56 protein-coding genes and 4 tRNA genes (1 of these 60 running past the window's edge) are annotated in these 55,403 nt (G+C 66.5%); 26 read left to right on the top strand and 34 right to left on the bottom strand.

Going from position 1 to position 55,403, the window contains the following annotated elements:
• Nucleotides 1-386, bottom strand: partial view of a LysM peptidoglycan-binding domain-containing protein gene (locus NHN26_RS08995; protein WP_253089150.1) — the 5' portion only. Its footprint begins 772 nt before the window's first position; 386 of the gene's 1,158 nt are visible here — the first part of the coding sequence; its start codon is at nt 384-386; its stop codon lies off the left edge, out of view.
• Nucleotides 387-477: 91 nt separating this feature from the next.
• Between NHN26_RS08995 and NHN26_RS08990 the strand changes: the two genes are divergently transcribed.
• Nucleotides 478-1,056, top strand: coding sequence for an LOG family protein (locus tag NHN26_RS08990; protein ID WP_253089149.1), 579 nt, complete (start codon nt 478-480; stop codon nt 1,054-1,056).
• On the opposite strand, the gene rarD is transcribed toward NHN26_RS08990, so the two are convergent.
• Together rarD and NHN26_RS08980 are read right to left on the bottom strand one after the other, a co-directional pair.
• Entirely contained in the window at nt 975-1,916 is a 942-nt protein-coding gene (gene rarD, locus NHN26_RS08985; RefSeq protein WP_253089148.1) for an EamA family transporter RarD, read from the bottom strand. The genes NHN26_RS08990 and rarD overlap by 82 nt on opposite strands.
• A gap of 1 nt (nt 1,917) precedes the next feature.
• On the bottom strand, nt 1,918-3,057 hold the full coding sequence (locus NHN26_RS08980; protein ID WP_253089147.1) for a pyridoxal phosphate-dependent aminotransferase: 1,140 nt from the start codon (nt 3,055-3,057) through the stop codon (nt 1,918-1,920).
• A gap of 60 nt (nt 3,058-3,117) precedes the next feature.
• Here NHN26_RS08980 and NHN26_RS08975 point away from each other — a divergent pair, with 60 nt between their 5' ends.
• The 3 genes from NHN26_RS08975 (at nt 3,118) to NHN26_RS08965 (ending at nt 6,004) form a co-directional block, all read left to right on the top strand.
• Complete coding sequence (locus tag NHN26_RS08975; protein WP_253089146.1) at nt 3,118-4,455, top strand: M48 family metalloprotease; 1,338 nt, start codon at nt 3,118-3,120, stop codon at nt 4,453-4,455.
• A complete protein-coding gene (locus NHN26_RS08970) occupies nt 4,452-5,177 on the top strand; it encodes a DsbA family protein (RefSeq protein WP_253089145.1) in 726 nt (241 codons plus the stop codon). Before NHN26_RS08975 ends, NHN26_RS08970 begins: the two co-directional genes overlap by 4 nt.
• An 80-nt stretch (nt 5,178-5,257) precedes the next feature.
• Nucleotides 5,258-6,004: a DsbA family protein gene (locus NHN26_RS08965; protein ID WP_253089144.1), complete on the top strand. Its 747-nt coding sequence runs from the start codon at nt 5,258-5,260 to the stop codon at nt 6,002-6,004.
• A gap of 82 nt (nt 6,005-6,086) precedes the next feature.
• On the opposite strand, the gene ispG is transcribed toward NHN26_RS08965, so the two are convergent.
• From ispG to NHN26_RS08945, 4 genes are all read right to left on the bottom strand, one after another.
• Nucleotides 6,087-7,223, bottom strand: coding sequence for a flavodoxin-dependent (E)-4-hydroxy-3-methylbut-2-enyl-diphosphate synthase (gene ispG / locus NHN26_RS08960; RefSeq protein ID WP_253089143.1), 1,137 nt, complete (start codon nt 7,221-7,223; stop codon nt 6,087-6,089).
• A gap of 87 nt (nt 7,224-7,310) precedes the next feature.
• Nucleotides 7,311-8,504, bottom strand: a complete 1,194-nt coding sequence (locus NHN26_RS08955; protein WP_253089142.1) for a helix-turn-helix domain-containing protein — start codon at nt 8,502-8,504, stop codon at nt 7,311-7,313.
• Nucleotides 8,505-8,621: 117 nt separating this feature from the next.
• The gene (gene hemA / locus NHN26_RS08950) at nt 8,622-9,845 is read right to left on the bottom strand and encodes a 5-aminolevulinate synthase (protein ID WP_253089141.1); all 1,224 of its coding nucleotides are present in this window, start codon (nt 9,843-9,845) and stop codon (nt 8,622-8,624) included.
• A 456-nt stretch (nt 9,846-10,301) separates the two neighbouring features.
• Nucleotides 10,302-10,901 carry a DUF4189 domain-containing protein gene (locus tag NHN26_RS08945; RefSeq protein WP_253089140.1) on the bottom strand — a complete coding sequence of 200 codons (600 nt, stop codon included), beginning with the start codon at nt 10,899-10,901 and terminating at the stop codon, nt 10,302-10,304.
• Between the two features lie 109 nt (nt 10,902-11,010).
• Here NHN26_RS08945 and NHN26_RS08940 point away from each other — a divergent pair, with 109 nt between their 5' ends.
• Nucleotides 11,011-12,384 carry a M20/M25/M40 family metallo-hydrolase gene (locus NHN26_RS08940; RefSeq protein ID WP_253089139.1) on the top strand — a complete coding sequence of 458 codons (1,374 nt, stop codon included), beginning with the start codon at nt 11,011-11,013 and terminating at the stop codon, nt 12,382-12,384.
• A 114-nt stretch (nt 12,385-12,498) separates the two neighbouring features.
• Here the strand turns inward: NHN26_RS08940 and NHN26_RS08935 are convergent, their stop codons facing one another.
• The 5 genes from NHN26_RS08935 to NHN26_RS08915 form a co-directional block, all read right to left on the bottom strand.
• Nucleotides 12,499-12,723, bottom strand: a complete 225-nt coding sequence (locus NHN26_RS08935) for an RND transporter (protein ID WP_253089138.1) — start codon at nt 12,721-12,723, stop codon at nt 12,499-12,501.
• 26 nt (nt 12,724-12,749) lie between these two features.
• Nucleotides 12,750-12,826: transfer RNA gene (locus NHN26_RS08930), tRNA-Asp, on the bottom strand.
• A gap of 30 nt (nt 12,827-12,856) precedes the next feature.
• A tRNA-Asp gene (locus tag NHN26_RS08925) sits at nt 12,857-12,933 on the bottom strand.
• Between the two features lie 110 nt (nt 12,934-13,043).
• On the bottom strand, nt 13,044-14,741 hold the full coding sequence (gene ade / locus NHN26_RS08920) for an adenine deaminase (protein ID WP_253089137.1): 1,698 nt from the start codon (nt 14,739-14,741) through the stop codon (nt 13,044-13,046).
• A gap of 70 nt (nt 14,742-14,811) precedes the next feature.
• Nucleotides 14,812-14,887, bottom strand: a tRNA-Val gene (locus tag NHN26_RS08915).
• A 171-nt stretch (nt 14,888-15,058) separates the two neighbouring features.
• Between NHN26_RS08915 and NHN26_RS08910 the strand changes: the two genes are divergently transcribed.
• From NHN26_RS08910 to NHN26_RS08880, 7 genes are all read left to right on the top strand, one after another.
• Nucleotides 15,059-15,268 carry a hypothetical protein gene (locus NHN26_RS08910; protein WP_253089136.1) on the top strand — a complete coding sequence of 70 codons (210 nt, stop codon included), beginning with the start codon at nt 15,059-15,061 and terminating at the stop codon, nt 15,266-15,268.
• 730 nt (nt 15,269-15,998) lie between these two features.
• The gene (locus tag NHN26_RS08905; protein WP_132696140.1) at nt 15,999-16,634 is read left to right on the top strand and encodes a recombinase family protein; all 636 of its coding nucleotides are present in this window, start codon (nt 15,999-16,001) and stop codon (nt 16,632-16,634) included.
• A gap of 85 nt (nt 16,635-16,719) precedes the next feature.
• Nucleotides 16,720-18,168 carry a class I SAM-dependent DNA methyltransferase gene (locus NHN26_RS08900; protein WP_253089135.1) on the top strand — a complete coding sequence of 483 codons (1,449 nt, stop codon included), beginning with the start codon at nt 16,720-16,722 and terminating at the stop codon, nt 18,166-18,168.
• Nucleotides 18,165-19,520, top strand: a complete 1,356-nt coding sequence (locus NHN26_RS17575; RefSeq protein WP_253089134.1) for a restriction endonuclease subunit S — start codon at nt 18,165-18,167, stop codon at nt 19,518-19,520. Before NHN26_RS08900 ends, NHN26_RS17575 begins: the two co-directional genes overlap by 4 nt.
• Nucleotides 19,521-19,534: 14 nt before the next feature.
• Nucleotides 19,535-21,862 (top strand): EcoAI/FtnUII family type I restriction enzme subunit R, encoded by a 2,328-nt coding sequence (gene hsdR, locus NHN26_RS08890; protein WP_253089133.1) that lies wholly within the window; start codon nt 19,535-19,537, stop codon nt 21,860-21,862.
• Nucleotides 21,863-22,171: 309 nt separating this feature from the next.
• On the top strand, nt 22,172-22,666 hold the full coding sequence (locus tag NHN26_RS08885) for an RNase H family protein (RefSeq protein ID WP_165899251.1): 495 nt from the start codon (nt 22,172-22,174) through the stop codon (nt 22,664-22,666).
• Nucleotides 22,666-23,223 (top strand): hypothetical protein, encoded by a 558-nt coding sequence (locus NHN26_RS08880; RefSeq protein ID WP_132696145.1) that lies wholly within the window; start codon nt 22,666-22,668, stop codon nt 23,221-23,223. Before NHN26_RS08885 ends, NHN26_RS08880 begins: the two co-directional genes overlap by 1 nt.
• A 154-nt stretch (nt 23,224-23,377) precedes the next feature.
• On the opposite strand, the gene NHN26_RS08875 is transcribed toward NHN26_RS08880, so the two are convergent.
• From NHN26_RS08875 to lon, 4 genes are all read right to left on the bottom strand, one after another.
• Nucleotides 23,378-23,587: a hypothetical protein gene (locus NHN26_RS08875; protein ID WP_132696146.1), complete on the bottom strand. Its 210-nt coding sequence runs from the start codon at nt 23,585-23,587 to the stop codon at nt 23,378-23,380.
• Complete coding sequence (locus tag NHN26_RS08870; RefSeq protein WP_253089132.1) at nt 23,584-25,236, bottom strand: DUF6538 domain-containing protein; 1,653 nt, start codon at nt 25,234-25,236, stop codon at nt 23,584-23,586. Before NHN26_RS08870 ends, NHN26_RS08875 begins: the two co-directional genes overlap by 4 nt.
• A 91-nt stretch (nt 25,237-25,327) precedes the next feature.
• Nucleotides 25,328-25,402, bottom strand: a tRNA-Val gene (locus NHN26_RS08865).
• 149 nt (nt 25,403-25,551) lie between these two features.
• Nucleotides 25,552-27,963, bottom strand: a complete 2,412-nt coding sequence (lon, locus tag NHN26_RS08860; RefSeq protein ID WP_253089131.1) for an endopeptidase La — start codon at nt 27,961-27,963, stop codon at nt 25,552-25,554.
• Between the two features lie 333 nt (nt 27,964-28,296).
• Here lon and NHN26_RS08855 point away from each other — a divergent pair, with 333 nt between their 5' ends.
• Nucleotides 28,297-29,355 carry a glycerophosphodiester phosphodiesterase family protein gene (locus NHN26_RS08855; protein WP_253089130.1) on the top strand — a complete coding sequence of 353 codons (1,059 nt, stop codon included), beginning with the start codon at nt 28,297-28,299 and terminating at the stop codon, nt 29,353-29,355.
• 55 nt (nt 29,356-29,410) lie between these two features.
• Here the strand turns inward: NHN26_RS08855 and tgt are convergent, their stop codons facing one another.
• Nucleotides 29,411-30,541 (bottom strand): tRNA guanosine(34) transglycosylase Tgt, encoded by a 1,131-nt coding sequence (tgt, locus tag NHN26_RS08850; RefSeq protein WP_253089129.1) that lies wholly within the window; start codon nt 30,539-30,541, stop codon nt 29,411-29,413.
• Nucleotides 30,542-30,613: 72 nt separating this feature from the next.
• Here tgt and rimK point away from each other — a divergent pair, with 72 nt between their 5' ends.
• Nucleotides 30,614-32,026: a 30S ribosomal protein S6--L-glutamate ligase gene (gene rimK / locus NHN26_RS08845; protein WP_253089128.1), complete on the top strand. Its 1,413-nt coding sequence runs from the start codon at nt 30,614-30,616 to the stop codon at nt 32,024-32,026.
• 16 nt (nt 32,027-32,042) lie between these two features.
• Here rimK and NHN26_RS08840 read toward each other — a convergent pair whose 3' ends face one another.
• Together NHN26_RS08840 and NHN26_RS08835 are read right to left on the bottom strand one after the other, a co-directional pair.
• Nucleotides 32,043-32,981 (bottom strand): DMT family transporter, encoded by a 939-nt coding sequence (locus tag NHN26_RS08840; protein WP_253089127.1) that lies wholly within the window; start codon nt 32,979-32,981, stop codon nt 32,043-32,045.
• 73 nt (nt 32,982-33,054) lie between these two features.
• A complete protein-coding gene (locus NHN26_RS08835) occupies nt 33,055-33,414 on the bottom strand; it encodes a phasin family protein (protein ID WP_253089126.1) in 360 nt (119 codons plus the stop codon).
• Nucleotides 33,415-33,848: 434 nt separating this feature from the next.
• Between NHN26_RS08835 and NHN26_RS08830 the strand changes: the two genes are divergently transcribed.
• From NHN26_RS08830 to NHN26_RS08810, 5 genes are all read left to right on the top strand, one after another.
• Nucleotides 33,849-34,538 carry a DUF1045 domain-containing protein gene (locus tag NHN26_RS08830; protein ID WP_253089125.1) on the top strand — a complete coding sequence of 230 codons (690 nt, stop codon included), beginning with the start codon at nt 33,849-33,851 and terminating at the stop codon, nt 34,536-34,538.
• Between the two features lie 272 nt (nt 34,539-34,810).
• Nucleotides 34,811-35,898 (top strand): IS3 family transposase gene (locus tag NHN26_RS08825; protein ID WP_253089227.1). Its coding sequence is split into 2 segments (ribosomal slippage): nt 34,811-35,060 and nt 35,060-35,898, totalling 1,089 coding nucleotides; the frame shifts between segments, so codons are not numbered across the junction.
• 286 nt (nt 35,899-36,184) lie between these two features.
• Complete coding sequence (locus tag NHN26_RS08820; RefSeq protein ID WP_253089124.1) at nt 36,185-36,343, top strand: hypothetical protein; 159 nt, start codon at nt 36,185-36,187, stop codon at nt 36,341-36,343.
• Nucleotides 36,344-36,463: 120 nt separating this feature from the next.
• Complete coding sequence (locus NHN26_RS08815) at nt 36,464-37,648, top strand: alpha-D-ribose 1-methylphosphonate 5-triphosphate diphosphatase (protein ID WP_253089123.1); 1,185 nt, start codon at nt 36,464-36,466, stop codon at nt 37,646-37,648.
• 487 nt (nt 37,649-38,135) lie between these two features.
• Nucleotides 38,136-38,633 (top strand): flavin reductase family protein, encoded by a 498-nt coding sequence (locus NHN26_RS08810; protein ID WP_253089122.1) that lies wholly within the window; start codon nt 38,136-38,138, stop codon nt 38,631-38,633.
• A 35-nt stretch (nt 38,634-38,668) separates the two neighbouring features.
• On the opposite strand, the gene NHN26_RS08805 is transcribed toward NHN26_RS08810, so the two are convergent.
• The 15 genes from NHN26_RS08805 to NHN26_RS08735 all read right to left on the bottom strand — a co-directional run bounded on the left by NHN26_RS08805 (nt 38,669) and on the right by NHN26_RS08735 (nt 50,277).
• On the bottom strand, nt 38,669-39,001 hold the full coding sequence (locus NHN26_RS08805) for a hypothetical protein (RefSeq protein WP_132696168.1): 333 nt from the start codon (nt 38,999-39,001) through the stop codon (nt 38,669-38,671).
• A gap of 21 nt (nt 39,002-39,022) precedes the next feature.
• Nucleotides 39,023-39,277, bottom strand: a complete 255-nt coding sequence (locus NHN26_RS08800) for a hypothetical protein (RefSeq protein ID WP_132696169.1) — start codon at nt 39,275-39,277, stop codon at nt 39,023-39,025.
• A gap of 227 nt (nt 39,278-39,504) precedes the next feature.
• A complete protein-coding gene (locus tag NHN26_RS08795; protein WP_253089121.1) occupies nt 39,505-39,729 on the bottom strand; it encodes a hypothetical protein in 225 nt (74 codons plus the stop codon).
• 222 nt (nt 39,730-39,951) lie between these two features.
• Nucleotides 39,952-41,217: an NAD(P)/FAD-dependent oxidoreductase gene (locus NHN26_RS08790; protein ID WP_253089120.1), complete on the bottom strand. Its 1,266-nt coding sequence runs from the start codon at nt 41,215-41,217 to the stop codon at nt 39,952-39,954.
• A gap of 59 nt (nt 41,218-41,276) precedes the next feature.
• Nucleotides 41,277-41,993, bottom strand: a complete 717-nt coding sequence (locus NHN26_RS08785) for a c-type cytochrome (RefSeq protein WP_253089119.1) — start codon at nt 41,991-41,993, stop codon at nt 41,277-41,279.
• Nucleotides 41,994-42,139: 146 nt separating this feature from the next.
• Nucleotides 42,140-42,730, bottom strand: coding sequence for a thioredoxin family protein (locus NHN26_RS08780; protein WP_253089118.1), 591 nt, complete (start codon nt 42,728-42,730; stop codon nt 42,140-42,142).
• A 148-nt stretch (nt 42,731-42,878) separates the two neighbouring features.
• Nucleotides 42,879-43,514: a c-type cytochrome gene (locus tag NHN26_RS08775; protein WP_435594189.1), complete on the bottom strand. Its 636-nt coding sequence runs from the start codon at nt 43,512-43,514 to the stop codon at nt 42,879-42,881.
• Nucleotides 43,498-44,763 (bottom strand): sulfite dehydrogenase, encoded by a 1,266-nt coding sequence (gene soxC / locus NHN26_RS08770; RefSeq protein ID WP_253089117.1) that lies wholly within the window; start codon nt 44,761-44,763, stop codon nt 43,498-43,500. Before soxC ends, NHN26_RS08775 begins: the two co-directional genes overlap by 17 nt.
• Nucleotides 44,764-44,821: 58 nt before the next feature.
• Entirely contained in the window at nt 44,822-46,513 is a 1,692-nt protein-coding gene (gene soxB, locus NHN26_RS08765) for a thiosulfohydrolase SoxB (RefSeq protein ID WP_253089116.1), read from the bottom strand.
• Nucleotides 46,514-46,620: 107 nt separating this feature from the next.
• Entirely contained in the window at nt 46,621-47,481 is an 861-nt protein-coding gene (gene soxA / locus NHN26_RS08760; protein ID WP_253089115.1) for a sulfur oxidation c-type cytochrome SoxA, read from the bottom strand.
• A 31-nt stretch (nt 47,482-47,512) separates the two neighbouring features.
• Nucleotides 47,513-47,842, bottom strand: coding sequence for a thiosulfate oxidation carrier complex protein SoxZ (gene soxZ, locus NHN26_RS08755; RefSeq protein WP_253089114.1), 330 nt, complete (start codon nt 47,840-47,842; stop codon nt 47,513-47,515).
• A 22-nt stretch (nt 47,843-47,864) separates the two neighbouring features.
• Nucleotides 47,865-48,284 (bottom strand): thiosulfate oxidation carrier protein SoxY, encoded by a 420-nt coding sequence (soxY, locus tag NHN26_RS08750; RefSeq protein WP_253089113.1) that lies wholly within the window; start codon nt 48,282-48,284, stop codon nt 47,865-47,867.
• Nucleotides 48,285-48,326: 42 nt separating this feature from the next.
• Nucleotides 48,327-48,803: a sulfur oxidation c-type cytochrome SoxX gene (soxX, locus tag NHN26_RS08745; protein ID WP_253089112.1), complete on the bottom strand. Its 477-nt coding sequence runs from the start codon at nt 48,801-48,803 to the stop codon at nt 48,327-48,329.
• Between the two features lie 146 nt (nt 48,804-48,949).
• On the bottom strand, nt 48,950-49,516 hold the full coding sequence (locus tag NHN26_RS08740) for a thioredoxin family protein (protein WP_253089111.1): 567 nt from the start codon (nt 49,514-49,516) through the stop codon (nt 48,950-48,952).
• A 23-nt stretch (nt 49,517-49,539) separates the two neighbouring features.
• The gene (locus NHN26_RS08735) at nt 49,540-50,277 is read right to left on the bottom strand and encodes a cytochrome c biogenesis CcdA family protein (RefSeq protein WP_253089110.1); all 738 of its coding nucleotides are present in this window, start codon (nt 50,275-50,277) and stop codon (nt 49,540-49,542) included.
• A gap of 67 nt (nt 50,278-50,344) precedes the next feature.
• Between NHN26_RS08735 and NHN26_RS08730 the strand changes: the two genes are divergently transcribed.
• From NHN26_RS08730 to NHN26_RS08700, 7 genes are all read left to right on the top strand, one after another.
• Nucleotides 50,345-50,743: a thioredoxin family protein gene (locus NHN26_RS08730; RefSeq protein ID WP_253089109.1), complete on the top strand. Its 399-nt coding sequence runs from the start codon at nt 50,345-50,347 to the stop codon at nt 50,741-50,743.
• A complete protein-coding gene (locus NHN26_RS08725) occupies nt 50,743-51,237 on the top strand; it encodes a GlcG/HbpS family heme-binding protein (RefSeq protein ID WP_253089108.1) in 495 nt (164 codons plus the stop codon). The genes NHN26_RS08730 and NHN26_RS08725 overlap by 1 nt, the downstream gene beginning before the upstream one ends.
• Before the next feature lie 18 nt (nt 51,238-51,255).
• Nucleotides 51,256-51,645 carry an ArsR/SmtB family transcription factor gene (locus NHN26_RS08720; RefSeq protein WP_435594188.1) on the top strand — a complete coding sequence of 130 codons (390 nt, stop codon included), beginning with the start codon at nt 51,256-51,258 and terminating at the stop codon, nt 51,643-51,645.
• Nucleotides 51,646-51,688: 43 nt separating this feature from the next.
• Nucleotides 51,689-52,735: a YeeE/YedE family protein gene (locus tag NHN26_RS08715; RefSeq protein ID WP_253089107.1), complete on the top strand. Its 1,047-nt coding sequence runs from the start codon at nt 51,689-51,691 to the stop codon at nt 52,733-52,735.
• Nucleotides 52,732-53,478, top strand: coding sequence for a heparan-alpha-glucosaminide N-acetyltransferase (locus NHN26_RS08710; RefSeq protein WP_253089106.1), 747 nt, complete (start codon nt 52,732-52,734; stop codon nt 53,476-53,478). The genes NHN26_RS08715 and NHN26_RS08710 overlap by 4 nt, the downstream gene beginning before the upstream one ends.
• A 353-nt stretch (nt 53,479-53,831) precedes the next feature.
• Complete coding sequence (locus NHN26_RS08705) at nt 53,832-54,410, top strand: hypothetical protein (protein WP_253089105.1); 579 nt, start codon at nt 53,832-53,834, stop codon at nt 54,408-54,410.
• Nucleotides 54,411-54,458: 48 nt separating this feature from the next.
• The coding region (locus NHN26_RS08700) for a methyl-accepting chemotaxis protein (RefSeq protein ID WP_253089104.1) at nt 54,459-55,403 on the top strand (945 nt) is incomplete at its 3' end.

The following is a 55,403-nucleotide window of genomic DNA, read 5'->3' as shown; positions in this document are numbered from 1 at the left end:
GCGCGCGGCACGTCGGCGGGCGGCAGTTCCGCGAACAGGCTGAACGAACCATCGCCGCCCGCCTCGGCCCGCGCCACCTCGTCGCCCTCGACCAGCAGCACCACCGCGCTGCCCGGTTCGGCCCGCCCCGCGATCAGCGTTTTTCCGGCGGGATCGACCCGCACCACGTCGAAAGCGGGCGGCGCGGGTATCTCGGCCTCGGCCTGCGCCTCGGCGGGTGCGGGGGCATCCACGGCCGATTGCCCGGTGACCGCGGGTTCGGGTTCGGGTGCCGGGGCGTCCTTGTCCTGGCTGAGAAACCAGTTCAGCACCATGAGCACGATCACGATCTCGCCCACGATCAGGGTCCAGGCCAGGGACCCCAGTTTCCGCTTGCCATCCGACATCGCCCGGCCTCCATGGCGCTGCGCCCGCGCTTGCCGGACCATAGCAACCCCGTTATCACGGGTCCAGAAATCCCATGACAAGGGCCTGCCCATGACCCAGAAGCCCCCTTCGATCTGCGTCTTCTGCGGCTCGCGCGACGGGCGCGACCCGGCCCATGCCGCGGCCGCCGAAACCTTCGGGCGGGCCCTGGCCGAGGCGGGCTGGCGGCTGGTCTATGGCGCGGGCGATGTCGGTCTGATGGGGCGCGTCGCGCGCAGCGCGCAGATCGCGGGCGGGCAGACCTTTGGCGTGATCCCGGTGCATCTGTTCGACCGCGAGGTGGGCAAGCGCGACCTGACCACCTTCATCGTCACCGAGAACATGCATGAGCGCAAGAAGGTCATGTTCATGAACTCGGACGCGATCGTGGTGCTGCCCGGCGGCGCGGGCTCGCTGGACGAGTTCTTCGAGGTGCTGACCTGGCGGCAGCTGGGCCTGCATGCGAAACCGATCTTTCTGCTCTCGACCGACGGCTTCTGGAGGCCGCTGACCGCGCTGATCGACCATTTCATCGCCGAGGGCTTTGCCGAGCCCAGCCTGCGCGACTATTACGGCGTCGTGTCCGACGTGCCCGACCTGATGGAGGCCCTGCGCGCCGCCCTTTCGCCGCGCAGGCTTTCGGCCGAGTAAAGCGCCAGCGCCGCCCAGATCAGCCCGAAGGCCATGGCGTGCCATGGGGTGAACGCTTCGCGGAAAACCAGAGTTGCGACAAGGAATTGCAGCGTGGGGTTGATGTATTGCACCAACCCCACCGTGGCATAGCTGACCCGCCGCGCGGCATAGGAGAACAGGATCAGCGGCGTCGCGGTCAGGGGGCCTGCCAGCATCAGCAGCAGGCTGTCGGACAGGTCATGGCCGAAGGTGGCCAGATGGCGGCCGGTCAGCCCGGTCCAGCCCTGCGCATGCACCCCCCAGAGCCAGACCAGCGCCAGCGGCGCCAGCAGCACCACCTCGGCGGTGACGGACACCACCGGCCCCGCCGCCACGCCGCGCTTGACCAGACCGTAGATCCCGAAGGTGCCCGCCAGCGCCAGCGACACCCAGGGCGCCACCCCAAGCCCCCAGGTCAGCCCGGTGACCGCGACGCAGGCCAGCCCGACGGCCACCCATTTCGGGGCGGAATGACGCTCGCCCAGGAACAGGAAGCCCAGCGCCACGGCGACCAGCGGGAAGATGTAATAGCCAAGCGACGCCTCGACCGCATGGCCGACCTGGATCGAGTAGATGAACAGGAACCAGTTGGCCGAGATCATCAGCGCCGCCAGCGCCACCAGCGCCAGCGCGCGCGGCCGCGCCAGCAGCGCCCCGATTTCCGCCAGCCGCCCCTGCCCGGCCAGCACCAGCCCGAAGAAGACCAGAGACCAGAGCGTGCGATGGCCCAGCACCTCCTCGGGCGGGACATGGGCCAGCAGCTTGTAATACATCGAGGACAGGCCCCAGATCACGCAGGCCGCGACCATCGCCAGAACGCCCTTGCGCGCCTCCTCCACCTCAGCGCGCCGCCATGAACCGGGCGAGCCGGGCCAGCCCTTCCTCGATATCCGCGGTCGAGCGCGCATAGGAAAACCGCAGCGTGCCGGCCCCGCGCAGGGGATCGAAATCCAGCCCCGGCGTGACCGCGACCCCGGCCTTTTCAAGGATCTCGGCGGCAAAGGCGCGGCTGTCCCCGGTCAGGTCGGACACGTCGGCATAGACGTAGAACGCCCCGTCCGGCGGCGCGATCCTGGTGAAGCCCGCCTTCGGCAGCCCCTCCATCATCAGCGCGCGGTTCCGGCGGTAAACCGCCATGTTGGCCTGCAACTCGTCGGTGCAATCGAGCGCGGCCAGCGCGACCACCTGGCTGGCATGGGGGGCGCAGATGAACAGGTTCTGCACCAGCCTTTCGATCCGGCGGATGTGATCCTCGGGCACCACCATCCAGCCGACGCGCCAGCCGGTCATCGAGAAATATTTGGAGAACGAGTTGATGACATAGGTCTGATCTGTGATCTCCAGCGCAGTGACGGCTTTGCGCTCGTATTCGATGCCGTGATAGATCTCGTCCGAGATGAAGGCCGCACCCCGATCCGCACAGGCCCCGATCAGCGCGGCCAGCGCATCGCGGTCCAGCATCGTGCCCGTGGGATTGGCGGGCGAGGCGACCAGAAGCCCGTCCAGATCCGCGGGCAGATCCGCGGGCACCGGCTGGAACCGGTGCTGCGCCTCGGTGCCGATCATCACGGTTTGCAGCCCAAGCGCCTGAAGGATCGCCTTGTAGGACGGATAGCCCGGCGCGCCGATGCCGACCCGCGCGCCCACGTCGAACAGCGCGGTGAAGGCCAGCGTGAAGCCGCCCGACGAGCCCGGCGTGATCACCACCCGCTCGGGGTTCAGATCGACGCCATACCAGTCGCGGTAAAGCCGCGCGATGCGGGCGCGCAGCGCGGGCAGGCCCAGGCCCACGGTATAGCCGAGCGGCCCCGTCTCCATCGCCTGCGCCAACGCAGCCCGCGCGGCGGCGGGGGCGGGCGTGCCGGGCTGGCCGACCTCCATATGGATGATGTGCCGGCCCGCGGCCTCGGCCCGGGCGGCGGCGGCCATCACGTCCATCACGATGAAGGGATCGACATCGCCGCGGCTTGAAACCCTCATGCCCGACTCCTTAGGGTGCCTGTCATGCAGGCTTTCTTCCAGCGCGGGGGAACAACGTCAATGGCAGCCATCCGGCATGTCCTCGGGCTGACCCTGGCGCTGACCCTTGCCCTTGCCCCGCTTGTCGCCCGCGCGCAGGGCCTGATCCGCGATGCCGAGATCGAACATGCGCTGCGCCAGCTTGCCCAGCCGCTGGCCGCCGAGGCGGGGATCAGCCCCTCGGCGCTGCGCGTCCTGCTGATCGCGGATGACAGGTTGAACGCCTTTGTGGCCGACGGGCAGACGATCCTGATCAATTCGGGGCTGGTGCTGCGGCTGGAAAGCGCCGCCCAGCTTCAGGCGGTGATCGCGCACGAGATCGCGCATATCGCGAACGGCCATATCACCCGCAGGCTGACGAACATGCGCAGCGCGCAATCGGCCGCGGCCTTGGGGCTGATGATGTCGCTGGCGGTGGGGGCGGCCACCGGCAGCGGCGAGGCGAGCGCGGGGCTGGCCATGGGCACGGCCTCGTCGGCGCAACGGTTGTTCTTTGCCCATACCCGCGCCGAGGAAGCCTCGGCCGATCAGGCCGGGCTGCGCTACATGGCAAGGGCGGGTGTCGATCCGCAGGCGATGGGCGAGGTGCTGGAACTGTTCCGCGGCCAGGAGGCGCTGAGTTCAAGCCGCCAGGACCCCTATGTGCGCACCCACCCGTTGACCGCCGAGCGCATTCGCGCGCTGAAGGGATATGCCGCGGCCTATGGCGGGCAGGCCGCGGGCAACGAGACGGCGGAATACTGGTTCGCCCGCGCCAAGGGCAAGCTGGGGGCATTCCTGCAGAACCCGCGCTACACGCTCCGGCGGGCCGAGCGCGACCAGAGCGCGGTCGGGATGATGCGCCGTGCCGTCGCCCATCACCGCACGCCCGCCCCCGACAAGGCGCTGGCCGAGATGGCAAGGCTCGAGGCGGCGCGGCCGAACGATCCCTATGTGCATGAGCTCAAGGGCCAGATCCTGCTGGAATCCCGCCGCGTGGGACCCGCGGTCAATGCCTATGCCCGCGCCGCCGCGCTTGCCCCGAACGAGCCCCTGATCCTTGCAGGCCATGGCCGCGCCCTGCTGGCGCTGGAGACCGCCGAGGGCAACCGGCAGGCGCTGGCGGTGCTGGAACGGGCGCGCGGCCGCGACCCCTACGATCCGCGCATGCTGCGCGATCTGGCGCTGGCCTATGCGCGGGCAGGAAATAACGGCATGGCCTCGGTCGCGACGGCCGAACGCTATGCGCTGGGCGGGCGGATGGATACGGCCGCAACGCACGCCACGCGAGCGGCGGGGCTGTTGCCGCGCGGCTCGCCCGGATGGTTGCGGGCGCAGGACGTGCTGAGTGCCGCCGAAAGCGCGGGGCGCAAACGGTGAGGGTTGGGCTTGCGCTGGCGTTTGCCGCCCTGCCCTTGGCCGTGGCGGCATCGGAATTGGACCCCGCGGCGCGGGCGGCCTTTCGCGCCGAGATCCGCGCCTATCTGCTGGAGCATGCCGAACTGATCGACGAGGTGCTGGCCGAGGCCGAGCGGCGGCGGCAGGCAGAAGCCGTCTCGGGAGACCTTGCGCTGATCGAGGCGCATCGCGCCGCACTGTTCGACGCCCCGGATGACTGGACCGGCGGCAACCCCGAGGGCGATGTGACGGTGGTGGCCTTTGTCGATTACGCCTGCGACCGCTGCGGCCCCGCGCTTTCGGCGGCCCGCGCGCTGGCGGCAAGCGATCCGGGCCTGCGCCTTGTGGTCAAGGACGCGCCCGGCCCGGGCGGAGAGACCGCCGCGCGGTTTGCCCGGGCGGTGCTGGCGCTGGCCGGGCCTGACGCCTATGCGCGCGCGCAGGACGCGCTTTTCGCGGCGCCGGACATGCAGCCCGGCACGCTGGACGGAATCGCCCGCGCGCTGCGGCTCGACCCCGCGGCGGTCGCCGACCGGATGGCCGATCCCGGGATCGCGGCCGCCCTTGCCGTCAACCGCGCGCTTCTGGATGCGCTCGACCTTGGGACGGCGCCTGCCTATGTGTTCGAGCGCAGCCTTGTGCGGGGCGATCTGCCCGAGGTGGCGCTGGCCGCCATCGCGCAGGCGATGCGCCGCAAGAATTGAGCCGAACGGGCGAAAATGACCATTGGCCCGCGCCGCGCGATGTGCTGCAACGGGAACGACCCGGAAATGGAGATTGCCAGATGACCCGCCTGCCCGCCGCCGCCCTGCTGAGCCTTGGCCTTGCCCTGCCCGCCCAGGCCTTCGACCTTGCCGCGATGTCCGAGGCCGAGCGCGAGATGTTCCGCGCAGAGGTGCGCAGCTACCTGATGGAAAACCCCGAGGTGCTGATGGAGGCGATCGGCGTGCTGGAACAGCGCCAGGCCGAGGCGCAGACGGCGAATGACGAGGCGCTGGTCCGGGTCAACGCGGCCGAGATCTTCGAGGACGGCCATTCCTGGGTCGGTGGCAATCCCGAGGGCGACATCACGCTGGTCGAGTTCGTCGATTACCGCTGTGGCTATTGCCGCCGTGCCCATGACGACGTGGCCGAACTGGTCTCCAGCGACGGCAATATCCGCCTGGTGATGAAGGAATTCCCGATCCTGGGCGACCAGTCGGTGCTGTCCGCCCGCTTCGCCGTGGCGACGCTGCAGATCGCCGGACCGGATGCCTACGAGCGGGCGCATGACGCGCTGATCACCTTCCGCGGCAACATCACCGAGGAAAGCCTTGCGCAGCTTGCGGCCACTCTGGGGCTGGACGGCGCCGCCATCATGGGGCGCATGAATTCGCCCGAGGTCGACGCGGTGCTGGCCGCGAACCAGAGCCTTGCCCAGCGGATGCAGATCTCGGGCACGCCGACCTTCATCGTCGGGCCGCAGATGCTGCGGGGCTACATGCCGCTGGAAGGGATGCGCCAGGTCGTGGCCGGGCTCCGCGAGAACTGATCCCCGGCGCCCGCAGCGGGGGCGGGCCGGGACCATCCGGTTCTCCTGACAGCGGTCGTGGGATCGTGGCAGGCGGCGGGCGTTACTCCGCCGCCTCCGCCTCTGACGCGGCGCGGGCGGCCTCGATCTCGGCGGCCTTGCGTTCCACCTGCTCGACGATGTGCTCGATCATCTGGTCATTCGCGATCCGGTGATCCTGCTTGCCGGCGAGATAGACCATGCCATGCCCGGCCCCGCCGCCGGTGAAGCCGACATCGGTCATCAGCGCCTCGCCCGGGCCGTTCACCACGCAGCCGATGATCGACAGGCTCATCGGGGTCTTGATGTGTTCCAGCCGCTTTTCCAGCGCCTCGACGGTCTTGATCACGTCAAAGCCCTGCCGCGCGCAGGAGGGGCAGGAGATGATGTTGACGCCGCGATGGCGCAGGCCCAGCGATTTCAGGATCTCGAAGCCGACCTTGACCTCTTCGACCGGGTCGGCCGAGAGCGAGACGCGGATCGTGTCGCCGATCCCCGACCACAGCAGGTTGCCCAGCCCGATGGCCGACTTGATCGTGCCCGACACGAATCCGCCCGCCTCGGTGATGCCCAGATGGATCGGCGCATCCGTCGCCTCGGCAATGCCCTGATAGGCGGCGGCGGCAAGGAAGACGTCGGACGCCTTCACGGAAATCTTGAACTCGAAGAAATCATTGTCCTCGAGGATGCGGATATGGTCGAGCGCGCTTTCGACCATCGCCTCGGGGCAAGGCTCGCCATACTTGTCGAGCAGGTGCTTTTCCAGCGAGCCTGCATTCACCCCGATCCGCATCGAACAGCCATGATCGCGGGCGGCCGCGATGACCTCGCGCACGCGTTTCTCGTCGCCGATATTGCCCGGGTTGATCCGCAGGCAGGCCGCGCCCGCCTCGGCCGCCTCGATGCCGCGCTTGTAGTGGAAATGGATGTCGGCCACGATCGGCACCGGGCTTTCGGCGACGATCTCCTTCAGCGCCCTGGACGACCCCTCGTCGGGGATCGAGATGCGCACGATATCGGCGCCCGCCTCGGCCGCGCGCTGGACCTGCTCGATCGTGCCGCGGATGTCGGTGGTGACCGTGTTGGTCATGGTCTGAACCGAGATCGGCGCGTCGCCCCCTACGGCAACGGGCCCCACATGGATCTGGCGGGACTTGCGGCGTTCGATATGGCGCCAGGGGCGCACGGCATGCAGCGACATCGGGTTATCCTGTCCGCGGAGAGAGTGATTTCGCCCCATGGATAAAGGATTGGCCGAGTCGCCGCAACGCGCCCTGACGCGCGGGCGTCATTCGGTCCCGCTGCCGTCCCCGTTCATCGCAAGGGCCACCGCCAGATCGGGATCGGCGCCGACATTGGCGATCTGGAACCGCTCGGTCAGCGCCTCGGCGGACAGTTCGACATTCCGGGCGACCTGGGCGCCGGGGGCGGCCGGGCCGTAGGTCTGGCCGTTCACCGCGAAATAGACAGCGCCCGAATTGCCCGCCCGCAGCCGCGCCGGCTGGTCGGTGTCGGGCAGGACATAGCGTTCGCCCGCATCGAGGATCTTTTCCAGAAGGACCGATCCATCAGCCGCCGACACCCGGACCCAGGCGGGGCGGACCGCGATGATCGCCACCTCGGGCAATTGCGACTCGGCCACGACCTGCACCTGACCGGGCTTGGCAGGCTCGGGTCGGTCGGCAGAGTTGTCCGAGGCAAACCGCTGTTCGGCCGGGCGCCCGGCGACCAGAACCCCGATCTCGCCCGGATCGAGCGTGGCGATGGGGCCATCTCGCGGCACCAGGACGGGACGGTCCAGCACCTGCGGGCGGTAGAGCCGGTCCAGCGCCTCGGTCGTGGGCGGGGTCATCGGGGCTTCGGCCAGAATGGCCTCGTCGGTCGTGGCCAGCGGGCCCACATCGGCCAGAAGCCCGGGCTGGTGGTCGAGCGGGGCCAGCTTGACCTGCTGGATCTGCTGCAACACCGACCAGCCGCCATAGCCCAGCACGGCCATGAGAGCCAGCAGGACCGCCAGCGAACCGATGGCGCCGGGTTCGATCCGCGACAGGAACGCCTCGCCGCGGGGCACGAAGATGGCATTGGGATCGGCCAGCGGATCGCGCGGCTCGGCCGGCTTGCGGCGCTGCGCGAGTTTCGGCGTGGTGGCGGCCGGGCTCATGCCGTGGACGGTGGCGAAATTGCCCTCTTCGCAGAACCGCCGATACGCCCATTCCGGATCAAGCCCCAGATAGCGGGCATAGGACCGGACATAGCCCGCGATGAAGCCGGGGGTCTCGAAGGCGGTGGGATCGGCGTTCTCGATGGCGGCGATATAGGTCGCGCGGATCTTCAACTCGCGCTGCACGTCCAGAAGCGACTTGCCCAGCGTCGCGCGCTCGCCGCGCATGACGTCGCCCAGACGCAGCTCATAGGCGTCGAACCCCTTGGGTATGTCCTGAGAGCCCTCAGCCGCGATGCGCGACTGCCTGCGCCTGATCATCAAAACCGTCCCGTGCCTGCCTGTGTTGCCTCAGGTGAGGCGGCGACCCAAGGGAATCGCCGCCTTCCATATTGCAAACTATCACAAGCGCGGGAGTGCTGCACCCGCAGAACGTGATCAGGCCGTAAGCTCGGCGCGATTCAGCGCACAATGCGACCAGTATTCGTCCATCGCGCGGACCAGCAGGTCCATCTGCTCCTGCGTATGCACCGGCGAGGGCGTGAAACGCAGCCGCTCGGTGCCGCGGGGCACGGTGGGGAAGTTGATCGGCTGGACATAGATGCCGTAAAGTTCCAGCAGCTTGTCCGAGATCAGCTTGGTATGGACCGGGTCGCCCACGATCACCGGCACGATATGGCTGCCATGGTCGATCACCGGCATCCCCAGCCCCTTGAAGCGGGCCTTGAGCACGCGGGCGCGGTCCTGGTGCTTTTCGCGCAGGCGGGTGTCGCCCTTGAGGAACCGCACCGAGGCCGCAGCGCCCGCCGCCACGGCGGGCGGCAGCGAGGTCGAGAAGATGAAGCCCGGCGCGTAGGAGCGCACCGCGTCGCACATCTTGGCCGAAGCCGCGATATAGCCGCCGAACACGCCATAGGCCTTGGCCAGCGTGCCGTTGATGATGTCGATCCGGTGCATGAGGTTGTCGCGCTCGGCCACGCCGGCGCCGCGGGGGCCATACATGCCGACGGCATGCACCTCGTCGATATAGGTCAGCGCGTCGAACTCGTCGGCAAGATCGCAGATTTCCTTGATCGGGCCGAAATCGCCATCCATCGAATAGACCGATTCAAAGGCGATCAGGATCGGCCGCCCCTTCTCGATCTTCTCGAGGATTTCGCGCAGATGCGCGACATCGTTGTGGCGGAAGATGTGCTTTTCGCAACGCCCGCGCCGGATGCCCTGGATCATCGAGGCGTGGTTCAGTTCGTCCGAGACGATCACGAGGTTGGGAAACAGGACCGGCAGCGTCGAGAGCGTCGCGTCATTCGCATTGTAGGCCGAGGTGAAGACCAGCGCGGCCTCTTTCTGGTGCAGGTCGGCCAGTTCGGCCTCGAGCGCCTTGTGATAGACCGTGGTCCCCGAGATGTTGCGCGTGCCGCCCGACCCGGCGCCGGTGGCGTTCAGCGCGTCCTGCATCGCGTCCAGCACGACCGGGTGCTGGCCCATGCCCAGATAGTCGTTGCCGCACCAGACCACGATATCCTGCTGGCCGCCATCGGGACGGGTCCAGACGGCGTTGGGAAACTGGCCTTTCCGGCGCTCGATATCGATGAAGGTGCGGTAGCGCCCTTCGTCGTGCAGCCGGTTGATGGCCGTGTCCAATGCTGCGGTATAGTCCACCGGGTCTCTCCTTCGTTTCCGGACCCCCAAGGGCCTCTGGCTGACCGGCGATCGCCCCCTGCGGCGCAGGGGCCGTCCGGGTCCTCCGTTTTTTGTCGGGTGCCTTGCGGCGCCCCCCTCGTGGCTCCTGGCGCATCCTGTCGGGACACGCGGCGGCGCCGCTCCTCTTTCCCTATGCGTTCTTCTTAGCCGAAAAACGCCGTCTGTCTAACCGTGTTGCCGCGGATTTCACCCGTCCTCAGCAGTCCGTCGCCGCATTCCGCCCGCCACGCGTTCCGATCGGAAACCCCTGGACTGCGGGGCAGCGCGGCGTCGGAGATACAGCGCGATTCCGCAGGTGGGGTGGGTCGCGCGCTCCACATCTCCCTCCACTTAATGACAACCAGCATCGCCAGACTTTGACCTCTGTCAAGTAGAACTGACATGACTGCTGTCAATTGAACTGGACAGGCCGCCTCAGCGGTCCGCCACGACGACGCGGCAATCGTCGCGTCCCGATTGTCGGGCGCAGCTTGCCACCGCCTCGCGACCGGCCTCGGGTCCAGTGGCCATGGCCCAGATGCCCGTCGCGGGCGAGATCGCCAGCGCCTTGGCCCCGCGCGCCGGGCGGTAGGTCTTGCGCAGCCCTTCGCTGGCATCGGCACTGAGGCTGAGCTGCCGGGGCGCCCAGCCGATCGGGCGGATCTCGGCGACAATGACGCAACGCGGGCCGCCCTTGCGGGCCGAATCGCAACTTTTCAGCGCCGCGGCACGGGCGGAATCGACATCGTGGTAGTTCGCGGCTGCCACGGTTGCCTCTGACAGGAGCCCCTCGCCCGGGGCTGCCGCGATGGCGCCGTAATAGTTCTGCTGTGCCCCGGCGAATTCCAGCGCGGTCTGGTCCCGCGCCGTCAGGAAGTCCTGCGCGATCACCGTCACCTCGGCCCCGGACGGGTCGAAAAGCTGGGCGCGTGCCGCCTTGCCGTCCAGCGGCTCGGCCGCGCCTGCACCTGCGACAAGCACCACCGCAATCCCCAGACAGACCGCCCGCATCCGCGCCTCCGTTCCCAGGCCCATCGACCATTCGGGGGTCAGCCTAGCGCGCCGCGCCGGGCGCGGCCAGCCCTCTGGACAGCGCCCGCACCGCTGTTAGGCTCCGCCCGACCCTGCGAACCCGGAGCCCCCCATGACCCTCGACGCCGTGCTGTCCCGAATCGATGCCGACCTGCCGCATGCGCTGGACCGGCTGATGGCGCTGATGCACATCCCCTCGATCTCGACCGACCCGGCCCATGCCGCCGATTGCGCCGCCACCGCCGACTGGCTGGCCGAGGACCTGCGCGCCATTGGCTTCGACGCCCGGCCCTGCCCCACGCCCGGCCATCCGATGGTGCTGGGCAAGGGCGGCGAGACGGGGCCGCACCTGCTGTTCTATGGCCATTACGATGTCCAGCCGGTCGACCCGCTGGACTTGTGGCACCGCAACCCGTTCGAGCCCGCGATCGAGGAAACCCCGCGCGGCCGGGTGATCCGCGGGCGCGGCGCTTCCGACGACAAGGGCCAGTTGATGACCTTTGTCGAGGCTTGCCGGGCCTGGAAGGCCGTTCACGGCAGCCTGCCCGCGCGCATCACGATGTTCTTCGAGGGCGAGGAGGAATCGGGCTCGCCCTCGCTCGTGCCGTTCCTCGAACAGAATGCCGACGCGCTGAAGGCCGATATAGCGCTGATCTGCGATACCGGTCTTTTCGCCGAAGGCACGCCCGGCATCGTGACCATGCTGCGCGGGCTGGTCGGCGAGGAGGTCACGATCACGGGCCCCGCGAAGGATCTGCATTCGGGCATGTATGGCGGGGCGGCGATGAACCCGATCCGGTTGCTGGCGCGCATCATCGCCGCGCTGCATGACGCGGACGGGCGGGTGACGGTGCCCGGCTTCTATGACGGGGTGCCGGAACTGCCCGAAGAACTCGCCCGGCAATGGCAGGGCCTCGGCTTCGACGCGGGCGCGTTTCTGGGCGAGGTGGGCCTGTCGCATCCCGCCGGCGAAAAGGGGCGCACGCCGCTGGAAATGATCTGGTCGCGCCCGACCTGCGAGGTGAACGGCATATCGGGCGGCTATGCCGGGGCAGGGTTCAAGACGGTGCTGCCCGCCAGGGCCTCCGCCAAGATCAGCTTCCGCCTTGTCGGCCACCAGGACCCGCTGGCAATCCGCGAGTCGTTCCGCGCCATGGTGCGCGCCATGCTGCCGCCCGACTGCACGGTCGAGTTCCACGGCCATGGCGCCTCGCCCGCGGCGCAGATGTCGATCGCCGATCCCGCCTTCGAAAAGGCCCGCACCGCACTGTCCGCGGAATGGCCGAACCCGGCCGCCTTCATCGGCTCGGGCGGCTCGATCCCGGTGGCGGGCCATTTCAAGGAGATCCTCGGGATGGATTCGATGCTGATCGGCTTTGCCCATGCCGACGACGCGATCCACTCGCCGAACGAGAAATACGACGTCGCAAGCTTTCACAAGGGCATCCGCAGCTGGGCGCGCATCCTCGCGGCGCTGGCCGCCTGACGCGCCACCCGGACCGGGCGCGACCGCGCCGCGCCTCTGGCGCGGCGCCGGGCCCAACCGCAGGCGGCGGCGCAAGCCGCCAACGGAGGGCGGGAGCACCCCCGATACCGGCCCTCAACCCCGCCGCAGCGCCATCCGGCCCAGCTTGGCCAGAAGCAACAGCCAGGGCGCGCCGTGCAGGGCGAGATCGAAGATGTCGATGCCGCGCCGCAACTCGCCCGCGGACAGCATCCTGAGCTTTTCCCACAGGTGCGGTTCGGGCAGGAAGGGGGACAGCCCGACCGTCACGGCCAGCAGCAGCGCCAGCCAGAGCGGGACTGCATCGAGCAGGCGGGCCATGAACGCTCCGTTATCCAGGGGAGAAGTGGCGCGGTTGACGGGGCTCGAACCCGCGACCCCCGGCGTGACAGGCCGGTACTCTAACCAACTGAGCTACAACCGCGCATTTCGCGTGGGCGGATCGGACGGGCGATGGCGCGGTTGACGGGGCTCGAACCCGCGACCCCCGGCGTGACAGGCCGGTACTCTAACCAACTGAGCTACAACCGCAGCGCCGTCCGGGCGCGCCCGGCGTGAGGTGCCTTTTAGGCGGCCCTACCGGCGGCGTCAAGCGCCTCGCGACGGGAATATCGGGGCGGGTGCATCCCGGCCCGGCTGCCTCAGCCGAGGATCTCGAAGCGGTCCACGTCCACCATCCCGTGATCGGTGATCTTCAACGCGGGAATCACCGGCAGGCACAGAAAGGCCAGTTGCAGGAACGGCTCCTCGAGCGTCACGCCCAGCGACCGCGCCGCCGAGCGCAGATGGTCCAGCCGCGCCTCGACGATCTCGAAGGGCTCGAGGCTCATCAACCCCGCCACCGGCAGCGCCAGCTCGGCAAGGATCGTCCCCTGCCCCGCCACGACGAATCCGCCCTCGATCTCGGTCAGCCGGGTGACGGCGCGGGCCATGTCCTCGTCCGACATGCCGACCACGACGATATTGTGGTGGTCGTGACAGACCGTCGAGGCGATGGCCCCTTCGCCCATGCCGAAGCCGCGGACGAATCCCACCGCGATATTGCCGTTGCGGCCATGCCGTTCGACCACGGCGATCTTGGCCAGCCCGCGCGCCGGATCGGCATGCTTCTCGCCGTCTTCGGGACTGATCTGCTCGACCAGGTGCTCGGTCAGGATCTTGCCCTCGATGATGCCGATCACATGGGTCTCGGCCGTGTTCGCCGCGGCACGAAAGCTTTCGGGCGTCACCGCGGGCGCCCGGACAGAGCAGCGCCCGACCGGCGCGATCTCGTCGCGCGCGTCGAAGGCCGCGTCGTCGACCACGCGCCCGCCCGCGATCACCAGGTCCGCCCGGCATTCCGCAAGGTCACCCAACGCCACGATATCGGCCCGCCGCCCCGGCGCCAGCAGTCCGCGATCCTTCAGCCCGAACGCCTCGGCCGCCGACAGCGTGGCCGCGCGATAGACCGCCAGCGGATCGCTGCCCTGCCCGATCATCCAGCGGATCATGTGGTCGAGATGGCCGTATTCGGCGATGTCCAGCGGGTTCCGGTCATCGGTGCACAGGCACATGTAGGGCGCGGTGCGCTCGGTCAGTAGCGGGCGCAGCGCCGCCATGTCCTTGCTGACCGAGCCTTCGCGGATCAGCACGCGCAGGCCGCGCTGCAACTTCTCGCGCGCTTCCTCGGCGCTGGTCGCCTCGTGCTCGGTGCGGATACCGGCGGCGACATAGCCGTTCAGATCGCGCCCCGACAGAAGCGGCGCGTGCCCGTCGATATGGCGGCCCCGAAACGCCTCGAGCTTGGCAAGAACTTCCGGATCGCCCGCCAGGACGCCCGGATAGTTCATCATCTCGGCCAGCCCGATCACCCGGGGGTGGTCCATGAGCGGAGCGAGGTCGTCGGCCCCGATCCGCGCGCCCGCCGTCTCCATCTCGGTCGAGGGCACGCAGGAGGACAGGTTCACGCGAATGTCCATCACCGTGCGCGCGGCGGCGTCGAGGAAATAGTCTATCCCCGGCAGGCCGATCACGTTTGCGATCTCGTGCGGGTCGCAGATCGCGGTGGTCACGCCGCGCGGGCAGACGCAGCGGTCGAACTCGAAGGGGGTGACAAGGCTGCTTTCGATATGCAGATGCGTGTCGATGAAGCCCGGCACCAGCGTCAGGCCGGAAACGTCGATCACCTGCCGCCCCTCATAGGTCGCCCCGATCCCGACGATGGTCTGGCCGCAGATCGCCACGTCGCCCGGGATCATGTCGCCGGTCACAAGGTCGAACACGACGCCGCCCTGCAACACCAGATCGGCGGGGACCATGCCCCGGCCCTGGGCGATCAGATCGGACAGCGGACGGGTCATGGGGCGTCTCCTTTCGGGCCTGTTGCCCGACCCTCGCAGGGGACGGCGACAGGATCAAGACGCGGTGCCATGGTGGGCGATGAGAGACTCGAACTCCCGACATCCTCGGTGTAAACGAGGCGCTCTACCAACTGAGCTAATCGCCCGTCCCGCAGCCTTTAGACCGGCGCGGGCCGCTGCCGCAAGCCCCCGGCAGCAGAAACCCCGATATCATTCGCCCCGCGTGAACCGCCTGTTAACCAGGTCCGGCATTTCCTTGGGAATGCCCGATTTCCGCCCGAAATCGCGGGAAGGCTGGGATCAAGGAGATCACGTCGATGGCGATTGCATTCGTTCTCGTTTCCATTCTGACCGGCGCCCTGTCCACGGCTCTTGCCGCCCTTGTATGGGAGGCCGGGCTTCTGGGTGCGGTACTGTCCTACTGGCTGGGCGGGATGGCGGGCGCGATGGCGTTGTTCCTGTGGGCGGCCCTGCGCCCCGACGGCGAGACCGACCAGGGCTGCGAGCCCGACCGCATCACCGCCTGACCCACCCCGCCGCCGGTCCGACCCGCTGCAGGGTCCGGAGCCAACGCCCCTCTCCATTCCACGACCCTGCCGCTCGCCCACCGCCCGGAAACCGTCGCCAACCGGCACGGCAATGACGGTTCCCCCAGCCTTTCAGGCTTCGTCACGGGGAGCACGGGCACGCGCGTGGCAGGTTTACCCGATCAAGACCGGACAGGGCATCGCCAATCCCGCTCTGCACCACCCGTCTGCACCAATGGGGGCGGCGGAAAGCCTTCCAGCCCAAGCGCCATGTCAGATCGAGAAGGAAGGATGGTGGGTGATGAGAGATTCGAAATCTCTCGGAAGAAGCCCAGAGCGCTGATTTTAAAAGATATTTTTGCAGCCTCGTCAACGCTTGTGTACCAGCGTCCTGCACTTGCTGTCAAAGCCAAATGAGTGCGACGACGCGGGCGAGCATCAGATTCTGACGGAAAAATTCGAGCGGCCGGAAGTCGACGCTTCGATGCCGCGCTTCCCCCGGTGCCCCCTCCTGTTGACCTGACACGCGCCGACGGGATTACGGACGGCTTCGGCAACTCCCCGACAGGCAACGCGCCCAAGGCTGCTATCCCGGTGCGCCCAAACGTCCGCTAGGGTATACCCCTGCGAACACGCCTCGCAGTCACGGAAAGGGTGTCCGTAAGCCTTGACTTCGATCAACGGACAGGCATTCTAACGGACAAAACCCTTACGAACACCAGGAGGCACCATGTCCAAGACCATCCTCTACGCCCGCGTCTCGACCGCGGATCAGACCCTCAGTCACCAGAGAGCACAGGCCGAAGCGGCGGGGTTCACCATCGACACGGTTGTTGCCGATCATGGCGTCTCGGGCGTCACCACTAGGCTGGCCGACCGCCCCGAGGGCAAGCGGCTGTATGACATGCTGCGCAGGGGCGACGTTCTCGTGGTCCGTTGGGTGGATCGTCTGGGGCGCAACTATCAGGACGTCACCGACACGATCCGGCACTTCATGCGCCAGGGCGTCGTGATCCGCACCGTCATCAACAACATGACCTTCGACGGGGCCACCACAGACCCCATGCAGGAGGCCGTGAGAGACGCGCTGATCGCCTTCATGGCGGCGATGGCACAGGCACAGGCCGAGGCGACGAAGGCCGCTCAGAGAGCCGGGATAGAGGCGGCGAAGGGCGATGGCGACCGCTACCGGGGCAAGAAACCCAGCTATGACCGCGCGGCCTTCACCACGGTTCAGGACATGCTGTCCGCCGGGGCCGGGGCGTCGGAAATCGCGCGGACGGCGGGCGTGTCACGCCAGACCGTGCTGCGGATCAGGGAAGACCCGGCAAAGGCCGAGGCGGCGCTGGCCCGCTGGGGGATGTGATCCTGCGTCGCTATCTGTCTTCGTTCCTTGCCCTGACCCGGCAAATCCGGGACTACTCGCACAAACTCCTATCGGTCGGAACAGCATGTACGAGAACGCCTTCAACAGCATCGAGCGCGCCCTTCGCGCCGAGGACGGCATCGCCAACGAGCTGGACTATGTCGAACAGACCTCGTGGGTCCTGTTCCTGAAATACCTGCACGATCTGGAAAGCGAACGGCGCGACCGGGCGGAACTGGAAGGCCGCGACCATGCCCCGATCATCGACGGGCAATATCGCTGGGACCGCTGGGCCGCCCCCAGGAAGGATGGCGAATTCGACCACAACGCGGCCCTGACCGGCGACGACCTGATCCGCTTTGTCGACCGCGAGCTGTTCCCCTATCTCGGCCGCTACCACGACCGCGCGACCGGCCCGGACACCATCGAATACAAGATCGGCGAGGTGTTCACCGAACTGCGCAACAAGTTCCGCTCGGGCTACATCCTGCGCGACGTGCTGGAAATCATCGACGGGCTGCATTTCAACACCCAGGCCGACAAGCACGAGCTGTCCGCGCTCTACGAAACCCGCATCCGGCGGATGGGCAACGCGGGGCGGAACGGCGGCGAATACTACACGCCCCGCCCGCTGATCCGCGCCATGATCCGCGTGGTCGATCCGAAGATCGGCGAGACGATCTACGACGGCGCCGTCGGCTCGGCCGGGTTCCTGTGCGAAGCCTACGACTACATGCGCCGCCCCGGCATCAGCGCGACCGATTACGACACGCTGCAACGCCACACCTTCCACGGGCAGGAAAAGAAGTCGCTGGCCTATGTCATCGGCATCATGAACATGGTGCTGCACGGGATCGAGGCGCCGAACATCGTCCACACCAACTCGCTCAACGAGAACGTGATGGACATTCAGGAAAAGGACCGCCACGACATCGTCCTTGCCAATCCGCCCTTCGGCGGGGGCGAGCGGCGCGAGGTGCAGCAGAACTTTCCCATCAAGTCGGGCGAGACGGCCTATCTGTTCCTGCAACATTTCATCCGCAAGCTGCGCGCGGGCGGCCGGGCGGCAGTGGTCATCAAGAATACCTTCCTGTCCAACACCGACAATGCCAGCGTGGCGCTGCGGCGCGAGCTGCTGACCGCCTGCAACCTGCATACCGTGCTGGACTGCCCGCAGGGCACCTTTCAGGGCGCGGGGGTCAAGACCGTGGTGCTGTTCTTCGACAAGGGCGAACCGACCCGGCGCATCTGGTATTACCAGCTCGATCCGGGGCGCAGCCTGGGCAAGACGAACCCGCTGAACGACGACGACATGGCCGAATTCGTGGAACTGCAACGGGGCCGCGTGACCGGGCCGAAATCCTGGATTGTGGACGTGGCCGATGTGGACCCGGGCACCTTCGATCTGTCGGTGAAGAACCCCAACGCGCCCGAGGCATCGGCGCTGCGCAGCCCGGAAGAGATTATCGACGCGATCCTTGCCCGCGATGCCGAGACGGCGGACATCCTTGAGCGGATCAGGGGGCTGCTGTGAAGGCGGGGTGGCGGGTTGTCCCGCTGGGAGAGGTTGCCGCTGTTGGTGCCGGGAGTCCCGCCCCCCAAGACAAAGCGGATTTTGAGGGCGGTTCGCTTCCCTTCATCCGAACTTCCGACGTCGGGCAAATTCGGTTTGGCGAGATTTCTACTTCAGCAGACCTGATAAACGAGCGATGCTCCAAGAAATTGCGGCTTGTGCCAGCGGGCACGGTCCTATTCCCAAAGAGCGGCGCTTCAACATTTCTGAATCACCGTGTAATAACGACGGATGATGCCTACGTCTCAAGCCATCTTGCCACGATCACAGCTAGACCGGATCGACTGGATTCGCGCTTCCTGTTGTATGCTCTGTCGCGGCTACGGGCACAGGACTTGTTGCCTGAAAATTCCTATCCGTCACTAAATCTATCGCTGCTAAGTTCGGCCACCATCCCCATCCCGCCGCTGGACGAACAGAAGCGGATCGTTGCGGTTCTGGACGAGGCGTTCGCGGGTCTGGCCCGCGCCCGTGCCCACGCCGAAGCCAACCTCGCCGACGCGCGGGACTTCTTTCGCAGTGTCCTTCGTGACGTCTTCCGCAACGGATCGACCAAGTGGGAAACCGATCTTTCCCCGGACACGATCGGAGGGCTTGAATCGGCGTCCTCTGCACGTCGGTCCCGCGCGATCACGCAAACAGGCGGACGCGGCGCAACGCTTCGGCCCATCCCCGGCCCCTATTCGTTGGCGGTTCTGAAACCGGACGACAAACCAAGGCGCGGGTGGAGATGGACGCCTCTAACTGCACTCGCACGGCTTGAAAGCGGTCACACACCCAGCCGGAAACATCCCGAATACTGGGGCGGCGACGTGCCGTGGATCGGCATCAAGGACGCCCGCGATCACCACGGCGGCACGGTCCATGAAACGCTGGAATACACAAACGCGCTGGGTATCGAGAACTCAAGTGCCCGGGTACTTCCGGCGAACACGGTCTGCCTCTCTCGGACCGCATCGGTGGGTTACGTCACTGTCATGGGCCGGGACATGGCGACCAGCCAGGACTTCGTGAACTGGGTCTGCGGCGATGCCCTGCTGCCTGATTTCCTCAAGTACCTTTTGCTCGCGCAGGGCGACGAAATACGCCGATTTGCCAGCGGATCGGTGCACCAGACGATCTATTTTCCCGAGGTGAAGGCATTCCACATCTGCCACCCGCCGGTTGCGATCCAGCGCGAAATCTGCCGCTCCATGGAAAGGCTCTGGGAACAGGCCGAGGGGCTGATTGCGTGCTATGAAGCCAAGATCGCTGACCTCGACGCCCTGCGCCAATCCCTTCTGCAAAAGGCCTTCTCGGGCGGCCTGACCTGACCTAACCTCGCCCCATGTTCGACACCGAGACCGAAGCCGACACCCGCGCCACCCGCATCGACCCGGTGCTGCGCGCGGCTGGCTGGGGCACGGTCGAGGGCGCCCGCATCCGGCGCGAGGTGATCTGCCCCGGCCGCATCGTGCCCGGCGGCAAGCGGGGCGAGCGGCTGGCCGCCGATTACGTCCTGATCTACCGCGACCAGAAGCTGGCCGTGATCGAGGCCAAGCGGGCGGGCCTTGCCCCCACCACGGGGCTGGCCCAGGCCAAGGACTATGCCGACCGGCTGGGCGCGCGGTTCGCCTATGCCACCAACGGGCTGAGCTGGTATCAGGCCGACATGGTCACGGGGGCCGAGGGCGATGTTGCCCCCTTCCCCTCGCCCGACGAGCTGTGGGCGCGGTGTTTTTCCGACGCCAACCTGTGGCGCGAGCGGTTCGGCGCGGTGCCGTTCGAGACGGCGGGCGGCAAGTGGGAACTGCGCTATTACCAGCACCGCGCGATCAACGCCGCGCTGGAACGGATCGGCCAGGGCGAGCGGCGCATCCTGCTGACGCTGGCCACCGGCACCGGCAAGACCTCGATCGCGTTCCAGATCGCGTGGAAGCTTTTCCATGCCCGCTGGAACCTGTCGGGCGAACCCGCGCGCCGCCCCCGCATCCTGTTTCTGGCCGACCGCAACATCCTTGCCGATCAGGCCTACAACGCCTTCGCCGCCTTTCCGGCCGACGCGGTGGCCCGGATCGACCCCGGCGCGATCCGCCGACGGGGCGGCGTGCCGAAGAACGCCAGCGTCTTCTTCACCATCTTCCAGACCTTCATGACCGGCGAGGGCGAGCCCAGCTACGAGGGCTATCCGCGCGACTTCTTCGACCTGATCGTGATCGACGAATGCCACCGGGGCGGGGCGAGCGACGAAAGTTCGTGGCGCGGGATCATGGAGTATTTCGCCCCCGCCGTGCAGCTTGGCCTGACCGCCACGCCCAAGCGGAAGCACAACGCCGATACCTATGCCTATTTCGGCGAACCGGCCTATACCTATTCGCTGCGCGAGGGGATCGAGGACGGCTTCCTGACGCCGTTCAAGGTGCGCCAGATGGCCAGCACAATCGACGAATATGTCTGGGACGGCCGCGACGAGGTGATCGCGGGCGAGCTGGACGAGGACCGGACCTATACAGAGGCCGATTTCAACACCCGCATCGTGATCGAGGAACGCGAGCGCAGCCGGGTGGCCGAATTCATGGCCGAAATCGACCAACGCCAGAAGACGCTGGTCTTCTGCGCCACCCAGGACCACGCGCTGCGGGTGCGCGACCATATCAACCAGATCAAGTCGAACCCGAACCCCAACTACTGCCACCGGGTGACGGCCGACGACGGCAAACCGGGCGAACAGCACCTGCGCGACTTTCAGGACAACGACAAGACCATCCCGACGATCCTGACCACCTCGCACAAGCTTTCGACCGGGGTGGACGCGCGCAACGTGCGCAACATCGTCCTGATGCGGCCGATCCGGTCGATGATCGAATTCAAGCAGATCATCGGGCGCGGCACCCGCACCTATGACGGCAAGGACTATTTCACGATCTACGACTTCGTCCGGGCGCATGAGAATTTCAACGACCCCGAGTGGGACGGCGAACCGATGCCCCCCGAAGGCCCCGCCCCGCCCCCGCGCGGCCCCGAAGCCGAACCGCCTACACCCCCGGAACCGCCCGAAGGGGGCGACGATGAGGGCGGCGGCGGGGGCGAGCCGCGCGCCAAGCTGGTGATCCGGCTGGCCGATGGCAGGGAACGCGAAATCTTCTATGTCGCCGCGACCACCTATTGGGGGCCGGATGGGCGCCCGATGACTGCGCAGCAATTCCTGGAACGCCTGTTCGGCGATCTGGCCGACATGATCGGCGACGAAGACGAACTGCGCCGCAAGTGGAGCGACCCGGACAGCCGCGAACATTTCGTGGCCCTGTTGGAACAGCGCGGCTACGACGCCGACAAGCTGGCCGACATGCGCCGCCTGATCGACGCCCCGGACAGCGACCTGTTTGACGTGCTGGCCTATATCCGGTTCACGACGCCGCCGAAGACCCGCGCCCACCGTGCGGACATGGTGCGCGGCGACGGTCTGGCCGAGGCCGATACCGAAATGCGCGCTTTCCTGCTGGGCATCCTGCGGGCCTATGAGGACGTCGGCGAAAGCGAGCTGGGCAAGGACAAGCTCGGCGATTTCCTGACGGCGCGGTACGGGACATTGGCCGATGCCAAGAACGCCTTGGGGGACGTGCCGACCATCCGACGGGCCTTCTTCGAAGTGCAGCGCGACCTGTACCGCCAGTAGCGGCCAATTAGGGCCTATCACAGGCAGATAAACGCATTTGGGCCCATCATCGGGAATAGGGCTCGTGGTGCCTCTACGAACAGTAGGCCGGAGAGCCACGAGCCATCCTATACGCCCGACGACGGCTCAGCGTCGCGCTAGCGCCCGCCGTCACTCTTACAACTAACGCCCCTTCCTCATCGTCTTCCGCGAGGTGCTGCCGCTGCGGCCCTTTCGGTGTTCGCGGCATTTCCCCGACGGGATCGCTGCGCGGCACCTCGTGCGAGCCGATGGGCTCGACCATGCTCAACAACAAAGGAAATGCCCACCATGAACATCACTTTCGGCGCCGATGCGCTTCCCGACAACTGCGTCGTGATCTCGATCTTCGGCTGCTGCACGAAGAACCGCGGCCCCGGCGGCTACGCCACAACCGTCCAGGTTTTCGTGGACGCCAACGAAGCCGAAGTGACCATCGCACAAGGCAACGCGGCTGACACGACAAGCAACCGCATGGAGATGACCGCGTTGCTCGAAGGTCTGCATCGCGTCCCGGCCGGGTACGGCAAACCCGTGATTGTCTTGGCCAACAGCGATCTCATCGTCGGCGGATTGAACAAGTGGGGGCAGAGCTGGCTCCGCAATGGCTGGCACGGCAACAACGGAAGCGCCGTGAAGAACCGCGATCTCTGGGAACTGATATTCGGCGCCGCCAAGGGAAAGCGTATCTGCGCTCACAGGATCGCCCCCGCGCGGAAGACCGTGCTTCGTCCGATAGCCTTGGATCAAGCCCGTGCTGGCACACTGTCGGCCGAGGCTGCCTGATGTATCTCGACCGTAATCTCGAAGCGACGGGGGTTATCGAGGAAACCGCTGACACCAGAAGTAAGGTAGAGACGCCGGAAAGCGGATTGCGGTCATGCCGGGGATGCGGCACCGCGTTCAGACCACGGCGCTCAAATCAGCTTTCCTGTTCCAAGACATGCCGAGACAAGGTCGCCAAGCGCAAGGCGCGCAGGATCACGCCCGCGAATTCCTTGTGCAGCCCGACCAAGCGTCGCGCGAATTTGGAGCTGCTGGACCGTGCCCGTCGTCTCGCGGAAATCCTGTACACCCTCCCCCCGCGCGAACGCCTCGGCTTCGTGAAGACCCTCGTTGACCAGGCACGAACTGGCGATGGGAAGCTCCGCGAGGTGCTTACGAACCGCTTCATCCTTCGGCCTGAAACCGACATGCGGTCCTTGTTCCATCGTGGCTCGCCCAGATCCTATCTGACAATCGCCCAGGCCGCGAACGAGTACTGCTGGCGGTTCTGGAACGCCGACGTCCGCAGCGTGGTCTATGGCCTCGTCAGCGAGCCCGAGACCGGCGAAGTTGCATGATCGCCGAGACCACACATTTGAGGGCTTTGCCCTTGGTGGCGCCGTAGGCGGCTGCTAACCCACTGACCCCGCTTCACTCCCAAAGGGTGCCCGTACCATTATTATGGTGTCAGCGCTTTTTGGTCGGGTGGGCGGGGCCGTGCGCTGAGGTCGGTCAGTCGCAAACAATGAAGCTGCCCGACCCGCGGAAGTCGTTCCAGACGGTCGGGTCTTTGCAGACGGTTCTCCCGGCCTTCTGGACCGTGTATCCCTTCAAGACGCCGTTCGTCGGCACACTGACCGCAAGCGGCTGCATTCCTTGCGCGATGGTCATTCCGGCGACCATGACCGCACCCACGACAACGCCAACGCCAAATCGCATCATGCCAGTTTCTCCTTGTGATCGGTGGCTTCCTTGGGCGCTATATCACTCAGGAAAGCGGCGATTTTGCGCATTTCCTTTGCAAGTCCCGGCAACATTACCTCGCTCTTGCCATAACCGGCACTCGACCCGCCCCCGGACCGGCCGGTTATGTAGAGCCGCGCCGCATCGCTCATCCCTGCCACCAGCGCCTTGTCTTCAAACAAATGGCGCCAGCCGTGGCTAGGGGCCATTTCCTTCCGCTTGAGTCCGACATCCTCCCGAACCCAGGTCGAGACGTTCGAGCCGGACCTTCTAGGGAACATGGGGTTCGGATCGTTGCCACCGTGCCCGGTCACGAAGTCGATCAAGCCCTCCGCGATCAGGTCTGGATGTACCGGAACGCGGCGCTCGCTGTTCCAGTTCTTGAGGGTCTTCCCACCCATCGTCGTCAGGCGATAGAACCAGTCTCCACCAATATGGAAGAAGTCGCCGGGACGTAGTTGCGCAACCTCATTGATCCGCGCCCCTGAATACGCACAGAGCCACGGAAGCCACCGCAGGTCTGGCCGCAGTTCCTTCCGGGCTGCGCGCAAGATGGCCTCCGCTTCCTTCAACGTGAGAGTCCGCTGATCGCTTGGCACGGGCGCATGAGACGGCAGTTCGACAATGCCCAAAGGGTTGCCGTAGGGGAACAGCTCGCCGGTATGCTGTATGATGCCGCGAGTTATGACGGTCCTGACGTTCTGGATGTACTGGGCGATGGTGCTGTTCGACAGCTTCGCCTCGGCCAGCATCGCGTCCCGCCACGCCTTCCCCTCTTGGGCCGTGACGGTCGTCACATCATCGTTTCCCCGAAATTCGGCGAAGGCAGCGGTGTGCAGACGGTACTTTCGCTCGGTGCTCGGACGCAGCGGTGTCGCATCGCGTCCGCTTGCCCTTGACGCTGCCCAGTCGTCGATGACGGAACCGAAGGTGATCGACGGCGCCGCCTTGTCTGTAGTCGGCTTGGCCGATGGCCGCTGGCCTTTGTTCGTCTTCGCCGGCTCGACATACTCAGGGTATTTGTTGGTCGTCCCATCGTCGGAGTAATCGCCCGATGCCTTCGCCAGATTGATCCGTCCCGCATCGGTCATGGCCTCGGCAACGTGCTGCAAGAGCCGGGGCCGTGACTCGTCGGCAACGAGGATTCCCTTTGCGCGCAGAAGGGCATCGGTCATCCCTCCGAAGCGGCGTTCAAGGCTGGCGGCGACATTGGCCTCCTTGCCGATCAGCGGCATCGGGCTGAGGCGTCCGTCCAGCGCGGCCATGTCCGTTTTCTGAACCTTTTCCCACATTTCGACGTTGCCGGGTTCTTCGTCCCATGCGTCGATCCACGCCGCGCGCAGCGCCCCGGCCAGCGCCAAGGACTGCTTGTGGGTGAGTGGCTCAGGTCCGCTTCTGATCGCCTCCCAGTGCGCCTCTACGGCCGCATAGGCGGTTGCAAAACGGCGCTTCGCTTCGGCCCTGTCCTTGGTCCTCAAAGAGACCTTCACCGGCCCCTTGATCGTCACGGAACGGAAGACCCCTTCCACCGGCACGGAAATGACGGTGCCCTTGACCTTCTCGGCGACGTCAACGGGAACATGGACGCGCAAGTAGTAGGTCGATCCGATCAGGATCGGCTTGGGCATTCTGATTCTGCTCATGTACCACCTCTATGCACCAATGCACCGAGACTTTTGCCTTTATCGGCAATACCTTAGCAAAATCAATGGCCTGAGATGGTGGGTGATGAGAGATTCGAACTCCCGACATCTTCGATGTGAACGAAGCGCTCTACCACTGAGCTAATCACCCGTGGCGCGCTTGTTAGCCCGTCTCTGACTGGTTCGCAAGGGGGCTCTTGGCCTGCAAGGGGGCGCCCGGGATGGGCCAGGGCGGTGCAGTTCCGGAACGGGAAAAGGCGCGCCATGGCGGCGCGCCTCTCCGGAACGGCCCGAGCGGGCTCAGTGCGCGATCTGCCCCGGCGCGTCCTCGCCCGTGGCCTTGGCCGCGGCCTGGGCTGCGGCCTCTTCGGCGGCCTCGTCCCAGACGATGGGCTCGGGCGCCCGGACCAGCGCGCGTTTCAGCACGTCCCGGACATGGGCGACGGGGATGATCGTCAGCCCCTGCTTCACGTTGTCGGGGATCTCGGGCAGGTCCTTTTCGTTCTCCTCGGGGATCAGCACGGTCTTGATGCCGCCCCTCAGCGCCGCCAGCAGCTTTTCCTTGAGCCCGCCGATGGCCAGGACGTTGCCGCGCAGCGTCACCTCGCCGGTCATCGCGATGTCCTTGCGGACCGGGATTCCGGTCAGCACCGACACGATCGAGGTCACCATCGCGATGCCCGCGGACGGTCCGTCCTTGGGCGTCGCGCCCTCGGGGACGTGGACGTGGATGTCCACCTTCTCGAACTGCGGCGGCTTGACCCCGATCTCGGGCGCGATCGAGCGCACGAAGCTCGAGGCGGCGTCGATCGATTCCTTCATCACGTCGCCCAGCTTGCCGGTCGTCTTCATCCGGCCCTTGCCGGGCAGCTTGAGCGCCTCGATCGACAAGAGGTCGCCACCCACCGACGTCCAGGCCAGCCCGGTGACGACGCCCACCTGGTCCTCCTTCTCGGCGAGGCCATAGCGGAACTTCTTGACGCCCAGGAACTCCTCCAGCACGTCCGGGGTGATCGTGACCTTGTCGGTCTCCTTCTTGATCAGCCGGGTCACCGCCTTGCGGCAGAGCTTGGCGATCTCGCGTTCGAGGTTCCGCACGCCCGCCTCGCGGGTGTAGCGGCGGATCATCTCGGTCAGGGCCGCCTCGGTCAGCTCGAATTCCTTCGGCTTCAACCCGTGGTTCTGCATCTGCTTGGGCACGAGGTGACGTGTCGCGATCTCGCGTTTCTCGTCCTCGGTGTAGCCTGCCAGCGTGATGATCTCCATCCGGTCCAGAAGCGGGCCGGGCATGTTGTAGGAGTTCGCCGTGGTCAGGAACATCACGTTCGAGAGGTCATATTCCACCTCGAGGTAATGGTCGACGAAGGTCGCGTTCTGTTCGGGGTCCAGAACCTCGAGCATCGCGCTGGCCGGATCGCCGCGGAAGTCCTGGCCCATCTTGTCGATCTCGTCGAGCAGGATCAGCGGGTTGGTGGACTTGGCCTTCTTCATCGCCTGGATGATCTTGCCCGGCATCGAACCGATATAGGTGCGGCGATGGCCGCGGATCTCGGATTCGTCGCGCACGCCGCCCAGGCTGATGCGGATGAACTCGCGCCCCGTGGCCCGCGCGACCGACTTGCCGAGCGAGGTCTTGCCCACGCCGGGCGGGCCGACAAGGCACAGGATCGGCCCCTTCAGCTTCTGGCTGCGGCTTTGCACGGCCAGGTATTCGACGATACGTTCCTTGACCTTTTCCAGCCCGAAATGATCCTCGTCCAGCACCGTCTCGGCGCGGGTGAGATCCTTCTTGACCCGGGTCTTCACACCCCAGGGCAGCGCGAGCATCCAGTCGAGATAGTTGCGCACCACCGTCGCCTCGGCCGACATCGGCGACATCGACTTCAGCTTCTTGATCTCGGCCTCGGCCTTTTCGCGCGCCTCTTTCGACAGCTTGACGGCCGCCACGCGTTCCTCGAGCTCGGCGATCTCGTTCTGGCCCTCGTCACCATCGCCGAGTTCCCGCTGGATCGCCTTCATCTGTTCGTTGAGATAGTATTCGCGCTGGGTCCGCTCCATCTGCGACTTGACGCGGGTCTTGATCTTCTTCTCGACCTGCAGGACCGACATCTCGCCCTGCATCAGGCCATAGACCTTCTCCAGCCGCTCGACGATCACCAGCGTTTCCAGAAGTTCCTGCTTCTGGGCGACCTCGACGCCCAGATGGCCCGCGATCAGATCGGCCAGCTTGTCCGGCGTGCGCGTCTCGGACACGGTGGACAGCGCCTCTTCGGGGATGTTCTTCTTGATCTTGGCATAGCGTTCGAATTCGGGACCGACCGAACGCAACAGCGCCTCGACCGTGGACTTGTCGCCCAGATCCTCGGACAGGGGTTCCGCACGGGCCTCGAAGAACGAGTCGTTGTCGAGGAATTCGATGATGCGCACGCGGGTCTTGCCCTCGACCAGCACCTTGACGGTGCCATCGGGCAATTTCAGCAGTTGCAGCACGTTCGCAAGGACGCCGGTGCGATAGATGCCGTCCGTCGACGGCTCGTCGACCGAAGGGTCGATCTGCGCCGAGAGCAGAATCTGCTTGTCGTCCTGCATCACCTCTTCCAGTGCGCGGACGGATTTCTCGCGTCCCACGAAGAGCGGGACGATCATGTGGGGAAAGACCACGATGTCGCGCAACGGAAGAACGGGATAGGATTGGACGGTGAGTTCGGTCATACGTTTTCCCTGGTCTGGCAAGAAGGCACCGGCCCCGCTGGCGGCAGCCACTCGGCCCTCTCCGGTCTGGTCGGACATCTGGGGTTTTTTTCCCGGGGATTCAACCAGACGGCTTCGAGTTACCCTTCAGAATGCCTGTCCGGCCCGCCCGGTGCAAGCACGCATATGCCCTGCCCCGGGCTGCCCGCCATGGCAAGGTCCGCGAAAACCGCGGCGGCGGGTTCGCAAAAGCTTTACGCAAACTTGATCGAACCGTCGCGCAGGCCGCCTAATCCGCCGCCCGTGGACGCATTGTTTCCGCACCCCCGAAGGCGTTCCTCACAGGAGACTGGCATGACTCGCATGATCGCGACGGCCGCTGCCCTTGCAGTGGCGATGATCGCTCCGGCCCAGGCGGCCACCGTTTACAATACCCTGTCGGGCGAAGCGCCGCTGGTGATCGCCCATCGCGGCGCCAGCGGCCATCTGCCCGAGCACACGCTGGCGGCCTATGAGCTGGCCATCAAGATGGGCGCGCAGGTGGTCGAGCCCGACCTGCAACTGACCGCCGATGGCGTCCTGGTCGCCATCCATGACGCCACGCTGACGCGCACCACGAATGTCGCCGATCTGTTCGAGCCGCGCAATGGCGGCTACCGGGTGGCCGATTTCACCCTGGCCGAGATCAAGACCCTGACCGCCCTGCCCACGCGCACCGCCAGCACCTCCTATCCGGACTACACCCCCTCGATGGCGGACCCGTTCAAGGTGCCGACCTTCCAGGAAGTGATGGACCTGGTGAACGCCCATAATGCGGCAACCGGCGCGCAGATCGGGATCTATCCGGAATCCAAGACCCCCAACCGCTTCTCGTTGAACGCCAAAATCGTCGAGGAGATGAAGGCCAACGGCTTCGACGGATCGGTGCCCAATACCTTCATCCAGACCTTCAGCCATGAGGGCGCGCAGCAACTCGCCGTGATGCAGGACCTTCTGGGGATGACCAACGGCATCGCCGCGCTGGGCTATGTACTCAAGACAGGCGATGGCTATGGCGTCTACGACGCGACCACCGGCACGATCTCGTCGCTGGACCATCTCGCGGGCTTCGCAACCGGCCTGGGCGTGAACCTCGGCTACGATCTGGACGCGGGTTTCATTTCGGCGGCCCATGCGCTGGGCCTTGCTGTTCATGGCTGGACCTTCCGGCCGACCACGCTCGAGGCGGCCGAAGACCAGTTCCTGCCCTGGATCGCAGCCGGGATGGACGGGTTCTTCACCGATTATCCCGATCTCGCGGTGGCCGTTCTCGACGGGCTGAACCCGGCGCCGGTGCCGCTGCCGGCGGGCCTGCCGCTGCTGGCCGCGGGGCTTGGCGCGCTTGTCGTCGTCCGCCGCCGCGCCCGCGCCTGAGACGGGCCTCGGCCCGGGGGCGTCCCGTTTGGCGGGGCGCCCTCTGCGCATCGGCTCAGAGCGGTTCGATATCGCCCTCGGCCCTGAGCGCATGGAAATCGGCCTGCCAGGCCGCAAAGCGCCCTTCGGAGATGGCCGCGCGCATGCCGGACATGATCTCCTGATAGTAATGCAGGTTGTGCCAGGTCAGCAGCATCGAGGCGATGATCTCCTGCGACCGGAAGACATGGTGCAGATAGGCGCGGGAATAGTTGCGGCAGGCCGGACAGGTGCAGGCCTCGTCGATGGGGCGCGGGTCGTCCTGGTGGCGCGCGTTCTTGATGTTCAGCGCCCCGCGCCGGGTAAAGACCTGCCCCGTCCGGCCCGAGCGCGTCGGCAGCACGCAATCCATCATGTCGATGCCGCGCGCGACCGCGCCGACGATGTCGTCGGGCTTGCCCACCCCCATGAGGTAGCGCGGCTTGTCCACGGGCAGGAAGCCCGGCGCATAGTCCAGCACGCCGAACATCGCCTCCTGCCCCTCGCCCACGGCAAGCCCGCCCACCGCGTAGCCGTCGAACCCGATGGCCTTCAGCGCCTCGGCCGATTCCTCGCGCAGCGCGCGGTTCACGCCGCCCTGCATGATCCCGAACAGCGCATGCCCCGGCCGGTCGCCGAACGCGACCCTGGACCGTTCCGCCCAGCGCATCGACAGCCGCATCGCGCGCGCCACCTCCTCGTCGGAGGCGGGCAGCGCGGGGCATTCGTCGAAACACATCACGATGTCCGACCCAAGCAGGCGCTGGATTTCCATCGACCGTTCGGGGGTCAGCTCGTGGCGCGAGCCGTCGATATGGCTCTTGAAGGTCACCCCCTGTTCGGTCAGCTTTCGGAGTGCCGCAAGGCTCATCACCTGGAACCCGCCCGAATCCGTCAGGATCGGCCTTTCCCAGTTCATGAAGCGGTGCAGCCCGCCCAGCCGCGCCACCCGCTCGGCGCCGGGGCGCAGCATCAGGTGATAGGTGTTGCCCAGCAGGATGTCCGCCCCCGTCGCCGCCACGCTTTCGGGCAGCATCGCCTTGACGGTTCCGGCCGTGCCGACCGGCATGAAGGCGGGCGTGCGGATCGCGCCGCGGGATGTGGCGATGACGCCGGTTCGCGCTGCACCGTCGGTTGCCGTAAGATCGAAGTTGAACGCAGTCGCCATATCTGGTCTCGCCTCGTGGGGCCGAAGATGCGTTCTCAGGCGATTCTGACAAAATGCCAAGGAGGCGCCCGCATGAGCACAGGCACCGCGCTTGCCGAACCGCTTTTCCGACTCGGCTGGGAGGAATGGGTCGCCCTGCCCGGGCTTGGCCTGCCCGCATTGAAGGCCAAGGTCGATACCGGCGCGCGCACCTCGGCGCTGCACGCCTTCGACATCGAACCTTTCGGCCCGGCCAGCCGACCCAGGGTGCGGTTCGCCGTCCACCCGATCCCGGGGCGCGAGGATCTGTCGATCCCCTGCTCGGCCGAGATCATCGACCGGCGCGAGGTGACCTCGTCGAACGGCGATTCCGAGTGGCGTTATGTCATCCGCTCGGAAATCGAGGTGGGCAGGCGCCGCTGGCCGATCGAGCTGACGCTGACGCATCGGGGCGGCATGGCCTACCGGATGCTGCTGGGTCGGCAGGCGCTGGGCGAGGATGTGGTGGTCAGCCCCGGCGAGAGCTTTTGCCAGCCGCGCCTGTCCTACGATGTCTACCATACCGACGAGGTGCGCCAGGTCGCCCCCGCCCGCGTGCTGAGGATCGCCGTGCTCAGCCGCGAGCCGCATACCTATTCCACCACGCGGCTGGTGGTCGAGGGCGAGGCGCGCGGCCATGTGGTCGAGGTGATCGACACCGCGCGCTGCTACATGGCGCTGGATGCGCTGGCGCCCGACGTGCATTACGATGGAGCGCGCCTGCCCCGGTTCGACGCGGTCATCCCGCGGATCGGCGCCTCGGTCACGTCCTACGGCACCGCGGTCATCCGCCAGTTCGAGACGATCGGCACCTATTGCGTCAACGGCTCGGACGGGATCACCGCAAGCCGCGACAAGCTGCATGCCCACCAGATCCTTGCCCGCCACCGGATCGGGATGCCCACGACCGCCTTTGCCGCCTCGCCCAAGGACACGAACAACCTGATTTCGCTGGTGGGCGGCGCGCCGCTGATCGTCAAGCTGCTGGAATCCACCCAGGGCAAGGGCGTGGTGCTGGCCGAGACCAAGAAGGCCGCGGAATCGGTGATCTCGGCCTTTCGCGGGCTCAAGGCGTCCTTCCTTGTGCAGCATTTCATCAAGGAGGCCGCGGGCGAGGATATCCGCTGCCTCGTCGTCGGATCGAAGGTTGTCGCGGCGATGAAGCGCACGGGGGCCGAGGGCGATTTCCGCTCGAACCTGCACCAGGGCGGCCAGGCGGTCGCGGTGCGCATCACCCGCGACGAACGCGAGATGGCGATCCGGGCCGCGCGCGCCTTCCGGCTCAACCTTGCCGGGGTGGACCTGTTGCGCTCGTCGGAGGGGCCGAAGGTGCTGGAGGTGAATTCCTCGCCCGGGCTGGAAGGGATCGAGAAGGCCACCGGCAAGAATATCGTCGGCCTGCTCTATGACGAGATCGAGAAGCGCGTGCGCCCCGTGCCGGTGCCCAAGGCGCGGCGGCGGAAATGACGCGCGCCGGGGCGCGTCAGGGCGCCGGCTGGCCCCGCGACGCCACCCGCCCGCGATGGATGACATATAGCCCCGAGCCGAGGATGATCGCCACGCCCAGCCAGGTCAGCGCGTCCGGAAAATCGCCGAACACGAGATAGCCGACCACGGTCGCCCCCACGATCTCGAGATATTGCAGCGGCGCCAGCAGCCCCGCCTCGGCCCGGCGGAACGCCTCGGCGATCAGCACGAAGGCGGTGATCGCCGTCGCCCCGGCCCCGAGGATCGCCGCCCAGTGCCAGCCCGGGGCGCCGACCATGGCAAGCTCGATCCGGCCCGCCGCCCAGAGCCCGGCCAGCATCAGCCCCATCGCCAGCGCCCCGTAGATCGAGGCGCCGAGTTGCACGGTCAACGCCGTGCGGGTGGCCGTCGCGCGCCGCAGAACGATCATGTTCAACGCATAGGCCAGCGCCGCAACCAGCGGGAACAGCGCCGCCGGTCCGAAGGCCGCGAAACTGGGCCGGATCACGATCATCGCGCCGATCAGCCCCACGCCCACCGCCACCAGCCGCCGCGGCCCCAGCCGCTCGCCCAGCAGCGGCACCGCCAGCAGCGTCAGCAGCAGGGGCTCGACGAAGAAGATGGCGATCGCCGTCGCGATCGGCATGGCCGCGAAGGCCGAGATCAGGCTGACCAGCGTGAGCGTCATCAACAATCCGTTCAGCGCCACGACCGGCGAGAACATCCGCCCCAGAAGCTGCCGACGCAACAGCACCGCCACCGGCACCAGCCACAGCACCTGCGCGGCCAGCCGCCAGAAGGTGACCTCGAGCGGCGCAACCGTGCCGGTCAGCAGCTTGACCAGCGCATCCCCCACCGGCAGCAGGATCATGGCCGCCGACATCGCCACCATGCCGCCCAGGACCGATCCGGGGGCGTCGGCGCGGATCGGGGCGGGGCGGTTGCTGCGGATCATGGTCCCTCGGTCGGGCGCGCACAAGGCGGGCCTTGGCGCCTCGGTCCGGCATAGGGGTAGCCGCGCCCGGCTGTCAATCCGGGGCGGGCGCGCCTTGGGCCTGCGTCATCCGGCGCCGGGTCACCTCGCAGACCTCGGCGGTCATCCGCGCCAACTTGCCCGCCTCGTCGGTGCAGGCGGCGATCTTGGCGCCGAGATAGCTGGCGGGCAATCCGGCCAGCTGTTCGGGATCGCGGCAGGTGGCCAGCGCGCCCAGCGCCTCGGCATCGCGCCGCGCCTCGTCGCGGGCAAAGACGGCCAGTTCGGTCGCGGTGCGCGCCGCGTGGTCCAGCATCGCCGCACCGACCCAGGCCATCAGGCCAAGCCCCTCGGCCTGGGCCTTGAGCACCGCGTCGAAGGACGCGGGAAAGGGGGTCTCTGCGTGGGTCGGCATCTGCGGGAACTCCCGGGGCGGGGACATCTCGCGCCGCAAGATAGGCGCGCACGCGCCCGCCGTCAAAGCCCAAGCACCCGATATCGCGGGACAAACCCCCGACAGGTCGACCCGCGCGCCCGGTTTGTTCAGGCCATTGTCGGCCCGCGCAGCGATATCCGCGGGTGCCCGCGTCAGGATCGCGATCCCCGTGCCATGCCGTCGAACGGATCGCTCGGCCCTGCCGGGACTGCAACATGGCGACGGTGCCCCGCGGCAGGGCCGGGCCGGTCTGGAACGGTGCGATCCGGACCCAGCGGCACGGGATCGGGTCCGTGAGGACAAGGGCGGCATTGGCATGAACCTTACCGGACATGGCGCGATCCTTGATGGAGGGGGCGGTTTGGGGCAGGAGTGGTTGTGTGTGCGGATGTCGACGGGTCGGGGAACACGCAATGGAAGGCTACAAGCGCTACGCGATCTATTTTGCGCCGGAACCCGGGCCGCTGGCAGAGTTCGGCGCGGCGTGGCTGGGCTGGGATCCGCTGGCGGGAACGACACGGACGCCGCTCCGGCTGCTGGGCCTGCCCTGCAAGATCACCGAACTTACCGAAACGCCCCGCCGCTACGGGTTCCATGCCACGATCAAGCCGCCCTTCCGGCTGATCGAGGGCAGCGATATCGCGCTTCTGCACCGTTCGGCCGCGGCGCTGGCGGGACAGTTGAAGCCGGTGCTTCTGGACGGGCTTCAGATCTCGCGTCTGTCGGGCTTTCTGGCACTTACGGCCCGGGGCGACAGCCGCGCGCTGTCGGCGCTGGCGGGCAGCGTGGTCGAGGCGCTGGACGGGTTCCGCGCGCCCCCCCTGCCCGACGAGATCGCGCGCCGCGACCCCGACCGGTTGAGCGCCCGCCAGAGGCGGATCCTGGAACGCTGGGGCTATCCTTACCTGATGGAGGAATTCCGTTTCCACCTGACGCTGACCGGCCCGCTCAAGGACGCGGAGGCCGACCGCACCCGCGCGGTGCTTTCGCCGGTATTGCAGCCGCTGATCGACCGGCCGCTCAGGATCGCAAGCCTGTGCCTGTTCGGCGAGGCCGAGGACGGGCGCTTCTACAACCTGCACCGCTATAGCCTGTCGGGCTGAGGCGCGGCGATCATGGCCGGACTGCCCTGGCCGCGCGCATGCGCGCCTTCCGGCGGCGCATTGTGGGTGCGGTGGCGGGGCCGGCTCCCGCGCGCCCCGGCCGGATGCGTCGTCGCGGCAACGCCGCCAGTCCCCGCAAGGGCGCAGGGGATCGACGTTTGCGAAATGTCGTTCCCCTGCGGGTCGATCAGCCTCGACGAATGGTAATCCTCCCCATGGTTAAGGGGATGCGGAAGTAGAATTTTCTCGGCAGGATGAACGAGGAGATTCCGATGAAGAAGAGCCGTTTCACCGAAGCCCAGATCATGAGCGTGCTGCGCCAGGCGGAGGGCGGGGTGCCCGTTCCCGAGCTGTGCCGCGAGCATGGGATCAGCAGCGCGACGTTTTACAAGTGGCGCGCCAAGTATGGCGGCATGGATGCGTCCATGATGAGCCAGATGAAGGCACTTGAGGACGAGAACAGGCGGCTGAAGCGCATGTTCGCCGACCTGAGCATGCAGGCCGATCTGCTTCGAGAGGCTCTGGGAAAAAAGTGACGCGGCCAGCTCAGCGCCGGGGGTTGGCCGAGAAGGCGGTGGCGACGAAGGGGGTCAGCATTGCGCTGGCGTGCCGCGCGTTCGGCGTCAGCGAGACCTGTTTCCGCTACAGCCCGAAGCGCGACGATGAGAACGAGCAGATCGCCGACCTGCTGGTGGGGCTGACCAATGTCCACAAGACATGGGGTTTCGGCCTGTGTTTCCTGCATCTGCGCAACGTGAAGGGGCATGTCTGGAACCACAAACGGGTCCACCGGATCTACTGCGAGCTGGAGCTGAACCTGCGGATCAAGCCGCGGCGACGGTTAAAGCGCGAGAAGCCCGAGGAACTGGCCGTGCCGGAGGCACCCAACCTAGTCTGGTCGATGGACTTCATGGCGGATCGCTTGGCCGACGGGCGGCAGTTCCGGCTGTTGAACGTGCTGGACGACTTCAACCGCGAGGGGCTGGGCATCGAGGTCGACTTCTCCCTGCCAGCGGAGCGGGTCGTCCGCTCCCTGAACCAGATCATCGAATGGCGCGGCAAACCTTTGGCGATCAGGGTCGACAACGGCCCCGAATATGTCAGTTCCACGCTGATGACCTGGGCCGAGAAGCAGGGTATCGCCCTGACCTACATCCAGCCCGGCAAGCCGCAGCAGAACGCCTATGTCGAGCGCTACAACAGGACGGTCCGCCACGAATGGCTGGACCTCTACATCTTTGAAACCATCGAGGAGGTGCAGAAGATCGCTACCGAATGGCTATGGACCTATAACAACCAACGCCCCAACATGGGTATCGGCGGGGTTACACCCGCCATGAAACTGAAAATGGCCGCGTGAGTTCCACGTTCGCGCCCCGTTAAAACGGGGAGGATTACCGAATCAACTGGCGTCAGCACGCCCGCAATGGCCTGAACACCCCAGGCCGCGCACCATGCGGCATCGGCCCCTCGCGGCCGACGAACGCACCAGATCACCGGGGATGGCCAGCGCCTTCAACGATACACGGTCCGACATCCGCCTTGTCCGCAGGCCGGGACGGGCGAGGTTGCGGGCGGCGGCTTCGGTCATCGTGATGCCGCATTCGCCGGGAACATGGTGGGTGCAGCGGCAAGGGAGGCCAGCCATGCTCGACCGGATCGCCACGATCAGCTTCGACCAGATCGCGCTGAGTTTGCTGACGGTCGTCCTGCTGCGCGAGGGGATGATCCTCGTGCTGCCCGACAGCGTCGCTGGCCCGGGGGGCTGGCTGATCGACACGACGCCGGAACGGGGCGAGGAATAGGCCCGTCGCGCCGCGCCCTGCGTACCGCCCGATTGCGCGACGATGTTCCGCGGCCCGATGTCATACCCGCGATACAGAGATGGGTTATCCACAGGAGTCAAACCTGTTTCGAGTCAGACGATGTCGCATTATCTGCCCCCCTTGCGGTTCACCGGCGCAACCATCCTGCGCGACGGAGAGATGCAGCGCCGCTCTCTGTCCATTGCCGATGGCCGGATCACCCGTGGCCCGCTGCCCGAGGTGGACCTTAGGGGCTATCTGATCCTGCCCGGCATCGTCGATCTGCATGGCGACGCCTTCGAGCGTCATATCGCGCCCCGGCCCATGGCGCCCTTCGCACCGACGATCGGCCTGGCGGCGACCGACCGCGAGGCGGCGGCGAACGGGGTGACCACCGCCTGGCTTGCACAGGGCTGGTCCTGGGAGGGCGGGCATCGCAGCCCGGACCGGGCCGAGGCCCTGATGGAGGCGCTGGACGCCTATCGCGGCCAGATGCTGACCGATCTGCGCCTGCAAATCCGTTGCGAGACGCATATGGTCGAGACCGGGCAACGCCTGCTGGACGCGATCCGCCGCCACCGTATCGGCTATGTCGTGTTCAACAACCATGTGGACGACGCCGCCGAGACGGCGCGCACCCGGCCCGACCGGTTGGCGCTGTGGGCTGCGCAGGCCGGGCAATGCCCCGCGACCTACCGGGAACGGATCGCCGCGGCGCATGAACAGGCGGGCGAGGTTCCGCGCCACCTGTGCCGTCTGGCCGATGCCTTCGACGAGATGGGCGTTCTCTACGGTTCGCATGATGACCCTGATGGCGAAACGCGCGAGCGCTTTTCGATGATCGGGGCGCGGATCGCCGAGTTCCCCCTGACCCGCCGCGCCGCCGCGGCGGCCAAGGCGATGAACGATCCGGTGCTGCTGGGCGCGCCGAATGTCGTGCGGGGCGGGTCGCAGGCGGGCAATGTCTCGGCGCTGGACCTGATCGCGCAGGGGCTGTGCGATGGGCTCGTGTCGGACTACTACTACCCCGCGCTGACGCACGCGGTCTGGCGGCTGGTCGACAGCGGCCTGATGGACCTGCCCCGGGCCTGGGCGCTGATCTCGGAGCGGCCCGCCGCGATCCTGCGCCTGCCCGATCGCGGGCGGCTCGATCAGGGACGCAGGGCCGATCTGTGCATGGTCAATGCTAGGACTCGCGCGGTCGAGATGACCGTGGCGGGGGGGCGGCTGACCTATCTTGCAGGCGAGGCTGCGCACCGTCTCGCCAGCAGGCTGCATCATACCCTTGGTATGGCCGCGGAATAGATCCCGAGCGCCAAGCGGTCGCGATCTTGTCGCATTCCGATTACCCTCGCGTCATCTTTCGCGTCTAGAATCCGCGGCATTCGAGGGGCCGGTGGTGACATCGGTTTTGGCATTTCGCCGCAAGGCAACCGCGCATTGAAGTCCGTTTCTTGACGGGTTTCGGGGACGGCTTGCGGGCCGTCCCCTTTTTCCGGAAAGGGATGGTCCGGTGCAGCGCTCAGGATGGCTTCATCGGGGCGGCTCCTGCCGCGGCCGAGCAATCGGGGCCTCATGGCGGAGGATCGTGCACCCCTGAAGCGCCCCTCGCCAGCGGACCCGTTGATTTCCCGCGGCCGTTTGGAGGCTAAGGTTCGGGATGAAGGGCCGTCCGGCAGCAACGCGTTCCTTTCGGCGTTTCGCGCAATTTGTGACCGTGCCCGGGCGGTTGCCGCTTTCCCTTCGATGGCGCATGCTCGCGCCCCGATCAATGGCGAGAGGATGCCGCCCCATGGACCGATTCACCCCCGGCCCCGCGACCGAGCGGCAATATCGCGATGCGCTGGGCTGTTTCGCGACCGGCGTGACCGTGGTGACGGTCGCGGCCCCGGCCGGGCCTGTGGGCATCACGGCGAACAGCTTTTCCTCGGTCTCGCTCGATCCGCCGCTGATCCTGTGGTCGCCCGCCCGCGCCTCGGCGCGGTTCGGGGCGATGACCGGGGCGGACCGCTTTGCCGTGCATGTGCTGGGCGCGGGCGAGATCGCCGTCGCGCAACGCTTTGCCCGGTCGGGCGGCGCGTTCGACGGGCTGGCGATGGAATGGGCCGAAAGCGGCCCGCCCCTGCTGGACGAGGGCTGGATCGCGCGGTTCCTGTGCACCCGCGTTGCGGTGCATGAGGCGGGCGATCACGCCATCGTCGTCGGCCGGGTCGACGAGGTCGCCCGCCGGGAAGGCCCGCCGCTGATCTTCGCAGGCGGCGCCTATGGGGATTTCAGCCCCACGGGGTAAGGGCGGCGCGGTCGGCCGCGCCGCATACCGGGCGGTCAGCCGCCGCGGGCCAGGACGCCATCCCCCTCGCCCACCGGTTCATTGCCGGTCATCAGGTGAAAGTCGTTCGGATTGGCGTCGTTCCAGCCGAAGCGGACCGGTGCCTCGTTGCGCAGGATGTCCAGCATCACCGGCATCTGCTGGAAGTCCAGATAGCCGTAGAATCGCTGGCCATAGGTGGTCGGCGCCGAGGCATCGGGCAAAGGCCCGCTCTTGCGAAAGCTCAGCCCCGCGTAGAAGCCCGGGCCGTTCAACTGGATCAGGCCGTAATAGGCCGGTCCACCGACCGAAGCCTTGTAGGTCTCGATTTCATACCATTTCCAGGCCATGTCAGGCTCCCCTGCGTTTTCTCAGCTTTCGGCTTCGCCCACGGGTTCGAGCTGGGTGGTCACCGATCCGGTGGTCGAGTTGCCATAGACCGGATCCTCGTTGCGCAGGATGTCGATCACCCGCGCGAAGTTCTCGGCATTCATGTAGGGCGTTTCCTCGCGCTTGTTCTCGAAGGTGGTGAAGTAGAACTTTCCCATGCCGATCTTGGGATCCCAGAGGGCCTGGTATCCGCTGAGCTTGGTCCAGCCGGTGGTTCCTTGTGCATGATGGGGCATGTCTGCGTGACCCTTGTTCGCGTGAAATCGCGGTGATGGTTCGCCACTCCTCCGGCCTGGCCGGAGCGCACTCGTCCCCCGCGGGGACAGGCCCCGCGGCCACGTCCCGGCCGACCGGACGAATGTCCGACCCGCCGGGCGTTCAGACTCGCGCGGACGGCCCGGCGTTGCATTGATGGGCATCATGGGAGAGGTGACCGGCCCGGCAACCGGGCCGGATCAAGCGGTCAGTCGGGCCGCGGCCGGATCACGTTGAGGCTGCGCTTGAGACGCCGCAACGAGGACGGCGTCATCCCGAAATAGCGCGCCATCTCCTGGTCGCTGAGGCCATAGCCGGTCATTGCGCGCAGGGTTGCATCCGGCATCGGACCCAGCTTGCCGAGGATCAGCGCATGACCGTCTAGACAGGCACGGCACAATGGCCGTGCCCCTGGCTTGCTTGTCTTGGTCACGTTCCTGGCTCCTCCCCGAACCAGTCCCTCTCTGCGGGGTTGTATCACGATTCTCTCCAGGTTGATCCGGGATTCCCCGCGAGGCCAACCATACCACAGTCCGGCCCACCGACGGCATGCGCCGCGCGGACGCGGATGAACGCGCGGCAAGATGCCGCCTAGCCGCGGCGCAGCGCGGGCTCCGCCCGAGGGCGAGGCCCGCAAATCCGATGCGTGAACGGATCAGCCGAACATGTCTGCGGTGATCCCCGCATACCAGCCCAGGCTTTCCTCGTAGGTCAGCTTGCGCAGGTCGGCATCCTCTCCGGTCTGGCTGACGAAGCCGTCCACCTTGGCGATCATCTCGTCGGTCGGTGCGTAGGAGGCCCCCACCTTCACCCCGTCATCGGTGTCGATCAGCGACCAGCAGGTATTCGAGTATTTCGCCGGGAAGGCGGTGGACCCGGTCAGCGCCGCGCGCACCTGCATCGCCGCCACCTTGGCATGGCTGTTGGCCGAGAAGCCCGATTTCGGCATGTCGCCCGCGATGGTGGCATCGCCCAGCACATGGATGTCTTCGTCCATCCGGCTTTGCATCGTGGCGGGCACGATGGGGCAATAGCCGTTATCGCCCGTCAGCCCCGCCAGTTCGGCGATGCGGCCGGCCTTCTGCGCCGGGATCACGTTGCAGACATCGACGGTTTCGACCTGGCCGTCGATATCGACCTCCATCGTCTCGGGATTGACCGAGAAATTGGTGCCGCCGAAATCCGGGCCGATGCGCTGGATCATGCCCGGATAGTGCTTCTGCCACCCTTCCTCGAACAGCGCCTGTTTCGAGAAGCTCGCCTTGGGATCGACGATCAGGATCTTGGCGGTCGGGTTCCGCTCGCGCAGCACATGGGCCACCATCGAGATCCGCTCGTAGGGGCCGGGCGGACAGCGGAACGGGTCGGGCGGGGCGATCATGCAGAACACGCCGCCTTCGCGCATCGCCTCGACCTGCGCCTTCAGGAGTTGGGTCTGGCTGCCCGCCTTCCAGGAATGCGGCATCCGGTTCTGGGCCGAGATGTCCCAGCCGGGCACCGAGCCTTCGACGAAGTCGATCCCCGGCGCGACGATCAGCTTGTCATAGGCGAAGGCATGGCCGCCCGCGGTGGTCACGGTCTTCGTGTCCCGGTCGACGCCGACCGCCCAGTCATGCACGACATTGATGCCGTAATCCGAGGCCAGCTTGCCATAGCTGTGCCCGATCGAGGCGAAGTCGCGGAAGCCGCCGATATAGAGGTTGGAGAAGAAGCAGGTGTAATAGGTGCGGGTGGGCTCGATCAGGGTGACGTCGATCGCACCCTGGCTGTCCTTGGCGATGTAGCGCGCCGCGGTCGCGCCGCCCGCCCCGCCGCCCACGATCACCACGCGCGGCCGGGCCTGGCCGATCAGAGGCGTGGCCGACAACGCGGCGCCGAGCGCGAAGCTCGTGCCGAGAAAACTCCGTCTGTTCAGTGTCATGTCGCTTTTCCTCCCTGGACATGATCGCGCGTTTCCATTGTCGCGATGGCGAAGGCCCGCTAGGGCGTGAGCGAGCCGAAATAGGCGGCAAGCGCGGCGATCTCCTCGTCGGAGAGCCGGCCCGCCATCATCTGCATCACCGGATGGGGCCGGAGCTTCTGCTTGTAGGCATGCATGGCCAGCACGAAATCCCGCTGCGGCCAGAGCACGATGGACGGGATTCCCTGATCGGAGCCGTCGCGCTGGTGGCAGGTGGTGCATTCGCTGGAGAGATACTCGCCATAGGCCGTGTCGCCGACGATGGCGAGCGTCTCTTCCGACAGCATGGGCAGATCGGCGCGCGCGGTCGGCGCGGCCTCGGGGATGTTCGAGGGCCGGTCCGAGAAATCGCGCAGGAAGGCCAGCAGATCGGCGCGCTCGCCCGGATCCTCGAGCCCGTCAAAGCTCATCCGGGTGCCGGACACCAGGACACGCGGATTCTCGATATAGGCGTCCAGCGTTTCCAGCGTCCAGGTCAGCCCGTCGCGCCCCATCCGCGTCATCGAGCGCGAATAGGGAAAATCGGAGATTGCCCCGGCGCGGCGGCCGAAGATGCCGTTCAGCGGCGGGCCGATGCCGATCTCGGCCCCCGGGCCGATCTGGTGGCAGCCGCTGCAGAAGACCCAGATCTCGGCCCCGCGCTCGGCATCGCCGATCGCCTCTGCCCTTGTCTGGGCATGCGCCTGACCGACCCCGGACAGGGCCAGTGCAAGACCAAGAAAAAGAGCCTCCCTCATATTCAAAGACTGCGATGGATCACGGGGCCGATCAAGCGGATCCTTCCGCAAAAGCGGGGTTTCGCTGACCTTTTATCGGTCGAAAAAATCAAACTATTCCAGTTCTTTGCGGCCGACCGGCCTGCCGCATCGCAGCGCCCGCGCCGCTACCAGACATCGGGATCGATTCCCCGCTCGCGCAGCGCGGCGAACTTGTCCTGAAGATAACGCTGGAACGGCTGTGCCCGGTATTCCCCGGTCGCGACATATTCCAGCGCCGAGAGATAATGGAACGGCTTCAGATAGCCCGGCAGGCGGAACGCCTCGGCCTCGGCCCGGCTGGCCGATCCGGCCGCTTCGGCGGGAAACAGCACCGTGGTCGGGGTGAAGTTCACCGCCCATTTCGCAGCCAGCGCGCGTTCCTCCAGCGTCTCGCCGTCGAAATCCAGCACCCCCCGCGCGCCCCAGAGGTCAAGCTGGACGACGTCGAAATGCGCCGTCAGGAAATCGGCGATCTCCGGGCGCGCAAAGTTCACCGCATGCAACTCGCGGCAATAGGGACAGCCGGCCTGCTCGAACAGGACCATCAGCCCCCTGCCCCCCGCTGCGGCCTCGGCAAGGTCGTCGCCGAGTTCAAGGAAACTGTCCAGAAACCACGGCTGCTTGTAGAGCCCGTCATCGCCCTGCGTGAGGGCGCGCGCGGGGTGGGCCAGCGCGAGGGCTGCCCCGCCCGCAAGGATATCGCGGCGTGTCGGCATGTCGTCCTCCCCTTGAGCGGGTTCTAGTGCGGAAACGCCATCCGTCCAGCGCCAAGAAAAAGCGGCCCCCGGAGGAAGGGGGCCGCGCGCCGGCCCGGGAGGGGGGACCGGTCAGCCGGATACGCCTGGCCGGGCGCGCCGGATTTGCCTACATGTCGGGCGTGACGTTTAGGACGGTTGCCCGCATCGTGATCTCCACGCCCTCCTTGCAATCGGTCATGCAGGGCTCGCGCACGAACAGCGGCAGTTCGACCTCGTCACGGTCATCCGGGATGAAACCGTCGACATTGGGCATCTGGACCTCGAGGAAATTCTCGTTCGACAGCTCGAAATCGTCGTCGACCAGGAAGTTCGAGTAGAGAATATAGGCGACGATGGCATAGACCTCGTCGGGCTCCAGCACCTGCGCGCCGCCGAAGGGCATCGAGCGGTGGACATAGTCCCAGACCGTCGAGAGATAGGGCCAGTAGGATCCGACCGTCTTGACCGGGTCGGCATCGTCCAGCGTGCCCTCGCCACCCGCAAGCTGCGGCCAGTTGTCGACACCTTCGGCGAATTCGCCATGGCAGACCGCGCAATGGAACGAGAACAGATCCTCGCCATCGGCCACGGTGCCGGACCCGACCGGCAGGCCGCGCCCGTCGGGCATCACCTTGACGTCCCAGGCGGCGATCTCTTCGGGCAGCGCGGGCCGGCCAAGGCCCAGCCTTTCGGCCAGCGCCGGGCCTGCGCCCAGCGTCACGGCCAGCGCCGTGCCGATGGCCAGATCACGAAACCTCGACATTTTCCGCCTCCCCGTTCGCCTTGACCCACCAGGTCTGGATGCCGTTGTTGTGGTAGATCGAGTTCAGCCCCCTGACCTCGCGCAGCTCGTTCTTGGTCGGCTGGACATAGCCGCTGCTGTCCATCGCCCGGCTTTGCAGCAGCATCTCCGAGCCGTCCCACTCGATATCCAGGTAGAACCGCGTCAGCGCCATGGGCTGGCCGGGCTGGGCCAGCCGCGCGACCTGCCAGGTCTTGCCGCCGTCGATCGAGACATCCACCCGCTGGATCGCGCCCCGCCCCGACCAGGCAAGCCCGGTGATGACCAGAGGACCGGGCCCGTGGGTGATCGGCGATTGCGGGCTGGGCGAGGTGACGACCGACTTGGCGTCCATCACCCAGGTCCATTTGCGGCTGACGCCATTGGCCAGCGTGTCGGTATATTTCGAGGTCTCCTCGCGGCTTTCGACCGGGCCGTCGGTGACCTCGATCCGGCGCAGCCACTTGACCCAGAGGTTCCCCTCCCAGCCCGGCACGACAAGGCGCACCGGATAGCCATGCTCCTTGCGCAACGCCTCGCCATTCGCCTTGAAGGCGACAAGGCAATCGTCCAGCGCCTTGTCCAGCGGGATCGAGCGGCCGTTCGACGAGGCATCCGCCCCCTCGACGAAGATCCACTTGCCCTCGGTCCTGATGCCCGCCTCGTTCAGCAGGGTGCGCAACGGCACGCCGGTATATTCCATGTTGTGGATCATGCCATGGGTGAACTGCGCGCCGTTGAGCTGCGCACCCGCCCATTCCATGCCGGTATTCGCCGCGCATTCGCAGAAATAGACGTGGTTTTCCCGCGGGAAGCGTTCCAGATCCCAGTAGGTGAAGACCAGCGGCGTATCCACCAGCCCGTTGATCATCAGCCGGTAGTCTTCCTTGGGCAGGTCGATGGCGCCCGAATGGTGCCGCTCGAAGGCGCAGCCCTGCGGCGTGATCGTGCCGTCCAGCGCATGGATCGGCGTGAAGTTGATCGACGAGATCACATCGGCCGTCAGCCATTCGACATTGCGCCGAACCACGTCGGATTCGTAGTCGATGGGCAGGCCATAGGGCGTGGCATCCACCCCCTCGCCGAAGCCCTGAGCCCAATGCTGAACCTCGGTGATCAGCGGATCGGGTTCTTGCGCCGCCGCGCCGCCCGCGGCCAGCGCGCCCCCCGTGGCAAGCCCCGCCTTGAGAAAGCCGCGGCGGCTGGTCGTGGGTGTGACGGGACTTGTCATCGCTGCACCCTCCTCCTGGTCTAGTCTGGAAATCTGGCTCATCTCGTCCTCCCGCATCTCAGGCGCCGGTCACCTGGACCGACATGTTCGGGTCGACACTGACCGTGCCCTTGCGCCGGATATAGGCTTCGACCACGTCCCAGATCGGCGGACCTTCGGTGCCCTCGTTGACGCTGGCCCAGCCCGAGACGACATAGGTCCTGGCCGGGTCGATCGCCTCGCCGGTCTTGAGCAGGGTCATGTTCGTGATCCGGCTGCCCTGCGGTTTCGACACGTCGATATGGTAGCCCATGCCACCCACCCGAACCATGTCGCCGCCCTGCTGGTAATAGGGGTCGGGGTTGAACAGGTTGTCGGCCACGTCCTCGAGGATGACGTGCAACATCTCGCCGCTCATCTCGGACCGGTAGGCGTTCGGATAGCTCATCGAGGTGACGTTGAAGACATCCTCGCGGGTGATCGGATCGCCGGGGACCAGGCTCGGCCCCCAGCGGAAGCCGGGGCTCAGCGCGATATCGGCCTCGCGCTCCTCGATCAGCGCGTTGCAGATCAGGTCGTCCCAGGTGCCGTTGAAATTCCCCCGCCGGTAAAGCAGGCTGTCGGTGGTGCCCAGCACCTCTTCCAGGTCCGCCTTGTAGGGCGCGCGCTCCGCGTCGATCAGCGCGGCGACCTCCGGGTCGGGGGCGATCACGTCCGAGAAGATCGGGATCAGCTTGTGGCGGAAGCCCAGCACCTGGCCGCCCTGCACATCGAGGTCCAGCCTCGTGACGAACTTGCCGTTCGAGCCCGAGGCGATCAGCAGAGTCTGGCCGACCAGCACCGGTTCGGGCAGGGCGTCATGGGTGTGTCCGGTCAGGATCACGTCGATGCCCGGCACGCGGGCGGCCATCTGGCGGTCCGTGTCGAAGCCGTTATGCGACAGCACGACGACCAGATCGGCACCGGCCTCGCGCACCTCGGCGACAACGGCGGCCATGCGTTCCTCGCGCACGCCGAAGGACAGGCCGGGGAACATCCAGCCCGGGTTGGCGATGGGCATGTAGGGGAAGGCCTGCCCGATCACCGCGATCTGCGCGCCGCCCCGCTCGAACATCTGGTAGGGTTCGTAGGCGGGTTCGTCCCATTCGGCATCGAAGATGTTGGCGCCGAGGAAGGGGAAATCCAGCCCCTCGACGATCTCGTTCACGCGGTCGATGCCAAGGGTGAATTCCCAGTGGCTGGTCATCGCATCCGGTTTGAGCCGGTTCATCACGTTGACCATGTCCTGCGCATTCGTCTTGAGGCAGGTATAGGACCCGTGCCAGGTGTCGCCGCCATCCAGAAGCAGCGCCTCGGGCCGGTCGGCGCGGATCGCGTTCAGCACCGTCGCCACCCGGTCAAGCCCGCCCATCCGGCCATAGCCCCTGGCCAGCGAGACGAAATCCACATGGCTCAGCGCATAGGCTTCGGGCGTGCCGGGCGTGATGTCGAACATCTTCAGGAAATCTTCGCCCGTGACATGCGGCGGCTTGCCGGTCGCCGCGCCCACGCCAAGGTTGATCTCGGGTTCGCGGAACCAGATCGGCTTGAGCTGGCCATGGATGTCGGTGATGTGGATCAGCGTGACATTGCCGAAGGTTTCGAATTGCAGCAACTGGTCCTGGCCCAGCGCCTGCTGCGCGGCGAGTTTCGCCCAGTTGCCGATACCGGAAGCCCCGTAGACGGCCGAGGCCGCCACCGCCGCCTGCAGGAAATCTCTGCGCGAAATCATCGTCTCAGCACCCTTTCTGGCGCGTTCCACACATTATCACATGCGCGAAACTGAATATTTCAGGCCGGAAAAAACCCGCGCCAGCCGACCGGCGCGGGTTTCCGGTTTCAGTTGCGGACCGAGGGCCCCTCGACCGACAGACCGTTGCCGCGCGAGGCGACGTAAAGCTCCAGCGCGACGAATTCCGGCGAGCCCACATCGAAGGGCACACCGCGGGTGTCGCGGATGCAGCCTTTGAACCGGTCATGCAGCGCGTTCAGCCGCGTGTTCTTGAGCCGGTAGGTCGGGAAGCCGTTCGACATCCCCATGCTCAGGTGATCGGCCCGGATGTAGTTGTCGTAATTCTCTTCGTGGCAATTCGCGCAGGACAGATCGAGCTGCCCGAAGCGGGTATAGTAGATCTCTTTGCCCTTCTCCCACATCTCGCGGGCCGGGCCGTCGATCGCCACATTCACCGGCAAGCCGCGCGAGACCGAGGCGATCAGCGCGGTCATGTTGACCATGTCGGCGCCGATATATTTCCATTCCTCGGCGCCCATCCGGTTGGTGCGGCAATCGTTGATCTGCATCTCGATCGTGCGCACCTCGCCCGCGCTTTCCACCCATTTCGGATAGACGGCACGCACGCCCTTCATGCCCTCCTCGACCGTTCCGTGGCAATCCGCACAGGATTTGCCTGCGCTGCCCTCGGCGGTTTCCCAAGCCTCGATGGCCATTTCAGCGGCGCTGAAGCCCGGATTCTCGAAATCATCCATCTGCAACGCCTGGGTTTCCCGCGTGCGGAAGGTCCAGCCAGACCGGATTTCGGGCAAGGCACCCTCAAGATGCGCGGGGGCTTCGGCGCGGGTAATGATCTGGATCTCGTCATTGATCACCAGATCCGCGTCCGGGTCCGCCGCCGCGGCCCCGGCGAGGATCGCCAGGCCCGCGGAAAATGTCGTTATCACCCTGATCGGCGCGGTCTTCATGCGTTTCCCTCCCTTGAAACGGCGATGCGCGTCAGGCGACCGCGATCGACTGGACGTCCTCGTAGACCGATCCGTCGTCGTCGTACCAGGTGAACTTCATGTCCCCCGCCTCCGGAACGATCGCCTCGAACTCGAAATACGGGTTGGTCGAGATCGCCGGAGCCAGATCCACGTCGATCACGTTCTGGCCGTTGAACTCGACAGTGAAGCGATTGATGATCGACCGCGGGATCAGATTGCCGTCGCTGTCCTTGCGCTGACCGGATTCCATCCGGTGGCTGATCAGCGTCTTGATCACCACGGACTCGCCCGCCGACGCCGTTTTCGGAACCCGCACGCGGGGTTTGACATCCTGTGCCATGTGCCTGTGTCCTCCTCTATCCTCAGCCGCCGCAGCCGCCGATGGTGACCTTCACTTCATTTGCCGCCTGAACGAAGCTGCCGTCGCCCATCCGGGCAATGGCGATGACGTCCTGCGTGCCGGCCAGACGGATGCGCGTCGCGGCCTTCTGCTTGCCGGCCAGCGGGCCGAACCTGAAGGTGGCCACATCCGGGGTCGGGTTGCCCGAGGCCAGCACCAGGATTTCCTCGGCGCCGGGGGCGTCGACCTCGATCGGCACGGTGTTGCCGTTCTCGGCGATCTCGGGGGTGGTCAGCGTGATCCCGCCCGACCCAACCTCGGCGCCGCCCGTGAACGCGGCGATCTGCTCGTCAACCGCTGCGCGGGCCGCCCGGGCCGGCAGCATCAGAGCGGCGGCAAAGCCCGCGCTGATCGCGATTGCCCCTCGTCTCGTGAATTCCATATGTCGACTCCTCTCTGCTGTCGGATCGCCCGTGTCGGGCACCTAGTCGGTCAGCGTCATCAGGTAGGCCACCGCATCCTCGATTTCCTGCGCGGTCAGCAGCGGCCTTACTTCGCCCACAAGCGGCTTGGTGGTGAAACCGTCCGCGATACGGTTGAACCCGTCCACCTTGTAGAAGGACGGCATGACCGTGCCTTCGAACACGTTCTTGGCGTTCACCAGGATGCCGCGGATCATCGCCTCGGGATAGCGCGAGGCCACGCCATCGAAGGTTGGCCCCACCTCGCCGTGGAACGGCACATCGGCAAGATCCGTCGCCGCATGGCAGGCGACGCAATTGGCATTTGCACGATTCGACATCAGCTTGCGCCCCGCCTCCGGATCGCCGGGCGTATCGGTCAGGGGCGTCGCGACATAGCCAGACTCGTCGAACACGACGTCCAGAGGGGCCACCTCTGCCGCATGCGCAGACGTCAGGCCCGCCGCAAAGCAGAACACGCCCAGTGCCACCTTTCTCATTTCAAAGAATCCTCCCGCGTCTTCTCCCTGACTTGAAAGGTAACGGAAGTGCACCATCGCATGCAACAACGAATTAGGTTTTATGCATACGACAACTTCTCAGGGATTTCAGGCACTTCTGCGAAAAATAACCCATATGCGTGATGTCAGTTATCACCTTCGGCGAGAACCCGCGCAACGTATTTCTGGAAATGCTCGTCGCCTTCGTAACCCTTTTCCAGAACCCATTGCAGCAAGGCCCGCGTGGTGCCCTTGCCGAAGGCGCCCGGCATCGTCGCGACCGCCGCCTGCCCCGCGGTGCCGCTTTCGGGCGCCTCTTCCGGCATGAACATCAGCGTCGGCGTGAACACGATGCCCCAGCGCGAGGCCATGTCCTTTTCGGCGCGCGTCGTGCCGTCCAGATCGGTGACCGGGACATCCCCGAACAGGTTCATCTGCACGACGAAATAGTTCTCGCGGATCAGCGCCTCGATCCTGGGATCTGGAAACACCTCCTCGTGCATCTTGGTGCAGTAGATGCAGCCGCGCTGTTCCCAGATGACCAGCATGCGCTTGCCCTCGGCATTGGCCTCGGCGAGATCCTCGGACATGTCCTTGAACGTGTCGCGCAGCCAGTCGGGCTTGTGCAGACCGTCATCGCCAAGGGGCGGCCCGGCCAGCACGGGCGCCGCAAGCGCCAAGAACCCGGCGGCAAGAAGCGTGGTCAGTCTCATGTCTTTCCTCCCTTTCCAGAGTGTCAGCCGATCCGCGAGAACCACGGCACATGGTCGATCATGAACTGCGCGATATAGGCCACGGAATTGGTGGCGATCAGCACGGCGAACAGGATCAGCATCCCGCCCATGACCTTCTCGACATGGCCCAGATATTTCCGGTTGCGCTGCATCCAGCGCAGGAACGGCCGGGCAAAGGCCGCCGCGATCACGAAGGGCAGCGTCATCGCCAGCCCGTAGACCAGCAGCAGCGCGCCGCCCTTGACCACATCGCCCATGCCGCTGGCCACCATCAGGATCGCGGCGAGCGCCGGGCCCACGCAGGGCGTCCAGCCGAAGCCGAAGGCCAGCCCCATCAGATAAGCGCCCAGGATCGTCGTGGGTTCGGCCTTCGATTCGATCCGCGCCTCGCGATAGAGGAACGGAATGCGCAGCACGCCCAGGAAATGCAGCCCGAACAGGAACAGGATCGCGGCGGCGACATAGGACAGTTCCTGCCGCCAGGCGGCAAAGCCCTTGCCCAGCGCCGTCGCCCCCATCCCCAGCAGCACGAAGATCGTCGTGACCCCCAGCGCGAAGAAGACCGCCGAGACGACCAGACGGCGCACCGCGCCCGCGGGGATATGATCCTCGCTGCGCAATTCGCTCATCGAGATCCCGGCCATGTAGCACAGGTAGAAGGGCACGATCGGCAGGATGCAGGGCGACAGGAAGGACAAGATGCCCGCGATGGCGGCGCCGCCGAAGGAAATGTCCAGCATCAAGGCCCTCCCTTGCCGTGGATGCGAAAACACATTACGATTTTTATATGTAACGGGGCGGCCGCAAATGAAACGAGTATTTGCCGCATTGCTTTGCGCGGGGCTTTTTGCCTCCGCGCCGCTGGGCATTGCGCGCGCCGAACTTGTGCTGGCAATGTTCGAGCGGGCGGGCTGCATCTATTGCAGGATGTGGGACGACCAGATCGCACCGATCTGGCCGCGGACGGCCGAAGGCGCGATGGCGCCCCTGCGCCGGATCGACCTGGACCGGCGTTTGCCCGACGACATCCGGCTTGCCAGGCGCCCGGTCTTCACGCCGACCTTCGTGCTGTTGCGCGACGGGGTGGAGGTGGCGCGTCTGGAAGGCTATCCAGGGGAGGATTTCTTCTGGGGGCTGATCGGGGAGATCCTGCGCAAACAGCCCGAATGGGCCGAGAACGACGAAAAGGGAGGAGTCGAGGGATGATGAGAACGCTGATCTTGACGGCGGCGCTGATGCTGCCGACGGGGGGCGCGCTGGCGGCCGAGGATGCCTTTGTCGAGTTCCGGACGCTCAAGCCGGAACTGGCGATGCAGGCGGCGACGGCCGCGATGGAGCATTGCCGGGCCGAGGGCTATCAGGTCGGCGTGGCCGTCACGGATCGCTCGGGCACGTTGCAGGCCTTCGTGCGCGACCGCTTCGCGGGCGCCCATGTCGAGGAGACCGCCCGGCGCAAGGCCTGGACGGCGGCCAGCTTTCGCACCAGCACGCTGGAACTGGGCGAGTTGACCGCGCCGGGCACGATCTATGCCGGAATCCGCGATCTCGACCAGGCGCTGGCGCTTGGCGGCGGGGTGACGATCGAGCATGCAGGCGCCATTGTCGGCGCGATCGGCGTCTCGGGCGCCCCGAGCCCCGATCTCGACGATACCTGCGCGCGTGAGGGCATCGCCGCGATCGAGGAGGCGATGGGCTTCTGAGGAAGCCGCAGGAGGCCAATGGCAGCAGACATCGCCCATAGCGGCACGCATGATCCCGAAGAAGGCGGCCTTCCGGCCGAGGACATGGTCCAGCATGCAGAAACCGCATCGAGCTTTCTCAAGGCGCTCTCGCATGAGGGGCGGCTGATGATCCTGTGCCACCTGACCACCGGCGAGAAATCGGTGACCGAACTGGAAACGCTCCTCGCTTCGCGCCAGGCCGCGGTCAGCCAGCAACTGGCCCGGCTCAGGCTCGAAGGGCTGGTGAATTACCGGCGCGAGGGCAAGGCGATCTACTATTCGCTGGCCGACGAACGCGCCCGGCGCGTTCTGGAGTTGATGCACGACATGTTCTGCAACGCACAGAACCCGCCGCCGCATCTGGCCGGCGGACACGAACGAAGATAGGACCCGGGGCCGCGCCAAGCACGGCCCGGGGCGGGGAGGACGGATGGACAGCATTCCCGCGGGCGCCTGGGCGGCGCTGATCGGCCTTGTCACGGGCTGCATCCTGGGCCTTGCCGCCCGGCTGGGCGATTTCTGCACCCTCGGCGCGGTGGAAAGCGCGGTCTATGGCGAGGACCAGCGGCGGCTCAGGATGTGGGGCGTGGTGCTGGGCACGGGCATCGCGGCGACCTTCCTGCTGGCCGGGACGGGGCGGATCGACCTCTCGCTGACGCCCTATCATTCCATCGCCTGGAACCCGCTGGCCTCGATCCTTGGCGGCGGGCTTTTCGGTTATGGCATGGCGCTTGCGGGCAATTGCGGCTTCGGCGCGCTGGCGCGCTTCGGCGGCGGCGACCTGCGCTCGCTGGTGGTCGTCGTCGTGATCTCGATCACGGGCTTCGTCACGCTGTCGGGGCCGCTTGCGCCCCTGCGCGACTGGGCCTTCCCGCAGGAACCCTCCGAGGGCATGCAGGGCATCGCGCATCTGCTGGGCGGGCTGTTCGGCCTGCCGGTGCTGGCCGTCGCGCTGGCCATCGCGGCCGGTTTCATCGCCTGGGGCGTCGTGCATGCCCCGCTCAGGGCCGAGCCGCGGCGGATCGGCTGGGGCATGGCCGCGGGGCTGGCCATTGCAGGCGCGCTCTGGGGAATGAGCCACCTGAACGAACTCAGCTTCGGCGCGGTCGAGGTCGAGGGCCATACCTTCACCGCGCCGCTCGGGCGCACGCTGATATGGCTGATGACCGCTTCGGCGGGGGGGCTGTCCTTCTCCGTGGGCTCGGTTCTGGGCGTTCTGCTGGGCGCCTGGATCGGGTCCTGGCACAAGGGCAGCTTCCGCTGGGAGGCCTGCGAGGACCCGCGCGAGCTTGGCCGCCAGGTGGGCGGCGCGGCGCTGATGGGCATCGGCGGCGTGGTCGCGATGGGCTGCTCGATCGGCCAGGGCGCGACCGGATTCTCGACGCTGGCCTATTCGGCGCCTGTGACGCTGATGGCGATCTATGCGGGCGCGTTCCTGGGGCTCAAGCGCCTGATCGCCGGGTTCCAGCCCGATTGAGCGCGCCTGCCCCCCCTGGCGGTCGGATCGACGCCATCGACCTGGCCCGGACAGTGGCTCTGGTCGGGATGGGGGTGTTCCATCTGGTCTATGACCTCGAGATGTTCGGCCACCTGCCCCCCGGCACCGCGGTCACCGGCGGCTGGCGCATCCTGTCCTATGCCGTCGCCGGGTCCTTCCTGTTCCTTGCCGGGGTCAGCCTGCACCTTGCCCACGGGCAAGGGCTGCGCTGGCGCGCCTATCTGCGCCGCCTCCTGACGATCACCGGGGCGGCGGGCCTAGTCAGCCTTGGCACCTGGGTCATGTTCCCGGCCAGCTTCGTCTATTTCGGGATCCTGCATTCCATCGCCGCGGCCAGCATACTGGGGCTGGCCTTCCTGCGCCTGCCCGCCGCGCTGACGCTGGCCGCGGCGGGCGGCCTGCTGCTGATGGCACAAACCGGCCTCGGCCTTGCGCCCTCGCTCCGCGGGATCTGGCTCGACTGGACGGGCCTCACCGCCAGCCCGCGGCCCAGTGTCGACTATGTGCCCCTCGTCCCTTGGCTTGCCCCCTTCCTGGCCGGGCTCGGGCTGGCCGGGCTGATGGCGCGCGCCGGACTCTGGGCACAGCTCGAACGCCGCCGGGCCGCAGCGCCGCCAATACGCTGGCTTGCCTGGCCCGGACGCCATAGCCTGGCGATCTACCTACTGCACCAGCCGGTGCTGATCGGCCTGGTCTGGGCGGGGACTCACCTGGGCGGATAGGCCGCGCCGCAGGGTGGAAATCTGTGTGCACGGTTAACAATCCCTGTGGCCGTCCGCCGGGCGGTAGGGGCCCGGCGCGGGTCCGCCTCTCGACCGGGCGGCGAGGACCAAGACCGCGCGTGAGCAAAAAAGCAACGTCTTGTCATGATGTTGAACCTGATTTCCGGACCCTTTCATCGGTCGGGATCGAAGACGGCTGGGCCGCAGCCCTTCGCCGCGCGGCACCCTCGACGCCCGATCACGCGCCGACCGCGGCCGAGGGCGTTAAGCCTTCGATAGGTGATTCGCCCTATCAGTGAATCCCGTCTGCGTCCCCTGAAACGACGCGTCCACAGATCAAGGAAAGACCCCCCATGTTCCGCTCGATCACCAGACTTGCTCCCCTTCTTGCCGTCGTGACCGCCCCGGTTGCCCATGCCGGCGATTTCGACGCCCAGTTGACCGCCTATCTCGAGAAGTCGGTGCGCCCCTGGGCGACGGCGCCGATCATCATCGACGCCATCAAGGCCCAGAACGCCCATACCGGCGGCTACGATCAGGCCCGGATCGACGAGCTTGACCTTGTCTGGCGCGCGCAGGTGGGCGCGGCGGACAGCCCGCTGATCACGCCGATGCTGGCCAGCCCCGTCTCCGACTATCTGCGCGAACAATCGGCCGCGACCGGTGGCCAGATGACCGAGATCATACTGATGGACGCCATTGGGCTGAACGTCGCGGTCTCGGAAGTGACCTCTGACTACTGGCAGGGCGACGAGGAAAAACACTCGCATACCTATGCCATCGGTCCCGACGCGATCCATTTCGGCGAGATCGAGTTCGACGAGTCGACCCAGCGCTACCAGGTCCAGATCTCGTTCACCATCAACGATCCCGAGACCGGCACCCCGATCGGCGCGATGACCGTCGGGGTCGATGGCGAAGCCTTCATGTAAGGCACCGAAACGCGAGCCGTCTGGAACAGGAGACGAAAGATGCAAGGCATGTCCGGAACGACGGCTCGCAACGGAGCCGGAACCTCGGTGTTCGTCAAGGGCGCGGCACTCGTCGCGATCACGACCATTCTTGTCGCGGCGATGGTGCTGACCGCCTCGACGCGCAGCGCCTATGAAATCGTTCGCGAACACCTTGGCAACCTGATGGTGGAAATGACGGTGTCCGGAGCAGAGGGCGTCGCAGGTCATCTCAGATTCGCGAAGGTCGATGCGGTGGAAGCCCAGCTCGAGCTGTATACCACTCGCGCGGCCGACCATTTCGTCCAGGCCGCGGTCTGGTCCGGCAGCGGCGACCGCGTGGCCCAATCGGGCGCAGCCACACCGCAACAAACCGCCCGCATGACAGAGCTTGCGCGACAGGCTCTCGAAACCGGAAAGATGGCGATGGATCGAGAGGGGCTGATCGTCGGCATTCCCGTGATCTATGGCGGCGCGCCGGTCGGCGCCGTGGGCGCGATCTGGACGTCCGAGGGGCTGATGGGCGAAATGCTCGTCGAGTCCCTGCCCGCGATGTCATTGGCGGGACTTCTGTTCCTCGTCCTGCTCGCGATCTCGACACAGATGCTGCGCAAGACGATCGGCCAGCCACTTCGGCAGGTCAGCGGGGCCATGGCGCGGGTCACATCAGGTGCCTATGACGACGAAATCCCGATGACCCATAAATCCGACGAAATCGGCGTGATCGCGCGCAGTCTCGAGGCGCTTCGACTCCGGCTGCAGGCGGCCTCGGAGGCCGATGCCGAGCGCGAGCGGTCGCGCGCGGAGCAGGCGGTTGCGGTGGAGCGGCTGGGGCGGGGTCTGACGGCGCTGTCCTCCGGCGATCTGACGCATCGTCTGGACGAGGCTTTCGCGCCGGAATACGAGCAATTGCGCCATGATTTCAACGCGACGGTCGTGACGCTGAACGAGATGCTGGCCTCGATCGTCGAGAAC

This window comes from Rhodovulum tesquicola (assembly GCF_024128855.1).
Taxonomy (GTDB): Bacteria; Pseudomonadota; Alphaproteobacteria; order Rhodobacterales; family Rhodobacteraceae; genus Rhodovulum; species Rhodovulum tesquicola.
Note: the sequence above shows the minus strand (reverse complement) of the source record. Positions and strands in the feature narration are given on the sequence as shown.

Excerpts from the sequence above, each read along its gene's own strand:
- NHN26_RS08990 (WP_253089149.1), top strand. The coding sequence starts at position 478 with ATGACCCAGAAGCCCCCTTCGATCTGCGTCTTCTGCGGCTCGCGCGAC.
- NHN26_RS08885 (WP_165899251.1), top strand. The coding sequence starts at position 22,172 with ATGAACATCACTTTCGGCGCCGATGCGCTTCCCGACAACTGCGTCGTG.
- NHN26_RS08740 (WP_253089111.1), bottom strand. The coding sequence starts at position 49,516 with ATGAGACTGACCACGCTTCTTGCCGCCGGGTTCTTGGCGCTTGCGGCG.
- NHN26_RS08780 (WP_253089118.1), bottom strand. The coding sequence starts at position 42,730 with ATGCCGACACGCCGCGATATCCTTGCGGGCGGGGCAGCCCTCGCGCTG.
- NHN26_RS08870 (WP_253089132.1), bottom strand. The coding sequence starts at position 25,236 with ATGCCCAAGCCGATCCTGATCGGATCGACCTACTACTTGCGCGTCCAT.
- NHN26_RS08980 (WP_253089147.1), bottom strand. The coding sequence starts at position 3,057 with ATGAGGGTTTCAAGCCGCGGCGATGTCGATCCCTTCATCGTGATGGAC.
- NHN26_RS08790 (WP_253089120.1), bottom strand. The coding sequence starts at position 41,217 with ATGACACTGAACAGACGGAGTTTTCTCGGCACGAGCTTCGCGCTCGGC.
- NHN26_RS08900 (WP_253089135.1), top strand. The coding sequence starts at position 16,720 with ATGTACGAGAACGCCTTCAACAGCATCGAGCGCGCCCTTCGCGCCGAG.
- NHN26_RS08800 (WP_132696169.1), bottom strand. The coding sequence starts at position 39,277 with ATGCCCCATCATGCACAAGGAACCACCGGCTGGACCAAGCTCAGCGGA.
- NHN26_RS08720 (WP_435594188.1), top strand. The coding sequence starts at position 51,256 with ATGGCAGCAGACATCGCCCATAGCGGCACGCATGATCCCGAAGAAGGC.
- soxC (WP_253089117.1), bottom strand. The coding sequence starts at position 44,763 with ATGACAAGTCCCGTCACACCCACGACCAGCCGCCGCGGCTTTCTCAAG.
- NHN26_RS08875 (WP_132696146.1), bottom strand. The coding sequence starts at position 23,587 with ATGATGCGATTTGGCGTTGGCGTTGTCGTGGGTGCGGTCATGGTCGCC.
- NHN26_RS08735 (WP_253089110.1), bottom strand. The coding sequence starts at position 50,277 with ATGCTGGACATTTCCTTCGGCGGCGCCGCCATCGCGGGCATCTTGTCC.
- NHN26_RS08810 (WP_253089122.1), top strand. The coding sequence starts at position 38,136 with ATGGACCGATTCACCCCCGGCCCCGCGACCGAGCGGCAATATCGCGAT.
- soxZ (WP_253089114.1), bottom strand. The coding sequence starts at position 47,842 with ATGGCACAGGATGTCAAACCCCGCGTGCGGGTTCCGAAAACGGCGTCG.
- ispG (WP_253089143.1), bottom strand. The coding sequence starts at position 7,223 with ATGTCGCTGCATGCCGTGCGCCCCTGGCGCCATATCGAACGCCGCAAG.
- NHN26_RS08975 (WP_253089146.1), top strand. The coding sequence starts at position 3,118 with ATGGCAGCCATCCGGCATGTCCTCGGGCTGACCCTGGCGCTGACCCTT.
- NHN26_RS08955 (WP_253089142.1), bottom strand. The coding sequence starts at position 8,504 with ATGATCAGGCGCAGGCAGTCGCGCATCGCGGCTGAGGGCTCTCAGGAC.
- NHN26_RS08910 (WP_253089136.1), top strand. The coding sequence starts at position 15,059 with ATGGCGATTGCATTCGTTCTCGTTTCCATTCTGACCGGCGCCCTGTCC.
- NHN26_RS08840 (WP_253089127.1), bottom strand. The coding sequence starts at position 32,981 with ATGATCCGCAGCAACCGCCCCGCCCCGATCCGCGCCGACGCCCCCGGA.
- NHN26_RS08775 (WP_435594189.1), bottom strand. The coding sequence starts at position 43,514 with ATGTCGAGGTTTCGTGATCTGGCCATCGGCACGGCGCTGGCCGTGACG.
- soxX (WP_253089112.1), bottom strand. The coding sequence starts at position 48,803 with ATGAGAAAGGTGGCACTGGGCGTGTTCTGCTTTGCGGCGGGCCTGACG.
- NHN26_RS08805 (WP_132696168.1), bottom strand. The coding sequence starts at position 39,001 with ATGGCCTGGAAATGGTATGAAATCGAGACCTACAAGGCTTCGGTCGGT.
- NHN26_RS08815 (WP_253089123.1), top strand. The coding sequence starts at position 36,464 with ATGTCGCATTATCTGCCCCCCTTGCGGTTCACCGGCGCAACCATCCTG.
- NHN26_RS08965 (WP_253089144.1), top strand. The coding sequence starts at position 5,258 with ATGACCCGCCTGCCCGCCGCCGCCCTGCTGAGCCTTGGCCTTGCCCTG.
- NHN26_RS08855 (WP_253089130.1), top strand. The coding sequence starts at position 28,297 with ATGACTCGCATGATCGCGACGGCCGCTGCCCTTGCAGTGGCGATGATC.
- NHN26_RS08880 (WP_132696145.1), top strand. The coding sequence starts at position 22,666 with ATGTATCTCGACCGTAATCTCGAAGCGACGGGGGTTATCGAGGAAACC.
- NHN26_RS08705 (WP_253089105.1), top strand. The coding sequence starts at position 53,832 with ATGTTCCGCTCGATCACCAGACTTGCTCCCCTTCTTGCCGTCGTGACC.
- NHN26_RS08730 (WP_253089109.1), top strand. The coding sequence starts at position 50,345 with ATGAAACGAGTATTTGCCGCATTGCTTTGCGCGGGGCTTTTTGCCTCC.
- soxY (WP_253089113.1), bottom strand. The coding sequence starts at position 48,284 with ATGGAATTCACGAGACGAGGGGCAATCGCGATCAGCGCGGGCTTTGCC.
- soxB (WP_253089116.1), bottom strand. The coding sequence starts at position 46,513 with ATGATTTCGCGCAGAGATTTCCTGCAGGCGGCGGTGGCGGCCTCGGCC.
- rimK (WP_253089128.1), top strand. The coding sequence starts at position 30,614 with ATGAGCACAGGCACCGCGCTTGCCGAACCGCTTTTCCGACTCGGCTGG.
- NHN26_RS08830 (WP_253089125.1), top strand. The coding sequence starts at position 33,849 with ATGGAAGGCTACAAGCGCTACGCGATCTATTTTGCGCCGGAACCCGGG.
- NHN26_RS08715 (WP_253089107.1), top strand. The coding sequence starts at position 51,689 with ATGGACAGCATTCCCGCGGGCGCCTGGGCGGCGCTGATCGGCCTTGTC.
- NHN26_RS08820 (WP_253089124.1), top strand. The coding sequence starts at position 36,185 with ATGCTCGACCGGATCGCCACGATCAGCTTCGACCAGATCGCGCTGAGT.
- soxA (WP_253089115.1), bottom strand. The coding sequence starts at position 47,481 with ATGAAGACCGCGCCGATCAGGGTGATAACGACATTTTCCGCGGGCCTG.
- ade (WP_253089137.1), bottom strand. The coding sequence starts at position 14,741 with ATGACCCGTCCGCTGTCCGATCTGATCGCCCAGGGCCGGGGCATGGTC.
- hsdR (WP_253089133.1), top strand. The coding sequence starts at position 19,535 with ATGTTCGACACCGAGACCGAAGCCGACACCCGCGCCACCCGCATCGAC.
- NHN26_RS08785 (WP_253089119.1), bottom strand. The coding sequence starts at position 41,993 with ATGAGGGAGGCTCTTTTTCTTGGTCTTGCACTGGCCCTGTCCGGGGTC.
- lon (WP_253089131.1), bottom strand. The coding sequence starts at position 27,963 with ATGACCGAACTCACCGTCCAATCCTATCCCGTTCTTCCGTTGCGCGAC.
- tgt (WP_253089129.1), bottom strand. The coding sequence starts at position 30,541 with ATGGCGACTGCGTTCAACTTCGATCTTACGGCAACCGACGGTGCAGCG.
- NHN26_RS08905 (WP_132696140.1), top strand. The coding sequence starts at position 15,999 with ATGTCCAAGACCATCCTCTACGCCCGCGTCTCGACCGCGGATCAGACC.
- NHN26_RS08940 (WP_253089139.1), top strand. The coding sequence starts at position 11,011 with ATGACCCTCGACGCCGTGCTGTCCCGAATCGATGCCGACCTGCCGCAT.
- NHN26_RS08935 (WP_253089138.1), bottom strand. The coding sequence starts at position 12,723 with ATGGCCCGCCTGCTCGATGCAGTCCCGCTCTGGCTGGCGCTGCTGCTG.
- NHN26_RS08945 (WP_253089140.1), bottom strand. The coding sequence starts at position 10,901 with ATGGGCCTGGGAACGGAGGCGCGGATGCGGGCGGTCTGTCTGGGGATT.
- NHN26_RS08835 (WP_253089126.1), bottom strand. The coding sequence starts at position 33,414 with ATGCCGACCCACGCAGAGACCCCCTTTCCCGCGTCCTTCGACGCGGTG.
- NHN26_RS08725 (WP_253089108.1), top strand. The coding sequence starts at position 50,743 with ATGAGAACGCTGATCTTGACGGCGGCGCTGATGCTGCCGACGGGGGGC.